The following is a 48297-nucleotide window of genomic DNA, read 5'->3' as shown; positions in this document are numbered from 1 at the left end:
GAGCAGCGGACTTTTAATCCGTTGGTCGCAGGTTCGAATCCCGCACGACCCACCAAATATATAGCAATCAGGCCAGTTCGCGAGAACTGGCCTTTTTGTTTTCTCTCGCTTCCCGTGTTTCCCTCTGCTTTAGCGTTTGCCGGTTTTCCCGGGTCTTTCTCGCGGACATGTCTTTGTCGTGGTAAATTTGATAATGATTGTAAGAATCATTCGCATTATAATGGCGAGTTATTCGCCTCTTCCCGACGTCCGCGCCGCCGCGCGCAGGCGCCGGGATCGCATCAAACAGGAAACACAGAGCATGACTACCGTTGTCGAGAAAACCCGCACCCAGGACTTGAAGGCCCGCACCCACGAAACCCACGACGCGCTGGACCAGCGCATCATGGCGAATCAGCCGTTCGCCACCCGTGAAAACTACGCGCGCTTCCTGCTGGCGCAATACCGCTTCCTGCGCGACGCCGACGCGCTGTACGACAATCCCGAGCTGGCCCGCCTGTTCCCGGACCTGGCCGAGCGCCGCCGTTACGACAGCATCGCCGCCGATCTGCGTGATCTGGACCGCCCGCTGCCGGAATTGCGCGAAGCGCCGATCAGCAGCACGCTGGACGTGGCCAGCGCGATGGGTTGGCTCTACGTGGTGGAGGGCTCCAAGCTGGGCGCGGCCATTCTGTACAAGCTGGCCGGCAAACTGGGCCTGGACGAGCATTGCGGCGCCCGCCATCTGGCCGGCCACCCGGACGGCCGCGCCCGCCACTGGCGCGCGTTCACCGCGGCGCTGGACGGTCTGCAGCTGGACGAGGCGGCCGAGCAACGCGTCACCGCCGGCGCGGTGGCCGCTTTCGCCTGCATGAACAGCCATCTGGACCAGGTGTACGCTTGAGTCAGCGTTTGCGGCACCCCGCGGTGCGCTGGCTATACCTGTGCGCCGGCGTGGCGATGCTGGCCTTGGGCGTCATCGGCGCCTTGCTGCCGGTGATGCCGACCACGATTTTTCTGATTTTGGCCTTGGCTTGCTTCAGCAAGTCCTCTCCGCGGCTGGAGCAGCGGCTGCTCGCGCATCCACGTTACGGGCCGGGCCTGCGCCGCTGGCGCGAGCACCGCGTGGTGCCGGTCAAGGCCAAGTGCTTCGCCGCCATGGGCATGGGCGCGGGTTTCGCCGCCTTATTGCTGGCGCGGCCTCCGCACTGGGTGCCGTGGCTGGTGGGGGCGATCGAATTGAGCGTCTTGCTGTACTTGCTGTCGCGGCCTTCGCAGGCGATCGAACCGGCCGGGACGGCCGCGGCGCCCCAGCCGGATTTAGCCAAAACCCCGCCGCCGCGTTAAGCTTGCGCATCGACACCGAAAACGGGAGCTGTGTGATGAGGGTAAACGGAATCGTCGCGGCCTTGGCCGCCCTGGCCTTGCCTGCCTTGGCTGTGGCGCAGACGGCGGACGAACAGTTGCTGGCGGCGCAGATGTACTACCAGCAAGTGCGAGGCGCGCAGCAGAAGGCGGACGCGCGTTTGACGCAGGCCGAGTCCGACAAGCTCAAGGCGGAGCAGCGACTGAGCGAGGCTCAGGCGGGCTTGAGCGGCGCCACGGCGGAACTGGAGGCGGCCAAGTCGGCTCAGGCCGCGGCGGCGCAGACCAGCGAGGCGGCCACCAAGGCCTTGAACGAAGCGTGGCAGCGCAAGGACGGCGGGCAGTAGTTAGCCGCCGCGCAATTGCCGGTAGCGGTTGAGGTCGTTCTGAGTCTTTTGGCGGAAGGCGGCCAGCTCCTGCTGCTTGGCGGCGATTTGCCTGGCCAGTTCGGCTTGCTCCGCCTGCAGCACGTTCAGATTGCGCTGACTGTTTTGCGGAGGGGCTTGTTTGTTGCGCCGGCTTTGCGCAATGTCTTGCTGAATGCCTTGAATTTGCAGCGTCAGGCCGCGAGAGCGCTGTTGCAGCGCGTCCAGCGCGCTTTGCAGCACGGCCTGCTGTTTGGCGCGCTCGGCCTGCAGTTGCTGCAGGTTGGCGTAGCTTTCCACCAGCGCGTTGTCGCGGCGGGTGTTTTCCAATTGCAGGGCGTCGCGTTGTTTTTGCGCGGCCTCGGCGGCTTCGCGCGCCTGGCGGGCGGCGGGGCTTTCCGCCGGTTTGGTGACGGCGCCCTGCTTGGACAGCTCGGCGACGCCCTGCTGCTGGCTTTGCAGCGGCGGGGAGTCGCTGTAATGCACCTTGCCGGATTCGTCCACCCACTTGTAGAGGCCGCCGGCGTAGACGGCGGTTCCCAGTATCAGCAGCGCGAGTCCGGCAAGCGGTTTCATCAGTCGTTGACTCCGTATTGCGCCCGGTAGGCGCGCACCGCGTCCAGGTGCGCCGCCAGTTCCGGGCTGTGTTCCAGGAAGCCGAGCAAATCTTTCAGCGTGGCGATGGCGATGACCGGCAGGCCATGTTGCTGGGCCACTTCCTGCACCGCCGACAATTCGCCGCTGCCGCGTTCCATGCGGTCCAGCGCGATGGCCACCCCGGCCGGTTCGGCGCCGGCGGCGCGGATCAGCTGCACCGATTCGCGCACCGAGGTGCCGGCGGAGATCACATCGTCGATGATCAGGACCTTGCCTTGCAGCGGGGCGCCCACCAGGGTGCCGCCTTCGCCGTGGTCCTTGGCTTCCTTGCGGTTGTAGGCGAAGGGCGCGTTGCGACCCTGTTCCGCCATCGCCATGCAGGCGCCGGCGGCCAGGATGATGCCTTTATAGGCCGGGCCGAACAACATGTCGAATTGCACGCCGCTTTCCAGTATCGACTTGGCGTAGAAGCGCGACAAGTGCAAAGTGGACAGACCGTCGTTGAACAGGCCGGCGTTGAAGAAGTAGGGAGACTTGCGGCCGGCCTTGGTGATGAACTCGCCAAACTTCAAAACCTGCTTGTCGAGCGCAAAACGAATAAAATCCTGACGGAAATCGCTCATCATTACTCCTTATTAACTGTTAACTGTTTGAACGGCTGAAAAAATTGCCGGCAAGCATATCACGGGAGAGTCCTTTGCTTCGAATCGTTTCCGCCAATCTGAACGGCATCCGCTCCGCCGATAAAAAAGGCTTTTTCGACTGGTTGGCCGGCATAGACGCCGACTTCGTCTGCGTGCAGGAACTGAAGGCCCAGGCCGGCGACCTGTCCGAGCGCATGCGCCAGCCGGACGGGATGACCGGCTATTTCCATTACGCGGAAAAAAAGGGCTACAGCGGCGTAGGCCTGTATACCCGTCATCAACCGGATGCGGTGGTGGAGGGGCTGGGCGTCGACTGGATCGACGCCGAAGGCCGCTTTTTGCAACTGGATTTCGGCAATCTCAGCGTGATTTCGCTGTATCTGCCGTCGGGCTCCAGCAGCGATGAACGCCAGCAAGTGAAATTCGATTTTCTCGACGTGTTCATGCCGCATCTGGAAACGCTGCGCGCGGCCGGCCGCGACATCGTGATCTGCGGCGACTGGAATATCGCCCACAACGAGATCGATCTGAAGAACTGGAAGGGCAACCTGAAGAACTCCGGTTTCCTGCCGGAAGAGCGCGCCTGGATGACGGACTTGCTGGGCCGCGTGGGTTGGTGCGACGCCTGGCGCCGCCTGTACCCGGAGACGCCGGGCTACACCTGGTGGAGCAACCGCGGCCAGGCTTACGCCAAGGACGTGGGCTGGCGCATCGATTATCACATCGTGACCCCGTCGCTGATGGAGCTGGCGCGCAACGCCTCGGTTTACAAGGACGAGAAGTTTTCCGACCATGCGCCGCTGATCGTCGATTACGAACGGAGCCTGTGATGTTGGACGAGGACGACGTCACCTTGATCACGGTGCCGGGCTGGGGCAATTCCGGCGCTGAGCATTGGCAGACCAGTTGGGAGCGCTGCTACCCCTTGGCGCGCCGGGTGGAGCAGGACGATTGGCTGTACCCGGAGTGCGAGGCCTGGGTGGACGGCATCCGGCGCACGCTGGAACAGGTGCCGGGCCGCTGGATGCTGGCGGCGCACAGCCTGGGCTGCCATGCGGCTGCGGCCTGGCTGCGGACCTTGTCCTTGCGCGAACAGAAGCGGCTGCAAGGGCTGCTGCTGGTGGCGCCGCCGGCCTTGCCCATCAGCGAGGCGCGGGCGCGCGCCAGCGGCGAACTGCCGGAGGACGCGCCCTTGCCCGCTTTCGCCGGCTTCAACGCGCCGACGCTGCGCTTGCCGGCGCCGGCCTTGCTGGTGGCCAGCCGCGACGACTTGTTCTGCGACATGGCCGAGGCCGAGGCGATGGCGCAAGCCTGGGGCTGTCCCTTGGTGGACGCCGGCGCGCATGGACACCTGGGCAGCGCCGCGCGCCTTGGGCATTGGCGCTTCGGCCAGGATTTGCTGCAGGAACTGATGCTGGCCTGAGCCTAGCGCGTCACCGGCCGCGCCGGGTCGCTGCACCATTCGCTCCAGGAGCCGGGGTAGAGCCGGCTGCCTTCGAAGCCGGCGTGGCGCAGCGCCAGCAGATTGTGGCAGGCGGTGACGCCGGAGCCGCATTGATGAACGATGGACGCCGGATCGAGGTCGCCGAGCGCCGCCTGCCATTCGGCGCGCAGCTGTTCCGCCGGCTTGAAGCGGTTGTCGGCGTCGACGTTGAGCATGAAGAAGCGGTTGGCCGCGCCGGGAATATGGCCGCCCACCGGATCCAGCGTTTCGCCTTCGCCGCGGAAGCGCTCGGCGGAACGGGCGTCCACCACGGTGAAGGCCGGCTGCTCGATATTGCTCAGCACGGCGGCGGCGTCGACGGTGTCTTCCAGCGCGGGCTTGATCGAGAAACGGCAGGGACGGCGTTCCGCCGTTTGCTGGTCGAGGGCGCGGCCGGTCCGGGTCCAGGCCTGGACGCCGCCGTCCAGCACCGCGACCGCGGAGTGTCCCAGCCAGCGCAACAGCCACCAGGCGCGGGCCGCGTATTGTCCGGCGGCGTCGTCGTAGGCGACCACCTGGGTGTCCGGAGTGATGCCGATCGCGCCAAGGTCCACCGCCAAGCGGCTGCCGTCGGGCAGCGGATGGCGGCCGTTGGCGCCGGTCTTGCTGCCGGAAAGATGGTAATCCAGGTTCAGGTAATGCGCGTTCGGCAGGTGGCCGGCCTCATAGGCGGTCAAGCCATAATCCGCTTGTTCCAGCCGGAAGCGGCAATCCAGAATCACAAGGCGTTCTGTCGGCAGAGCCGCCAGCTGTTCCGCGGAGATCAAGGTTTGGTGCATGGCATTCCTCTTTCTTGATGGATGGCCGAGGGCGGGCGCTTAGCGCAGCCGTCCGGCCTGATAAGGACGCGGGCAGGGCAGCAGCCGGTAGCTGCCGGGCTCCAGGCGCAGGCTGTCCACTTGTTCCGTGCCGTCCGGGCCGCAGCGGCGCAAGGCCAGCCAGTGCCGGCCGTCGGCGTCCACGCTGTCGACCGGCCAGCTCAGGCCGGATTCGGCGAAGAAGCGGTAGCAGGCCAGATCGGCGCCTTCCAGCCCGTCCGGAACCTGGTCCACCTGGATTTGATAGTCCAGCCAGCAATGAGTCTGGGCGGCGGCGAGCTGTCGGCGCAACTGCTCCGCCAGTTGCGGCCAGGCGCGCGGAGCGCTTTGGCGGCGGGCCGCGGCCCAGATCGGGGCGGGAAAATGAGCGTCGTCGGCGAAGCGGGGAATCACGTGCCAGTGTAGGTGGGGCACCATATTGCCGAGGCTGGCCAGGTTGATCTTGTCGGCTTGCATGCAGTGCAGCAGCGCGGCTTCCACGTAGTGGACCCAGTCCAGCAGGTGCAGGCGGTCGCAGGCGGACAGGTCCGTCATTTCCTTGACGTGGGCCTTCCAGATCACGCGGCAGAAACCGGGGTAGCCTTCCTCGTCCACCAGCAGGACTTTGAGATGATCGTCTTCGTGCAATACTTGCCCGACCGGTGCCTGGCACAATTCACAATCCATGATGGCGGCCTTTTGAAATGCGGAAACCTTATTGTAACGGTTGCCGCGGGCTTCGGCTAAAGCCCGGTTCGCTGCTATCATTACAGAAATTATGATTTGAACTATTTATCATGCCTTCTGCCGTATGCCGTCGCCTGTGCGGTGTTCAGGCGCAGCGGCGGGCACAATGGAGAGCTTGATGACGGATATGATGATTATTCTGGCGCTGATTCTGGCCAGCGCCTTTTTCTCGGTGTCGGAAATATCGCTGGCGGCTTCCCGCAAGATCCGCTTGCGTCAGATGATGGACGAGGGCAACGTCAATGCCGGCAAGGTGCTGGCTTTGCAGGAGCATCCGGGACATTTTTTCACCGTGGTGCAGATAGGCGTCAATGCGGTGGCCATCCTGGGCGGCATTGTCGGCGAGGCGGCGTTCACGCCCTTCTTCGCCCGCGTGTTGGGGTTTTTCCTGTCCCCGGATCTGGCTCAGAGCCTGGGTTTTCTCTCGTCCTTCCTGCTGGTGACCAGCCTGTTCATCCTGTTCGCCGACTTAACGCCCAAACGTCTGGGCATGGTGGCCGCGGAGACGGTGGCCGTGCGCATTGTGCGGCCCATGCTGTTCATGGTGTTGCTGTTCAAGCCGCTGGTGTGGCTGTTCAATGAATTGTCCGGCCTGCTGCTGCGGCTGGTGGGCATGCCGACCAGCCCGCGCGACGAGATCACCAGCGACGACATCTCGGCGATGATGGACGCCGGCGCGGAAGCCGGCGTGCTGCACCGGCAGGAACATCAGGTGATTGAGAACGTGTTCGAGCTGGAAAGCCGGCTGGTGCCGTCGTCGATGACGCCGCGGGAGAGCATCATCTATTTCACGCTGGACGAGGCGGAGGACAGCATCAAGTCCAAGGTGGCCGAGCAGCCGCATTCCAAGTTCCTGGTCTGCGACAACGGCATCGACAATGTGGTCGGCTACGTCGATTCCAAGGATTTGCTGCGCCGGGTGCTGGCCGGCCGGGCGATCTCCTTGAAGGAGCCCGGCTTGTTGAAGACGGTGCTGCTGATTCCGGACTCCTTGACCTTGTCGGAGTCGCTGGATCAATTCAAGGGCACGCGCGAGGACTTCGCGGTGATCTTGAACGAATACGCTTTTGTCGTCGGCCTGATCACGCTCAATGACGTGATGTCCACGGTGATGGGCGATCTGGTGGGCCAGGGACAGGAGGAGCAAATCGTCAAACGCGACGAGAATTCCTGGCTGGTGGACGGCATCACCCCGGTGGAAGATGTGCTGCGGGTGTTGGAGATCGACGAATTGCCGGACGATCAGAACTACGAAACCGTGGCCGGCTTCATGATGTATATGCTGCGCAAGATTCCACGCCGCACCGATTGCGTGCAATACGCGGGCTACAAGTTCGAAGTGGTGGACATCGATAATCACAAGATCGATCAGATCCTGGTGACGCGGGTGGCGGCCAAGGAGCCGGCGCCGGTCTGAGAAGGTTTGACTCCGCTCGCGTGAAGAGGCGCGGCGCTGAGGCCTTGTACGATCGGTTACATGATTTAACACAGGCCTCACAGACTGCGGCGAGGCGGCTTGCATATGATGAATTCAAGGACGCACCAGGACGGTGCCCTGACAACCGATAAGTCGCAGACTTGGAGAAACATCATGAAAAAGATCACCGCACTGATCCTGGCTTCCGTAATCGGCCTGACTTCCGCCGCCGCCTTCGCCGCCGACGCCTCCGGCCCGGCCGCCAAGGCCGCCGCTCCGGCGCACGCCAAGAAGCATCACGCCAAGAAACACCATCACAAGAAGCACGCCAAGAAAGCGGCTTCCGCTCCGGCCGCGCAGAAAGCCCAGGCCGCCAAGAAGCACGTTAAGAAGCATCACCACAAAAAAGCACAGGTGAAAAAAGCGGCTTGATTCTGCGGCTACAGGCAGGGTATCGGGAGGAGGCCAAGGCCTCCTCTTTGCGTTTCTGGCCGGTTGCGGCATGCGTTTGGCCTACGATTGAAAACGTAATGGTTTTGTAGTGGCATGGTTTTGTGAAGCCCATGCTTTTGCTGTGAAGTTTTGTCTCAAATTGCCAACAGGCATTTCTCCTGTGCTTAAGTGGCTTTCTCACTGAAGAAATAGACATCGCCAAGTGCGCTGTTTATCTCCTTTTCTGGGCTATTTGCGCGATAAATTCGCCTAAATTCGCGTAAGCCTGAACTTTCCCGCATTTTTGAGCCACAGCTGCGCCCTTGTCGGCGTAAGACAATCCTTTTGACCTGTTTTAACTGTTATTAAGGACAGGTTGGTGAAATTTGGGTTGGCAGCGGTGGAGTGATTGCTCGAATCTGATACCACTGTAATACCACATGTCCGAACTAAAACGCCGGCTTGCGGTGTTGCAGCGGGGACAGCATGACGCTGCCGTGATCACTGACAGAATTGAGGAGGTCCGAATGTCGAAACTTTCGTTGACGTTGTCGGCGCTGTTTGGGGGGGCTGGCTTGTTGTTGAGCAGCGCGGCGGCGTTCGCCGCGCCGGCCTGCAGTGCGTGGAGCAATGCGCAGACCTATAACGGCGGCGATTACGCCTTGTACGCCAACAAGACCTGGCGCGCCAAGTGGTGGACGCAGAACAATCAGCCGGGCGCGGATCAATGGGGGCCGTGGGAAGAGCGGCCTGCCGGCGAATGCACGCCGGGCGGCGGCGATCCCGGCCCCGGACCGGGCACCGGCGTGCCGCCGGAACCGACGCCGACCGTGGGTCGTCATGTCGGCTCTTATTTTGCGCAATGGAGCATTTACGGCCGCAATTACAAGCTGCGCAATCTGGTGGACGCCGGCGGCGACAAGAAGCTGACCTTCCTGAACTACGCCTTCGGCAACGTCTACGCCGACGGCAAGTGCGGCATGGTGACCCGTGCAGAGAACGGCAACGGCGACGGCGGCGACGCTTGGGCCGATTACCAGAAATCCTTCGGCGCCAATGAGTCGGTGGACGGCAAGGCAGATGCCTGGAGCGATCCGCTGCGCGGCAACTTCAATCAGCTGCGCAAGCTGAAGCTGGCCAATCCTTCGCTGAAAGTGCTGATTTCGCTGGGTGGCTGGACCTGGTCGAAGAATTTCGGCAAATTCGCCGCCACCGACGCCGGCCGCAAGACCATGGTCGCGTCCTGCATCGATCTGTACCTGAAAGGCAATCTGCCGGTGGGCGAGAACGCCGGCGGCGCCGGCGCGGCCAAGGGCGTGTTCGACGGCATCGACATCGATTGGGAATACCCGGGCGGCGGCGGTCTGCCGACCAATAGCGTGGATCCCAACGATAAGCAGAACTTCACCTTGCTGATGGCGGAATTCCGCAGCCAGCTGGACGCGCTGACCGCGCAGAACAAGCGCCGCTACTACCTGACGGCGGCGATTGGCTCCGGCGTCGACAAGATCCGCCAGACCGAGCCGGCCAAGTACGCGGCCTATATGGACTGGATCAATGTGATGACTTACGACTTCAACGGCGGCTGGGACGCCAAGGGGCCGACCAACTTCCAGTCCAATCTGTTCCGTGATCCGGCGGCTCCGGTGACCGGCGACCGCGTCTACTACAACGTCGACGACTCGATCCAGACCCTGGTCAAGGGCGGCGTGCCCAAGGCCAAGCTGAACGTGGGCATCCCGTTCTATGGCCGCGGCTGGGCCGGCGTGGCCGCCGGACCCAAGGGCGATGGTCTGTACCAGGTGGCCACCGGCGCGGGCAAAGGCACTTACGAAGCCGGCATCGAGGACTACAAGGTGCTGAAGAGCCGTTCCGCCAAGCAGTTCGTGCATCCGGTCAGCAAGCAGCTGTGGACTTACGACGGCAACGAGTTCTGGAGCTACGACGACCCCGCCACCATCCGCACCAAGTTGGATTACGTGCGTCAACAGCAGCTGGGCGGGGTGTTCAGCTGGTCCTTGGACGGCGACGACGCTCAGGGCACTTTGCTGAAGACCACCAGCGAAGTCCGTCAGGACGCCGCCGCGGCCAAGAAGAAGGCGGCCGCCAAGGCCTCGGCCGCGTCGCCGTTGAAGTAAAACGGAAGCCGCAAAGAAAAACCGCCGGGCGTGCCCGGCGGTTTTTGTTTAGGCCGCGCCGCTTTCCAGTTCGGCGATGTTGCGCACGCGTAGGGGCTTGGGTGTTTCGTCCAGATTGGACCAGACCCAGTTGAAGTGATCGATCACCTGTTCCGCGTTCAGCCGCGGCCGCGGTTTGCAGGTGTGGGCGTCGGCGATCAGGGTGACGGCGTATTCCTGCGACATCGCCGAGCGCAGCGTGCTGTCCACGCAGAACTCGGTGGCGGAACCGGCCAGCCACAGCTCGTCGACATCGCCGCCGCGCAGCAGCTCGGTCAGCGCGGTACGCTGGAAGCTGTCGCTGAAGCGTTTGTGCACCACGGCGTCGCCATCCTGCCGCGCCAGCGCCGGATGTAGCTGCCAGGCCTCGCTGTCGCGCGCCAGATCGCTGCCGGGACCGCTGTCGTGCTGGATGAAAATCACCGGCATGTCTTGGCGGCGCGCCAGCGCGATGGCGCGGTTGAGATTGGCCAGCACGGCGTCGGCGCGGCCGGCGCGGGGCAGGCCTTCGATCTGACCGTATTGCACGTCGATGACGATGAGCGCTTTGTTGCCCATGGATTGTTCTCCAACCTTATAGAAGCACGCGCTCAATGCCGCCATCGCGCGCCTGGTCCACATACTGCTTCAACCAGTTCGGCCCCAGCACATACTTGGCGATTTCCACCACGATGTAGTCGGCCTCGGTGCCGGTGTCCGGGCCGTAGCGCGACAAGCCTTGCAGGCAGGACGGGCAAGAGGTCAGGATCTTCACCGGCTGGGACGGCTTGGCGCCGCCGGTCAGCGCCTGCAGGTTCTTGTTGATTTCCTCTTCCTTGCGCGAGCGCACCTGGGTGGCGATGTCCGGCCGGCTGGCGGCGAAGGTGCCGGATTCGCCGCAGCAGCGGTCCGACAGCGCCACGCCGCCGCCCAAGAGCTCGTTGACCACTTTCATCGGCTGATAGGCCTTCATCGGCGTGTGGCAGGGGTCGTGATACAGGTATTGCTGGCCGCCTACGCCGTCCAGCTTGACGCCTTTCTCCATCAGGTATTCATGGATGTCGATGATGCGGCAGCCGGGGAAGATGTCTTCGAAGCGGTATTGCGACAATTGGTCGTAGCAGGTGCCGCAGCTGACCACCACGGTCTTGATGTCCAGGTAGTTCAGCGTGGTGGCCACGCGGTGGAACAGCACCCGGTTCTCGGTGGTGATGGCGTCGCCCTTGTCCTGATAGCCGGCGCTGGTCTGCGGATAGCCGCAGCACAGATAGCCGGGCGGCAGCACGGTCTGCGCGCCGACATGCCACAGCATGGCCTGGGTGGCGAGGCCGACCTGGCTGAACAGGCGCTCCGAGCCGCAGCCGGGGAAGTAGAACACCGCTTCCGCGTCTTCCGACAGCTTGGGGTTGCGGATGATGGGCACGATGCTGGCGTCTTCCACGTCCAGCAGCGCGCGCGCGGTTTTCTTGGGCAGGCCGCCGGGCATGGGCTTGTTGATGAAGTGGATCACCTGCTCCTTGACCGGGGCCTTGCCGACGGTGGCCGGCGGCTGCCGGGTCTGGGAGCCTATCAGTCCCAGGCGCTTGCCCACCGCGTTGCCCAGCCGCTGCGCCTTGTAGGCGACGCCGACCAGGCCGGTGCGCAGCGCTTTGATGGTGGCCGGATCCTTGGCGGTGAGAAAGGCCATGCCGACGGCGGTGCCGGGATTGAAGCTCTTGTTGCCGGTCTTGCGCAGGAAGTTGCGCATCGCCACCGAAACGTCGCCGAAGTCGATCTTGACCGGGCAGGGTTTGACGCAGCGGTGGCAGACCGTGCAATGGTCGGCGACGTCGGACAATTCCTCGAAATGCTTGAGGCTGACGCCGCGGCGGGTCTGCTCTTCGTAGAGGAAGGCCTCGGTCAGCAGGCCGACGCCGAGGATTTTGTTGCGCGGCGAGTACAGCAGATTGGCGCGCGGCACATGGGTGGAGCACACCGGCTTGCACTTGCCGCAGCGCAGGCAGTCCTTGATCGAATCGCTGATCGCGCCGATGTCGGATTGTTCCAGGATCAGCGACTCCGCGCCCAGCAAGGAGAACGACGGCGTATAGGCCATGGCCAGGTCGGCGCCGGGCAGCAGCTTGCCGCGGTTGAAGTGGCCGTTGGGGTCCACTTGCTGCTTGTAGGCGCGGAAGGGGGCGATTTCTTCTTCGCTGAGGAATTCCAGCTTGGTGATGCCGATGCCGTGCTCGCCGGAGATCACGCCGCCCAGCGCGCGCGCCAGCGCCATGATGCGCTCCACCGCCTTGTGCGCGGTCTGCAGCATCTCGTAATCGTCGGAGTTGACCGGCAAGTTGGTGTGGACGTTGCCGTCGCCGGCGTGCATGTGCAGCGCGACGAAGACACGGCTGCGCAGCACTTTTTGCTGGATGGCGCGGATGGCGGCCAGGATGGGGCCGTCGGTGTTGCCGGAGAACAGCTGCTCCAGCTCGGCCTGCATTTCGCGCTTCCAGCTGACGCGCACGATCAGGTCGCGCAGCGCGTGGAACACGGTGTCCGGAGCGGCGTCGGCGTCTTCCAGCGGCGCGTGCGGCCAGCGTTCGCGGTATTCGTGAAAGGGACGGTCAAGGTGTTCCAACAGCCATTGCCAGCGGTCGCGGGTGATGGCGAGCTGGGACAGCGCCGAGGCGCGGCGGTCGCCGATCAGTTCTTCCGACGGCAGATTGGTGTCCAGCTTGTCCACCGGCAGCCGGCCGTGGAAATATTCGGTCAGGGTGTCGAGCAAGCGCAGCTTGTTCTGGATCGACAGTTCGATATTGATGCGTTCGATGCCGTCGCTGTAATCGCCCAGCCGTGGCAGCGGGATCACCACGTCTTCGTTGATCTTGAAAGCGTTGGTGTGTTTGGCGATGGCGGCGGTGCGGCTGCGGTCCAGCCAGAAGCGTTTGCGCGTTTCCGGGGTGATGGCGATGAAGCCTTCGCCGTGACGCGCGTTGGCCAGCCGCACCACCTGGCTGGCGGCTTCCGCCGCCGCGTCCTCGTGGTCCGACACCAGATCGGCGATCAGCACCATCTTGGGCCGACCCTTGCTCTTGGCCTTGGTCACATAGGACACCGCGCGCACATAGCGCCAGTCCAGGTGCTCTAGGCCGGCCAGCTGCACGCCGGCGGCGAGGCCGGCGCCGCCGGGTTTGAACAGGTCGGTGATTTCGACGATGGCCGGCGTGGCCTCGGCCACGGTGCCGAAGAATTCCAGACAGACGGTGCGGATGTGCTTGGGCATGCGGTGCAGCACGAAGCGGGCGCTGGTGATGATGCCGTCGCAGCCTTCCTTCTGCACGCCGGGCAGGCCGGCCAGGAATTTGTCGGTGACGTCCTTGCCCAGGCCCACTTTGCGGAAGGCGCTGCCGGGGATGTCCAGCTGACGGCTGGACACCACGGTCTGGCCATCGTCCTTGAGTTGGCTGACGCGGAAGCGGGCGACGTCGACGTCGTGGATCTTGCCGTAGTTGTGGCCCAGGCGTTCGATGAACTGCCATTGGCCGTCGGCGTCCACCATTTTCCAGCTGGCGAGGTTGTCCAGCGTGGTGCCCCACAGCACCGCCTTTTTGCCGCCGGCGTTCATCGCGATATTGCCGCCGATACAGGAGGCCTCGGCCGAGGTGGGGTCCACGGCGAACACCAGGCCGGCCGCCGCCGCGGCCTCGGCGACGCGGGCGGTGACCACGCCGGCGCCGCATTGTATGGTGGCGCGGGGGCCGTCCAGGCCGGGCAATTCCACCTGTTCGACGCCGAGGTGGCGGTCCAGCTTCTCAGTGTTGATCACCGCGCTCATGCGGTCCAGTGGCACCGCGCCGCCGGTGTAGCCGGTGCCGCCGCCGCGCGGAATGATGGTCAGGCCCAGCTCGATACAGGCGCGCACCAGCGGCGCGATTTCGGCTTCGCCGTCCGGGCTGAGCACCACGAAGGGGTATTCGACGCGCCAGTCGGTGGCGTCGGTGACGTGGGCGACGCGGGACAGGCCGTCGAACTGGATATTGTCGCGGCGGGTGAGCCGGGACAGCTTCTTCAGGATCTTGGCGCGCAGTTCGCGGGTATCCTCGAACTGTTCGGCGAAGCGCTCGACGGCGGCGCGGGCCGCCGTCAGCATCTTGCCCACCTTGTCGTTGCCTTCGCGGCGTTTTTCCACTTCGGCCAGCCGGTGGCGCATCGCGTCCACCAAGGCGGCCAGCCGCTTGGGATTATCCAGCAGGTCGTCGACCAGATAGGGGTTGCGGTCCACCACCCAGATATCGCCCAAGACCTCGAACAGCATGCGGGCGGAGCGGCCGGTCTTGCGTTCGGCGCGCAGTTCTTCCAGCAGCTTCCACATCGGTGCGCCCAGCAGGCGGATGAAGATTTCGCGGTCGGAATACGAGGTGTAGTTGTACGGGATCTCCCGCACACGGGCTTGGGTGGTGGTGGTCATTGTCCGTGCAGCTGTCATTATTGGAAAAACGTCCACCAGTGTAGCCCAATTGTTGCGTTGCGAAAAACCCGTATTCACTAGGGATTTCCCTCTTTACTTCAAGATATTGGCGCGAATTGTATATTGTTGGGCAAGGCGGGCCGGGGGCGGAGCGCGCCGGTCTTGCCGGTCTGGCCGCGCAGGGGAGGGAATGGTGCGCGCTATTCCATAGGCGGGGCGAAAACTGCTGGTTTTATGCTTTTTATGGGTAAACTGAAGCTCGAACGCGTTGCGCTGATCGGGATGGCGCGGCCACGACGGGAATGGAGAACAGGATGATGTGGAAGAAGTGGGCGATGGCTTTGTTATTGGCGGCGTCGCTGAGCGGCTGCGGTTACAACGCGATGCAGACTCAGGACGAGGCGGCCAACGCGGCCTGGTCCGAGGTGATCAATCAATACCAGCGGCGCGCGGATCTGATTCCCAATCTGGTCAAGACGGTGCAAGGCTACGCCAAGCATGAAAAAGAGGTGCTGACCCAAGTCACCGCCGCGCGGGCGCGGGTGGGCAGCATCCAGATGGATGCCTCGATGGCGACGGACGAGAAAAAGCTCAATGATTTCGCCGCGGCGCAGAATCAGCTGGGCTCGGCCTTGTCCCGCTTGCTGGTGGTGTCGGAAAACTATCCGCAGTTGAAGGCGGATCAATCCTTCCGCGATCTGCAGGCGCAGCTGGAGGGCACCGAGAACCGCATCGCCTTGGCGCGCAAGCGTTATATCGATTCGGTGCAGGCGTACAACAGCACGGTGCGGACCTTTCCCAATAACCTGACCGCGATGATGTTCAGCCTGAAGACCCGGCCGAATTTCACCGTGGAGAACGAGAAGGCCATTTCCACCGCGCCGCAGGTCAGCTTCGGCGAGCCGGAGGCGAGCAAATAAGATGAGGGCACTATGGCGTTGCTTGGGCATCGCGTTGCTGCTGTGCGCGCAGTTGGCGCGGGCGGAACTGGCGGTGCCGCCGCCCAGTTCGCCGGTGGTGGATCTGGCCGGTTTTTTATCGGCGGACGAGCGCGGACAATTGGAACGGCAATTGCTGAGCTTTCATCAGCGCAAAGGCAGTCAGCTGGCGGTGTTGATCGTGCCGTCGGTGGAGCCGGAAACGCCTTTTGACTACGGCACCCGGGTGATGGACGCCTGGAAGCTGGGGCGCAAGGGGGTGGACGACGGCGTGCTGCTGCTGATCGTGGCGGATCAGCACAAGACCCAGTTGTTGGTGGGCCGCGGCCTGGAGGGCGCGATTCCCGACATCTACGCCAAGCGCATTCTGCAGGACACGCTGAGGCCTCTGTTCAAGCAGGGTTTGCGCTTTCAGGGCATTCAAGCGGCGGCGTCGCAGCTGGAAGGCCTGATCGACGGCGAAAAGCTGCCCCCGCCGACGCGGACTCAGCAGCAGGGCTGGGAAGACAGTTGGCCGGCGCTGGCGTTCGCGGTCTTGTTCGGCGCCGGCGTCGTCAGCCGCCTGTTCGGACGCTTGATCGGCAGCCTCATCATGGGCGGCCTGGGCGTCGCCGCGGCCTTGCTGCTGGGCGCAGGCGTCTTGTTCGCCTTGCTGGCCGGGGCGGTGGCGGCGCTCCTGTGCCTGGTGATTGGCGCCCACGGCTTGTCGTTCGGCGGCGGTGGCGGCGGGAGTTGGCGCGGCGGAAGCAGCGGCGGCCGCGGAGGCGGCTGGTCCGGCGGCGGCGGGGGATTTGGCGGCGGCGGCGCTTCGGGAGATTGGTGATGTGGAAATCATGGCATAGAGCGCTGCGTCATCTGGCCAGCACCGGCTATTTGGCGCGACGGCGTTTTCCCGCCGCGGAACTGGCGCGTCTGCAGCAAGGCATCGCGGCTTCGGAACGCGAACACGCTGGTCAGCTGCGCTTTGTGGTGGAGTCGGCGCTGGATTGGCGCGACGCCTGGCGCGGCATGAGCGCTCGAGAACGGGCGCTGGAGTGGTTCGGTCTGCTGAGGGTATGGGACACCGAGGAGAACACCGGCGTGCTGGTGTATGTGTTGCTGGCGGAGCGCCGCATTGAAATCGTCGCCGATCGCGGCATAGACCGGCGGGTGCCGTCGCGGGCCTGGGAGGAGATTTGCGCCGAAGTCGGACGCGCGATGGCGGAAGGCAAGCGAGTGGCCGGCCTGGAGGCCGGCTTGTGGCGGATACACGCTTTGTTGATCGAGCATGCGCCGCTCCGAGGCGGGCCCAGCGTCAACGAGTTGCCGGACGAGGTGATCGTCCGCTGAGTCAGTTCGCGGCGGAGGCGGCCAGTTGCGCCGCCAGCTGCACGGCCTCGAACAGACTGCCCGGGTGGGCCTGACCGCTGCCGGCCAGATCCAGCGCGGTGCCGTGGTCGACCGAGGTGCGGACGATGGGCAGGCCCAGGGTGATGTTGATGCCGGCGCCGAAGCTGGCGTGTTTGAGCACCGGCAAGCCTTGATCGTGATACATCGCCAGCACCGCGTCGCAGCGCCGCAGCTTGTCGGGGTTGAACAGGGTGTCGGCTGGCAAGGGGCCGATCAGGTCCATGCCCTCGCCGTGCAGCCGCGCCAGCAGCGGTTCGATGATTTCGATTTCCTCGCGCCCCAGATGGCCGCCTTCGCCCGCGTGCGGATTCAGGCCCGCCACCAGCACGCGCGGCGCGGCGATGCCGAACTTGGCGCGCAGATCCCCGTGCAGGATGCGGATGACCTGCTCCAGGCTGTCCGCGGTGATGGCGTCGGCGACGTCCCGCAGCGGCAGATGGGTGGTGGCCAGCGCCACGCGCATGCCGCCGCCGGCCAACATCATCACCACCTTGGGCGTGTGCGTGCGTTCGGCCAGGTATTCGGTGTGGCCGGAGAAGGCGACGCCGCCGTCGTTGATGACGCCCTTGTGCACCGGCGCGGTCACCATGGCGGCGAATTCGCCGCTAAGGCAGCCGTCGATGGCGCGGTCCAGCGTCGCCAGCACATAGCCGGCGTTGGCCGGGTCCAGCCGGCCGGGAACGGCCGGAACCGCCAGCGGCACATGGCAGACCTCCAACCCCTGTGCCGGCGCGGGCGTGTCCGGCGCGTAATCGTACAGCGAAAGCGAGAGACCCAGCTGCCGCGCGCGCGCGGCCAGCAAGGTCTTGTCGCCGATCAGCACGCAGCGCGCGCCGACGCCGGCCTCCGTCAGCCGCAGCGCCAGATCCGGCCCCACGCCGGCTGGTTCTCCGGTGGTGACGGCCAATACGGGGAGGTTCATCTTACTTCTCGTCCAGCCGTTCTTCGACGAAGGCGGAGTCGCGCAGCTGGCGCACCCAGTCGGCGTACGCCTGTTCGATCTTGCGGGAGCGGATCTGTTGTTTGACCGCCAGCCGCTCGCGGTCGCCGGACACGTCTTGATTGCGCTTGCCTTCCACCAGGATCAAATGCCAGCCGAAGGGCGTGCGCACCGCCGGCGACAATTGGCCGATAGGCAGTTGCGTCATCGCGCTCTCAAAATCCGGCACCAGATCGCCCAGATTGACCCAGCCCAGATCGCCGCCCTTGGCGTTGCTGCCGTCTTCGGAGTAGAGCTTGGCCATGTCGGCGAACTTGGCGCCGCGCTGGATGCGGTCGCGCACCTGTTCGATGCGGGTTTTGGCGTCGTTGGCCGACACCGCCTCGTTGGTGCGGATCAGAATGTGGCGCACATGGTATTGCTCCACCATCATCGGCGCGCCGCTGTCGCGTTTGTCCTGCAACTGGAAGATGAAGAAGCCTTGCTGGGTGCGGATCACATTGGTGTGCTGGCCGGTTTTCAGCTGTTCCAGCATCTGCACGAACTCAACCGGCAGCGACACCGCGCTGCGCCAGCCCATGTCGCCGCCTTTCAGCGCATTGGGGGCGTCGGAGTAGCTGGCCGATACCTTGGCGAAGGCTTGGCCGGCCTCCAGATCCGTCAGCGCTTTCTCGGCCTTCTTCGACAGCGCGTCGATCTGCTTGGCGTCGGCGCGTTCCGGCACGTTGATCAGGATGCTGGCCAGGTGGTATTCGGCGCGGTTGCCGCTCTGCGCGCTTTTCAGCACCTGATCGACTTCGGTCTCGTTGACGTTGACCTTGGCGGCGACTTCGCTGTCGCGCAGGCGCGCGATGGTCAGTTCCTTGCGCACTTCGGCGCGCAGCTTGTCGAAGGCCAGGCCTTCCTTGGCCAGCTGGGCTTTCAGGCCGGCCACGTCCATCTTGTTCTGCTTGGCCAGATTGGCCACCGCCTGATCCACCGCGGCGTCGTCGATGCGCAGGCCGCCGCTGGCGGCGTACTGCAGCTGAACCTCCTCGGTGATCATCTGTTCCAGCATCTGTTTTTCCAGCACGGCGCGCGCCGGCGGCGTCACTTTCTGCGCTTGCAGCTGTTTGATGGCTTCGTCGACGCGGGATTGCAGATCCAGCCAGGTGATCACGTTCTTGTTGACCACCGCGACGATGCGGTCCACTTCTTTGACCGGGGCGGCGGGAGCGGCGACGGCGCCTTGCAGGGCGCCGGCCAGCAGCAGGGCGAGCAGAGTCTGTTTCATGATCATCGCTTATAAATCGTTAGTCTTGCTATAGCCGGGAATCGCCAGCTTCAGCGTGTTGAGCGGATTGTTGCCGAAGCCGCCAAGGCCCTTGAATTCCAGCTGGAAATAAATGGCGTTCTTGGTGGTGATCAGGTCGCTGACATAGCGCTGACCGACCAGACGAGCCGACCAGCAACCGTCGTTGTACTCGAATCCGGCCAGTTGTTCCAGCGGCTTGCGGTCGGCCAGCGAATAGTTGTAGCGGCCCAGCGCATACCATTTCTTGGCGATAGGCCATTGAGCGCCGATATCGACCTGGCGCAAGGGGCCGTACAAGGTGGAGTTGTCCAACTGCTCGTAGCGGCCGTAGCGGTAGCGGGCGCTGAGCACCTTGCCAGGCGCCGGGTTGTAGCGCAGCTGGGCATTGTAGCGTTCGGTGGTTTTCAGCGCCTCGTTCCATTCATAGGAGCTGTCCAAGCGCCAGCCCTGGGCCAGATCGCCGCTGGCGCCCAGCAGCAGATTGGAGCCGCTGACGGTGCGTTGTTTCGGCACTCCATCCAACTGGATGTCGTCCTGGTTGAAATAATAGCGCTTGCCCACGGTCAGCCGTAGCCGCTCCAGGCCGTTTTCTTGGCTGATCAGGCGGCTGGTCAGCGCCGTGGTCAGCTGATTGGCGCCGTTGACACGGTCGGAGCCGGAGAAACGATTCTCGGTGAACAGCTGCGCAAAGTTGAAATCGTTTAGCGAAGTGTCGAAGTTGGGAAGGTTGTTCTGATTGCGGGTTGGAATATTGACGTAGAACAGGCGCGGCTCCAGCGTCAGCAGATGATCCTGGCCCAGAAACTCGGTATCGCGGTCGAAATAGAGGCCGGCGTCGGTGCTGAAAATAGGCAGGCTGCGCGACACCGAACGGCTCTGCTGGCCGGGCAGCGCGTCCAGATTATATTCGGTCAGGTGCAGGCCAAGCTTGGGACGCAGAAAGCCCCAACTCTTGTCCAGACTCCACGTCAGGCTGGGGTAGGCGACCAGGCGGTCGCCGGTTTGCAGAGTCGGATGGGAGAAGCGGGTCAGTTCGCTTTGCAGATTGGCGCTGAAGCCCTGCGACAATTGCTGGTTGGCCGTGAAAGTCAGCTGCGGCAGCCGCGCATAGGGAATATCCCCTGACGTCGGCTTTTCCAACAGGGTCTGGTAGCGCTGAGCGCGCAAAGTGGCGTTGGCCGAGCCGCCCTGCCAGCCGAAGCCGTAGCTGAGCCAGGCCTCGCGCACCAGGTTGACGTTGGCGGCGATGCTGAGACGGTCGCCGAAATCCTTGAAGTAGTTGGGGTCGGAGACGTAGTTGGCGTTGTAGCCGAAGGTCAGACCCGGCGCCAACGTCTGGTTATGCGTCGCATACCAGGCGTAGCGGTTCTTGTCGGTGACCTTGTCCTTGGGCAATTGCTCGGTGTAGATCGAGCCGGCGTAATTGGGCTGCAGATAGCGGAATTCCGCGCCCAGCATGGTGCCGTGCTTGTCGTTGAAATGCGGGGTGATGGTCGCGTCGTAGTTGGGCGCGATATTCCAGTAATAGGGCAGCGCGACTTCGGTACCGTTGGTGCCGGTCTTGAAGGTGGGCGGCAGGAAACCGCTCTTGCGGTTGCCGTTGAGCGGGAAGTCCATCCACGGGGTGTACAGGATGGGCACGCCGTAGAAATTCAGCCGCGCGTTGCGGGCGACGCCAACGCCGTTGTTGTAGTCGAGGTCCAGCAGCGAGGAGTTCAGATACCAGGAGTCGTCGCCGGGTTCGCAGCTATTGATGCGGCTGTTGTAGACCCGATACTCGTTCTGGCCGCGGAAATCCACTTGCTGGCCGTCGCCGCGCATCGGCACCGTGCTCATCGGCCGGGGGCCGGCCGGCGCGCCCTTGGCTGTGGGCGCCGGCTTGCCCATGGCGAACACCGGGTTCATGCCGGTGCCGCTGTAGTTGGCGACGTTGTAATCCAGCGTGGTGCCGGTGACCACATCGACGCCGCGCGTCATCTTGAAGCGGTCGCCGGCCTTGACCCGGTCCTTGTTCTGGTAATAGTCCAGCCAGTCGGACTCCAGTTTCTGGTCGTCGCGGGTGACCACCACATTGCCGCGGGCTTTCAGCTCCACATTCATCTCGCCGTCCATATCGTCGGCGGTGACGTGGGTCTGGCCTTCGGCCTTGGGCGGGGTGGGCAGGGCGATAGGGGCGTCTTCATCGGCCAGCGCCAGCGCCGGCTGTAGTGAGAACGCGGCCGCCAGCGCCAGGGCCAGCGGATTGGGTTTGATTCTGGGCATGCACAAAGCCATATCTAAGGGGCGGCGGGGCAGTATAAAATCAGCCAATTCTATCAGCACCAAGACGAAGCGACATGCATAGACAGGAACTCATCAAAAAATGGCTGGCGGATTTGTACCCGGGACAGGACATCGGGCTTGAATTCGCCGCCGCGGATGCCGACTTCCGGCGCTACTTCCGTGCGACCTGGCCGGACGGCGCGAGTTGCATCGTGATGGACGCGCCACCGGAAAAAATGAGCACCGACGCCTATGTGCAAGTGCGCGACGTTTTCGCCATGGTCAATGTTCCCAAGCTGCTGGCGCGGGATAGAGGGCAGGGCCTGCTGCTGCTGGAGGACCTGGGCCGGGTCACCTATCTGGCCGCCTTGGAGCATGATGGGCGCGAACAGGTGCGGCGCCATCTATTGCTGGAGGCGCTGGACACCCTGGTGGAGATCCAGTCTGCCAGTCAGCCGGGAGTGTTGCCGGAATACGACGAAGCGCTGCTGACGCGCGAGTTGAACCTGTTTCCGGAGTGGTTCTGCGCCAAGGAATTGGGTCGGCCGCTGGATTTCGCGCAACGCCAGCTGTGGGATGCCGGGGTCAAGGCCTTGCTGCCGGTGTTGTTGGCCCAGTCCAAGGTGTTCGTGCACAGGGATTTCATCGTGCGTAATCTGATGCTGACGCCGGGCAAGCCCGGGGTGTTGGATTTTCAGGACGCGGTGTACGGTCCGGTCAGCTACGACATCGTCAGCCTGCTGCGCGACGCTTTCATCGAGTGGGACGAGCCCTTCGTGCTCGATATCGCGATCCGCTACTGGGAAAAGGCGCGCGCTGCCGGCCTGCCGGTTCCGGCCGAATTCGACGTCTTCTACCGCGATTTCGAATGGATGGGCGTGCAGCGCCACCTGAAAGTGGCCGGCATCTTCGCGCGTCTGTCCCATCGCGACGGCAAGGACAAGTACCGCGCCGAGATTCCGCGTTTCATCAAGTATCTGAAACGGACCACCCGGCGTTACCAGGAGCTGGCGCCGCTCTATCAGTTGTTGCTGCAGTTGGTGGGCAAGGATCAGACCGATGACGAGCTGCAATCGACCTACCCGGCCTTGAGCTACAAGGGATGAGCATGCCGATAGCCATGATTCTGGCGGCCGGCCGCGGCGAGCGGATGCGGCCGTTGACCGACCATGCGCCCAAGCCCTTGCTGGAGGTGGGCGGCAAGCCCCTGATCGTCTGGCAGATCGAGCGCTTGGTGGCGGCCGGTTTCGCCGACATCGTGATCAATCACGCCTGGCTGGGCGCGCAGATAGAACAGGTGCTGGGAGACGGCGGCCGCTTTGGCGCGCGCATCGCCTATTCCGCCGAGGGCGAGCCCTTGGAAACCGCAGGCGGCATCGCCAAGGCCTTGCCCTGCTTGCGGGCGGGACGGGAGCGCGCTTTTCTGTGCGTGGCGGCGGACATTTATACCGATTACGACTACGCAAGCCTGCTGCCGCGGCTGGACGCGCTGGAGGGCCTTGAGGAACCGGGCATGCACTTGGTGATGACGGACAATCCGGCTTTCCACGCGGGCGGGGATTTCGCCTTGGAGCCGGACGGCGGCCTGCGCGCCGACGGCGAGCGCAAGCTGACCTTCTCCAGCATCGGCCTTTACGATACCCGCATGTTCGCCGGCCTTTCCGCAGGCCGCTTCGCGCCGATGCGTCCGTTTTACGACGCCGCGATCGCGGCCGGGCGGGCCAGCGGCGAGTATTTCAACGGCGTCTGGCACAATGTGGGCACGCCGCAGCAATTGCGGCAGTTGGATGCGCAATTGCGCGCCGTCCCGGGCTGAGGCGATGTCGGCTCAGCTTCTTCCCGGCGCGCGCCGCATCCTCGGCATCGACCCCGGCAGCCGCATCACCGGCTTCGGGGTGATCGATCTGGTCGGCCAGCAACGCCATTACGTGGCCTCCGGCTGCATCCGCACGCCGCCGGGCGCGCCTTTGAGCGATCGTATCCGCGTGATCGTCGACGGCCTGTTCGGCGTGATCGATACCTACCAACCACAGGCGGCGGCGATCGAGCAAGTGTTCGTCAACGTCAATCCGGCAGCCACGCTGATGCTGGGTCAGGCGCGCGGCGCCTGCATCAGCGCGCTGGTGTTGCGGGACCTGCCGGTGGCGGAATACACCGCGCTGCAGGTCAAGCAGTCCGTCGCCGGTCACGGCAAGGCCGCCAAGGAGCAGGTGCAGCACATGGTGGTGCGGATGCTTAATTTGTCCGGCACGCCCCAGGCCGACGCCGCCGACGCGCTGGCGGTGGCCTTGGCGCACGCCAATCTCAGCGCCGGCGCCTTGGGCCAGCTGGCGCAGAGCGGCCTGAAAATTCGCGGCGGCCGGCTGGTCTAGCCGACGCGCCTGTAATCGCTTGAAGAAAGAACCGGAACATGATTGGACGCCTGAGCGGCAATCTCATCGAAAAACTGCCCCCGCAAGTGGTGCTGGACGTCAACGGGGTCGGCTATGAAGTCGATGTGCCGATGACCACTTTTTATCAATTACCGGCCTTGGGTCAGAAAACCACGCTGTTCACCCATCTGGTGGTGCGAGAAGACGCCCATCTGCTGTTCGGCTTCGCCAGCAAGGAGGATAGACAGACCTTCCGGCAACTGGTCAAGGTGACCGGCATCGGCGCCAAGATCGCCCTGGCCATCCTGTCCGGCATGACCACCGATGAACTGGCGGTGGCGGTGGCCAGCGAAGACATCAAGCGCTTGTCCGCGGTGCCGGGCATAGGCAAGAAGACCGCCGAGCGTCTGGTGCTGGAGCTGCGCGGCAAATTGGCCACCGGCAGCACGCTGACCGCGCCGGGGGGCCTGGCTTTCGCCGCCACGCCGGATGAGAAGGGGGACATCGTCAACGCGCTGCTGGCCTTGGGTTACAACGAGAAGGAGGCCGCGGCCGCCACCAAGGGCCTGCCGGCCGAGGTGACGGTGAGCGAGGGCGTGCGTCTCGCCCTGAAGAGCCTGATGAAGTTCTGAAAACGCGAGCCGGCTCTTAAAGCCGGCGGCGCTTTGCCTATAGTGGGGAGTGCCGTGCGCTGGGCATGGCGATGAATCCGGCATGGCCGGGAGGCGTACCCACCGTGAAAACAGGACTGGCGCGAGCATGTCTGTTGCTGGCGGCCTGCTGGGCCGGCGGCGCTCATGGCGGCGTGTCGTGTCCGCAGCGGCCGATCCGTTTCGCTTTTTACGAGATCGGCCAGTTCTACAGCGCCGGCCGCGGCTTGGATCGAGACGTGGCGGAGGAATTGCGGCGGCGCAGCGGTTGCGAGTTCGAGTTCGTGGTGATGCCGCGGGCTCGCATCTGGCAGGAACTGGAAATCGGCTCGCTGGATATGACCGGTTCCGCGATCGAGACTCCGGAGCGCAGCAAAATCTATTGGTTTTTCAACTACATCCAGCTGCGTCAGTATGCGATTTTATCGATAGACGTGCCCGACTCCATCCGCTCGATGGAGTCCTTCATCCAGGATGCTCCGTCCAGCCGCTGGGCCATCGTGCGCAGTTACAGCACCAGCCGTTATTTCGATCCCTTGGTTTTGCAATTGGGCGTGCAGCGCCGTTTGGTGGAAGTGGCGGAGGAGGATGTCCTGTTCCGCATGCTGGACCAGCGTCGCGTTGCGGGCATTTTCTCCACGCCCATGGTGTATCGGCAGAAAATCAGACAACACGGTTTGGAAGACAGGGTGAAAGTGGCGGACTGGGAGAAAGACGACGCACCCAGCCCGCGCAGCCTGGTGTTGACCAAGCGGGCTTTCCCCGACAGCGAAGCCAGAGCCTGGCGCCAGTTGGTTGACGGCATGAACCGCGACGGCACCATGCTGCGTCTGATCAACCGCTATATGAACAGGGACGAAGCCGCTGCAGCGGTGTGGGCCGGCGGAAAACGATAGCGCCCGCGAATAAAAAAAGGCCGCCCAGAAGGGCGGCGAATGGAGGCGGGCACACTTGCGTGCGTTCCTTGGGACGACTCCGGGTAAAGCGAGGGTCGGCGCTGCTGTACTCAGGGCAAGCGAGCCAGACGGGCAGCGCGCCGACGAACTAGAGGGGTTTAGCCTGCGGCTTTGAGGGTGACGTTGGTGCGAACCGCGGTCACGCCCGGCACGCGGGAGGCTTCTTCGGCTACGCGGCGCAGCGCTTCTTCGCTGGGCGCGGTGCCGCTCAGGGTGACTTCGCCGGCCTTCACGCTGGTCTGGATATTGGCGCCAACCTGGGCTGCGGCTTTGGTCACAGCTTCCTGCACCGCTTGATTCAGGCCGGCGGCGGCGCTCGGCGCGGCTTCGGCGATCAGGGCTTCAGCCGCGCTGGCGTCGCCTTTGGCGGCGGTGGCGCGTTGAGCTTGTTCAGCCGGTGCGCTGGCGTCGCCCTTGGCGGCGGTGGCGCGTTGAGCTTGTTCGGCCGGAGCGCTGGCGTCGCCCTTGGCGGCGGTGGCGCGTTGAGCTTGTTCGGCCGGGGCGCTGGCGTCGCCTTTGGCGGCGGTGGCGCGTTGAGCTTGTTCGGCCGGGGCGCTGGCGTCAGCCTTGGCGGCGGTGGCGCGTTGAGCTTGTTCAGCCGGAGCGCTGGCGTCTTGAGCCGCCCAGCTGGCGCCGGCGAACAGGGAAGTCATCAGGGCAATGGCAAGAGTGGATTTCTTCATGGGATTAACCTTTTCGAGAGAGTGAGTCACATCGCTTGCGCTTGAGTCTGCCGCGCTTCGATCATTTGCGCTTTCCCTATGGCAAAAGGCGTGCCAGCTTTAGTTTTTTCTTATTTTTCAAAGTCTTGCGTTTTTTGTGGCTTGAGTTTGATTGCAGGAAGCGGCCATTCTGTCGCCGTTAGGCGACAGAATGTCGGTGGAGATGGACAGGGCTTTGATTTGCTTGGGGTTTTGCCTGTCGCCGATTGGCGACAGGCGTAGAGGCGCTCCGTTTCCGTCACGCCAGTCGCGTCGCCGCGCTTATTCCAGCTTGAAGGCGGCCGGCGTCAGTTCGTGTTTTTGCAGCAAGCGGTAAAACTCGGTGCGGTTGCGGTCCGCCAGGCGCGCGGCGTCGCTGACATTGCCGCCGGTCAGCCGCAACAGGCGTTCCAGATAGTCGCGTTCGAATTGCCGCTTGGCTTCCGCCAGCGTTGGAATCGCGCTTTCTTCACTGGCGACGGCTTTCTGTACTTGCGCCAGCGTTACCAGAGAGCCGGTGGTCAGCACGCAACATTGTTCAACCACATTGGCCAATTGTCGGATATTGCCCGGCCAGGGCGCCGCGCTCAGGTATTCCAGCGCGTCGGCGGCGAAACCGCTGACGGCCTTTTGATAGCGGGTGGCGATTTTTTCCAGGAAATGCGCGGCCAGCAGAGGAATGTCTTCGCGGCGTTCCGCCAGCGGCGGCAGGCGCAGCGACACCACGTTCAGGCGGTAGAACAAATCCTCTCGGAAGCTGCCTTCCTGAATCAGCGCTTCCAGCTCGCGATGCGTGGCCGACACCAGACGGATATCCACCGGGGTCGCCCGCGTCGCGCCGACCGGACGCACCTCGCGCTCTTGCAGCACGCGCAGCAGTTTGACCTGCAGCGGCGGCGGCATATCGCCGATCTCGTCCAGGAACAGGGTGCCGCCGTCCGCCTGTTGGATCAGGCCGGTCTGGCGCGCGTTGGCGCCGGTGAACGAGCCTTTTTCATGGCCGAACAGCTCGCTTTCCAGCAGATTGTCCGGAATCGCCCCGCAGTTGACCGCGATGAAGGGCTGGCCGGCGCGCGGGCTGGCTAGGTGGATGGCCTTGGCCAGCACTTCCTTGCCGGTGCCGCTTTCGCCTCGCAGGAGCACGCTGGCGCCGGTGGCGGCGACCATGCGGGCCTCGGCCAGCAGTTCCTCCATCGCCGGGCTGCGGCTGACCAGGCCGGAGCGCCAGCCGGCCGCGGCCTGATCGACCGCGCGTCCGGGGCCCGCCAGCGATAGCCCTTGGGCCACCTTGTCCAGCAGCGCCTTGCCGTCGAAGGGTTTGACCAGATAGCCGAACACGCCGCGGCTGACCGCTTCCACGGCGTCCGGCACCGTGCCGTGGGCGGTCAGCAGAATCACCGGCATCGCGGGGTAGCGTTGGCGGACTTGTTCAAACAGCTCCAGACCATCCATGCCGGGCAGGCGCCAGTCCGTCAGCAGCAAGTCGGCGCGGCGGGCCGCCAGCGCGTTCAAGGCCGCTTCGGCGCTGTCCAGCGCTTCGACCTCGTAGCCGGCGGCGCCGAGGCGAAGGCCGAGCAAGCGCAACAGATCGGGATCGTCGTCCACCAAGACGATGCGGGCGATGGCGCTCATGGCTGGCCTCCTTTGGTTTTGCTGGGTTTCAGCTGGAGTTCGCGCTCGACTTCGCGCAAGGCGTTGAGCTTGCCGTTCAAGTCGTCGTAGCGTTTTTGCAGATCGCGGTTCTGCGCCTGCTGTCGTTCCAGCGCTTCCGCCAGCTTGCGTCTTTCCTGCAGCTGTTGAAGCGGCAGCCGCGCAAGACCCTGGCTGGCCGGGTCCAGATTATCGGTTTTGGCGAGCAGACTTTCCAATTGGGCCTGCAGTTTTTGCACATCGGCGCGGCTCTCCGCCGTCTGCGCCTGTTGCAGCAGAGTCAGCAAGCGGGCGCTGCCGCAGCTTTCCCTTCCGGCCAGGCTCAGCGCCTGGATTTCCCGCGTCTGGCTCAGCAGCAGCAGGATCTGGTTGGCGTCCGGGCAACGGATGATGGGCGCGGCGGGCACGGCGACCGGCTGGCCTTGATGAGCGCAGGCGCTCAGGGCCAGCAGGCCGCACAGCCAAAGCAGCCGGCGCGCGTTGAGAGCCCAAAAGCGAGATGTCTTCATGTCTTGTTCTCCGGTTCCGGCCACTGCAGGCGGAAGCAGGCGCCGGCCTGAGGTTTGGATTCCAGCGTCAGTTCGCCGCGCATCAATTGGGCGAAGCCGCGCGCCATCGCCAGGCCTAGCCCGGTGCCGGGCAGTTCGCCTGGCGGCGGCGAGCCGCTCCAGAACGGTTCGAAAATTTTTTCCCGATAGGCGTCCGGCACTCCGGGGCCTTGATCGCGGATTTCCAGCCAGACGCCGCCGGCGTCGCGGCCGTGGCGCAGGCTCAAGGCGCTGCCGGCGGGGCTGTGGCGGATGGCGTTGATCAATAGATTGTCCAGAATGGTTTCCACTTTGGAGCGGTCGCCGTTGACCCGATCCGCATCGCCCAGGACGTCGGCGGCAAGGCGTTTGGCCTGCAATAGCGGACGGCTGGCCTGCAGCCGCTCCGCAATCAGCGCCGGCAGATCGAAGGTTTCCACGGTCAGCGTCTCGGACAGCCATTGGCCGGCATCATAGCGCAATAAGGCTTCCACGCGCTGACGCAGGGTTTGCGCATTGTTTTGCAGGATGGCGACGATCTCCTGCTGCTGCGCGGACAGCTGTCCTATCACTTCTTCGCGCAGCAGCGCGGCGGCTTCGTGGATGGCGGCCAGCGGCGTTTTCAGCTCATGGGACGCTTGGCGGAAGAAACGGCCTTTCTGTTCTTCCAGCGCCGCCAGCCGGCGGTCTAGCTGGGCCAGCTCGCGCGCCAGACGCTGCAGGTCGGCGGGGCCGGACTGGCGCCAGTCCTGCAGCCGCGCCCCGTCGCTCATCCGCGCGATCTTGGCTTGCAGCTTGCGCAGCGGCCAGCTGATCAACAAGGTCATCGCCAGCGCCAGCGCCAGCGCGGAGGCCAGCGACAGCCAGGCCAGACGGTCGGCGGTACGGCGCATTTCCGTGATCGAGTCCTGCCATTGGCGCTGGCTTTGTTCCAGTTGGCGGTTGATCAATTGGCCTTGCGCGGTCAGGTGCAGGTCCAGCTGGCGGAACAAGCGGTCGCGTTGCGCGCCGGCGCGCGCCGGCAGGGCCTGGAGTTGCGGCTGGATCGCCAGAATGGCCCGGGCGCTGAGCGTCAACTCGTCGTCGTCGCCGCGTTGCAATTTGCGTTGCGCTAGCTCGATCTCCTGCCAGGCGCCGGCGGCGGTTTTGGCCAGCACGCGGTCTTTCAGGATTTGAGCCTGGCGGGTGGCGCGTTCGAATTGAATGGATTGCTCGCGCGACACGCGGTTGGCGTCCAGCCATTCCTTGGCTTGCTCCTGATGCGAGCGCAGCGTGGAGGCGGCGTGTCCCAGCTCGTTGCGCAGCTGGATCAGCACGGCCGAGGGCACGACGGCGACGATCAGAAAGCTGGCCAGCAACAGGCTGCGGAATGAAACGAAACGAAGCATGATGGGGTCGGCGTCGACGCCGCGGGCGCAGGCCCGCGGCTAAGGGCAAAGATCAAGCAGACAGCGGAGCGGCAGCTAAGTTCTGGCGGGAAATCCATTCAGCCAGTTCGGCCACGCTCAGAACGGGCAGCGCGTGCGTTTGAGCGTAGTCCGCGATTTGCGCGCCGCGCATCATGCTGCCGTCGGGGTTCATCAGCTCGCAGAGCACGCCGGCGGGCTGGAAGCCGGCCAGGCGCGCCAGTTCCACCGCGGCCTCGGTATGGCCTCGGCGGCTCAGCACACCGCCGGCGGCGGCCACCAGCGGGAAGACATGGCCGGGGCTGACCACGTCGCCCGCCTGCGCCTGCGGGTGGACGGCGGCCTGGATGGTGCGCACCCGGTCGGCGGCGGACACGCCGGTGGACACGCCCTGGGCGGCTTCTATGCTGACGGTGAAGGCGGTGCCGTAGCGGCTGCCGTTGCGTTGCGTCATCGGCGGCAATTGCAGTCGGGCGGCGTGCTCGGCGGTCAGGCACAGGCAGACGATGCCGCTGCAATCGCGGATTAGACGCGCCATTTCGGCCTCGCTCAGCGCGTCGGCGGCCAGGATCAGGTCGGCCTCGTTCTCGCGGTCGTGATCATCGGGAACGATGACTGGCAGGCCGCTGCGCAAGGCGTTCAGCGCCGCCTCTACGCGTTGGGACAAGATGTCGGGGTGTGTGGCGATACTCATGGAAACGGTCCTCGGGTCGTTTGAGAAACAGGTTCCAGGGCGTGAAAAGGGCCGGCGCAAGCCAACCCGCGCGCACTAGCGCGCAGCGAACACGCCGCGGCCGCGCGTAGCGCGGCAGGCGGCCATGTCGTCTTCTCTCATCCGGACTATTACCGTCGGCTCTGGCCTGTCACCAGATCTGCTGACCTTCCGCTGGGAAGCGGAAGCGCTCGCGGGCTCGATCTTGCGATCATACCGCCGGTGGGGAATTGCACCCCGCCCTGAAGACGTTGCGTTGGCCCGCGATGATGGGCGGGCCAGCGGCGATTATAGCGCGGTGGTAAGATTGGGCATTCGTTTTTTTGGCCGGCGGCTGACACCATGATTGAAACCGACAACCTGTACGGCGGCGCGCCCGAGCCGCGCATCGTCACCCAGCAAAGCCTGTCCAGCCAGGAGGAGGCGCTGGAGCGCGCCTTGCGGCCCAAGCAGCTGGACGAGTACGTCGGCCAGAAGAAGGCGCGCGAACAGCTGGAGATCTTCATCGAAGCGGCCAAGCGCCGCAGCGAAGCGCTGGACCACGTGCTGCTGTTCGGCCCGCCCGGCTTGGGCAAGACCACGCTGGCGCACATCGTCGCCCGCGAAATGGGGGTGAATTTGCGCCAGACCTCGGGGCCGGTGCTGGAGCGGGCGGGCGATCTGGCCGCCTTGCTGACCAATCTGGAGCCGCACGATGTGCTGTTCATCGACGAGATCCACCGGCTGAGCCCGGTGGTGGAGGAAATCCTCTATCCGGCGCTGGAGGATTATCAGATCGACATCATGATAGGCGAGGGGCCGGCGGCGCGTTCGGTCAAGATCGATCTGCCGCCGTTCACCCTGGTGGGAGCCACCACCCGCGCCGGCATGCTGACCAATCCGCTGCGCGACCGTTTCGGCATCGTCGCGCGGCTGGAGTTCTACAACGCGGAGGAACTGACCCGCATCGTCAGCCGTTCCGCCGGCTTGTTGAACGTCAAGCTGGCCGACGACGGCGCGTTCGAAGTGGCGCGCCGCAGCCGCGGCACGCCGCGCATCGCCAACCGGCTGCTGCGCCGGGTGCGGGATTACGCCGAGGTCCGGGCCGACGGGGTGGTCAGCGCCCAGGTGGCGGACGCCGCGCTGGCGATGCTGGACGTGGACCCGGCCGGCCTGGACGTCATGGACCGCAAACTGCTGCAGGCCATTCTGGAGAAGTTCTCCGGCGGGCCGGTGGGGCTGGACAACGTCGCGGCCGCCATCGGCGAATCCACCGACACCATAGAAGACGTGATCGAGCCCTTCCTGATTCAGCAAGGCTATCTGCAGCGCACTCCGCGCGGCCGGATGGCGACGGCGTTGGCCTATCAGCACTTTGGGCTGCCGTTGCGGGATTGACGCGCCGGCCGGCGCTGTCGCTTGCGCGCAGCAGCATGGCCATCCCTTGATCGCCGCCGCCGCCGCGCGGGCGTACAATGCCTGCTTTCACGCATTCCGCTGCGGCGGGGGATGATTATGTTCTACGCTTTGTTCGGCCTGACCTTGGCGGTGGCGATCGCCACTTCGATTTTCACCGCGCGCTTTTTCGATCCGGCGGTCAACAAGATTCTGGCGCGAGTCCTGGGACGGGATTTGACCGATGCCTGGCGCAAGTACATTTTCTTCGCCATCGTGGTCACCGGCGTGTCCGGCGGCGTGCGGCAGTGGGCGCTGGAGAAGTACCTGCCGCCGGCGGCGGGCAAGGGCAGCACGGTGATGGAGCTGACCGGCGAACGCTGGTTGCTGGAGCTGTTCAATACCTTCATCGACACCCTGCGCTCGATTGCCTGGGTGATGTTGTTGTTCTTCCTGTGCGCGATGCTGGCCTATGTGATCATGAAGGCGGTGGAGATGCGCAAAGGCGAGCAGGCCTCCGACGAATGAAAAAATCCCGGTCATGGACCGGGATTTTTCTTTGAAGCGCGGCGCGGCTCAGCGGCCGATCTTGATTTGCGACCACAAGCGGTTCAGATCGCGCCGGGATTTCACGTCCAGATCTTTCAGCGCCACGTATTTGCCCTTGGCCGGCTCCAGCATGATCACCGGATTGGCCTTGATCTGCGGTTTGAAGAAGGCCTCGGCCGCCTTGACCGGATTGGTTGCGCCGATCTGGTTGGAAATCTCGGCGGCGTTCTTGCCGTCCAGCATGAAATTGATGAAGCGGTGCGCCAGGTCCGGACGCGGGGCGTCCTTCAACACCACCATATTATCCACCGCCAGGATATTGCCTTCTTTCTGCGGCTGGTAAGCCAGCTTGAACGGGCGTTTGGCGTGCTGCGCGTCCTGCTGCGCCTGGAACAGATCGTTGGAATAGCCGTGTGCCACCCAGATATTGCCGACGGTCAGCTCTTTGATATAGCTCTGGTTGTTGAAGGCGGCCCAATAGGGCTTGGCTTTGCGGATCACGCCGGCCGCGGCCTTCCAGTCTGCTGGCTGGACGGAGTTGGCGTCCTTGCCCAGATAGAGCAGGGCGGCGGACATCAGTTCGCGCTGAGAATCCAGCACGGTGACTCTGCCCTTGATCTTGGCCAGCACCGCGGGATCGAAGATCAGCGCCCAGCTGTTGGCCTGCGGCAGCACGCCGGCTTTTTGCAACTGGGTTTCGTTGTAGCCTAGCAAGGTCAGCGACACCACGGTGGGCGCGGCCACCTTGTTGCCGGCGTCGAACGGCGCGTTCAAGTTCAGATAGCCGGCATTGAGGTTTTTCCAGTTGGGCAGCAGCGCCTTGTTCAGCGGCTGGGTCTTGCCCTGCTTGATCAGCGTGCTGACGGCGAAGGCGGTGGGAAACACCATGTCGTAGCCTTTGGCGCCGGCGGCCAGCTTGGCCAGCATTTCCTCGTTGTCCCCGTAATAGTCCTGCACCAGCCTGCATTTGCACGATTGTTCGAAACGCTTGGCGGTGTCTGCGGACAAGGCGTTGTTCCAGTTGTAGATATGGAGTACGTCCTCGGCCATTGCCGAGCCCCAAGTCAGAGCCAGAAGCGCCGAAAGGGCCAGCTTTTTCATACGCGTGAATCCTTAAGTTCAAAGAATGGGAGGGTAAAAAGGGAAGCGGAGCGAAGGCGTCGCGGCGCCTCCGCCTCCTTCACAGCGCGACCATATTGTCGCGATGGATCAGTTCAGGTTCGATCATATAGCCGAGCGCGGCCTCGATCTCGCGGGTGGGTTTTTGCATGATGGTGCGGGCTTCGCTGGAGCTGTAGTTGACCAGGCCGCGCGCCACTTCCTTGCCTTCCTGATCGACGCAGGCCACCGCCTCGCCGCGCAGGAAATCGCCTTCCACTGCGCAAACGCCGATAGGCAGCAGGCTGGTGCCGCGTTCCCGCACCGCCAGCGCCGCGCCGGCGTCCAGCACCAGACGGCCGGACAGCTTCAGATGATCCGCCAGCCATTGCTTGCGCGCCGCCATGCGGCTAGTGGGCGGCAGCAACTGGGTGCCGATGCCTTCGCCGTCCGCCAGGCGCGACAGCACTTGATGCTCGCGGCCGCAGGCGATCACGGTGGCCGCGCCGCTGCGCGCCGCGCGCTTGGCGGCGAGAATCTTGGTGATCATGCCGCCGGTGCCCACGCTGGAACCGGCGCCGCCGGCCATCTCTTCCAGCCGGGCCTCGCCGGCGACGGCTTCGTGGATGAATTCCGCGTCCGGGTGTTTGCGCGGGTCCGCGCTGTACAGGCCTTGCTGATCGGTGAGAATGATCAGCGCGTCGGCCTCGATCAGATTGGTCACCAGCGCGCCCAGGGTGTCGTTGTCGCCGAAGCGGATTTCGTCGGTGACGACGGTGTCGTTCTCGTTGATGATGGGCACCGCGTTCAGGTTCAACAGGCTGGTCAGCGTGGAGCGGGCGTTCAGGTAACGGGTGCGGTCGGCCAGGTCCTCGTGGGTCAGCAGGATTTGCGCGGTTTGCAGGCCAAAGCCGCGGAAGGCGGTTTCGTAGGCCTGGCACAGGCCCATCTGGCCGACCGCCGCCGCGGCCTGCAATTCGTGCACGCCCTTGGGGCGCACGGTCCAGCCCAAGCGTTGGCAGCCCTCGGCGATTGCGCCGCTGGAAACCAGCACCACCTGTTTGCCGCGCCGCTTCAGCTCGGCGATCTCCGCGGCCCAGCGATCAAGCGCCGCCCTGTCCAGGCCCTTGCCGTCATTGGTGACGAGACTGGAACCCACCTTGACCACAATCCGGTCTGCGGCGTGAATAACCGAGCGCATCCAAAACTCCATAAGTCGAAAACGATAGATGCGGGGGAGTGTACCCGAAAAAACGGGGGGCGGACCGTCTCCAGCGGCGAGGGCGTCCGCCGGCGGCCAAGCGATGGCGCCAGCCCGTTGATTACAAGGGCTTTGATCCGGGCAGCGGCATCCGGCCGGCCAGGCGGCACGATAAAAGCTTGATCTGGATCAGAAATGCTCGCTGTCGCGGTATTCCATGATCTGGAACAGCGGAGTCTGCGCGTGCAGACGCGACACCCGGATCAGGCTTTCCCCTTCGCCGTCGTGCAGGCGGAATTCGCGCAACTGGCTATACGGGCGTCCCGCCATCAACAGCAGTTTGGGCGCGCCGGCAGGCGTGGCCAGCAGCAAGACGAACTGAAAGCTGTCGCCGGGATGGGTAATGCTGGGCACGGCCAGCGCGGGCTGGGGCGGCCCGCCGATGAACTCCACGCCGCATTCGATCTCCCGCCCGTCCGCGCGCAACGCGACCCAGCGAGCGATGCCCAGCTTGGCGTTTTCCGGTTGATTGGGCGGCGTGACCAGTAGCAACTCGCCGGCGCGCAAAGATTGATCGCGCGGTTGGCCGTGCAGCAGCAGGCCGTTGTCGCTCTGGTTGGAAATAGCCAGCAAGCAGGGCGGCGGCGGAGGGCGTTGGCGCGGCGTGTCCTCTTCCGCGGCGATGCCGGGTAACTGCCAGCTCAGATCGTTGCGATGGAACCAGATGCCCGGCAGCGCGGCGACGATTTCAATAATGGTTTGGGTTTTGAGCCGCGGGTGGCGGCGGCGTTTGGGCTGATGCCATTCCTCCACCAAAAGGGACAAGAGCTGCAACTCGTCTATCATCAGGCCTTGTTGGCGATTGTTCTGCGCCTTTTGCAGCGCTTCGCGGCTTTTCTCCAGAATGTCGCGCAGCGGCTCCAGATCCAGCAGAAAGCAGCCGGGGCCCAATTTGCTTGCGGAAATCGGCAGAAAGCGCGGCGGGGAATCGATCTGTTGGTCCACCAGATAGCCGTGCACCGGCTGAGTCAAGGCTTCCACCGGGATCAGCCGGGCCTTGGCGGCCAGGTCGAAGATCAACTGCCGCGACAAGGCCTGTTCGGTCGGGGCGAGGCGATTGCTGGGCGTCAGTCCCATCAGCAGAATTTGCAGATAAATGGTCTGGATGGAGTCGTCGTTGGCCAGACCCTTGTCCTGCCAGCCGCGGCTGCTGGCGAAGATATGCAGCTGGTGGCAGTCGTACCAGAAGTCCGGCGTGATCGGGCTATAACATTGCTGGCTGATGCTCAGCAACTGGCGCGCCGCCATCATGGTGTAGGCCATCAGCTCGATTTTCGGATGTTCGCGATCCAGCAGGCTGCGCTTGGCAAGGCGATCGTGCAGCGTCTGTTTGAAAGTGATGAAAATCATTGCAAACAGCTCGACGCTGAGCAAGGCCAGCTGTCGCACTTTTGGTGTGCCCAGGCTGTCGTGCTGACGAATCTCGTTTTCCAGCAGCGGGTAATAGCGGTCCACCGCTTTTAGATACAGCTTCAGCAGCTTGTGGCGCAAATGGCTGTTCAGCGGAACCCGGGACAGGTTTTGCAGGGACTGGCTCAATAAGCGTCCGCATTCGGGCAGGTCGGTGAAGGGCAGCCGCTCCAGCCATGCCGCCACACTATCCGGTTGAGTATCTATCAGCAGAGGATCCATAGTTTGTTCTGGCAGGATGAGCGGCGGCATGCAAGGCGATTCACAATGTAAATCTTGCCAAATCGCATGCTATGGGCACTCACCCCGCCATGGCAAGGAGGATCACGGCAAAGCGATGCTTTGGCCGTCGGCGGTGTTGGATGCGCGCGCCAGTTCTTCCAGCGTGGCTTCGGCGGCGGCGATCAGGAAGGCCATTTCCTCGTCGGTGATCGAGTAGGGCGGCATGAAGTAAACGGTGTTGCCGATCGGACGCAGCAGGCATCCGCGGCGCAGCATCGCGGCAAAGCAGGCCTGGGCGAAATCGGCTCGAGCGGTGTCGACCTCGAAGGCCCAGATCATGCCGCGGTGACGGAAATCCCTGACATCCGGCCGTGCCCGCAAGCCAGCCATCAGCGTGTTGAAGCGCTGGGCCTTGGCGGCGTTGACGGCCAGAACATCTTCCTCCGCAAAGATATCCAGCACCGCCAGGGCCGCGGCGCAGGCCAGCGCATTGCCGGTATAGCTGTGCGAATGCAAGAAACCCCGGGTGACGTCGTCGTGATAGAAGGCCTGGTAAATCGGATCGCTGGTCAACACGCAGGAGAGCGGCAGGAAGCCGCCGGTAATGCCTTTGGACAGGCAGAGAAAGTCCGGCGTGATGTCGGCTTGCTGGTAGGCGAACAGACTGCCGGTCCGGCCAAAGCCGACGGCGATTTCATCGGCGATCAAGTGCACCTGATATTGGTCGCACAGCTGGCGCAGCTCGCCCAGATACAGCGGATCGTACATCGCCATCCCGGCCGCGCCTTGGACCAAGGGTTCCACGATGACGGCGGCCACTTCCCCCGCGTGTTTGGCCAGCAGGCTTTCCAGCGCCTGGATCGCTCTGAGCGCGGCATCGGCCGCGCTTTCACCGGGCTGCGCGCGGCGGGCGTCCGGAGACGGCGCGCGCAGGCCCGGCTTCAGCAAGCCGGCGTAAGTGTTGGAAAACAAGGGAACGTCGGTCACGGCCAGGGCGCCGACGGTTTCGCCGTGGTAACTGTTTTCCAGACTGATGAAACGTGTTTTGTCCGCTTGCCTCTGGTTGCGCCAATAGTGGAAGCTCATCTTGAGCGCAATTTCCGTGGCGCTGGCGCCGTCGGATCCATAGAACACGTGGGCCAGGCCGCTGAGCTTGGTCAGACGTTCCGACAGCTCCACCACGGGCTGATGCGTAAAGCCTGCCAACATCACGTGCTCGAGCTTGTCCAGCTGATCCTTGATCGCCTGCTTGATCCGAGGCTGGCCATGGCCAAACAGATTGACCCACCAGGAGCTGACCCCGTCCAGATAGCGCTTGCCGTCGAAGTCGCTCAGCCAGACGCCATCCGCGCTGGCGATGGGCACGATGGGCAAAGCCTCATGACGTTTCATCTGGGTGCAGGGGTGCCAGACGGTGTTGAAGCTGCGTTGCAGCCAGTCTTGGTTATCACTCATATCTGTTCTATGTATTCAGACTAAGCATTCGATGCTATCACAGGGAGGGCGAAGGCAGCGGACTGACCAAAAACGTCACATTTCTACCTGTTGCGCTGTTGATGCCTGTCAGATTGATTGGAATGGGAGTGGAAGAGGGGGTGGCATGATTTCTGCATAAGCCACACCCTATAAAACAAGCCTTGGAGCCGAGCAATGAGGAAGGCGGCTGGTTTTACCTTGATTGAACTAATGATTGTTGTCGCTATTATCGGTATTTTGGCGGCAATAGCGATTCCGGCTTATCAGAATTATACGATTCGAGCCAAGGTGGCGGAAGGTCTGACTTATGCAGATCAGGCAAAGACCTCGGTGTCTGAATTCTATCTGGCGGGCAATACTTGGCCAAGCACCAATGCCAGTGCGGGTTTGCCTGATACTTTGGCGGGAAATTATGTCAGTAATGTGCAGGTTGGAGTCAGTAGCGGAGTCAGTACGGTGACTGTGCTGTTTAATAATAGTGTGGTCTCTGGTTTGTCTGTAGTTTTTACCCCAGTAGTGAGTAGTGGTACTATAGCGTGGTCGTGCTCTACTGATGCGGCTTATGCCCAATATGTGCCTTCGTCTTGCCATTAATGAATGGAGCTTTCAATGCAAAAATCCCAACAAGGTTTTACTCTTATCGAGCTGATGATAGTTGTTGCTATCATTGGTATTCTCGCCGCGATTGCCATTCCCGCTTATCAGGACTACACGAAGCGGGCCAGAGTTTCTGAGGGTCTGAGTCTGGCTTCTGCTGCAAAAACTGCTGTGGCAGAGTACTATGCTTCAAATGGCTCATTTCCGACAAGCAATGCCTCTGCTGGATTGCAAACTACTATTACGGGTAATTCGGTGACTGACCTTTCTGTCGGTGCTAGTGGGGTGCTTACTGTGACGTACAGTACGACACTTGTGGATTCTACTAACAATAAATTGACTTTGACTCCCTCTGCATCAGGAGGGTCGATTATATGGATTTGTGCGAAGGCGAGTTCCAATGGTGTTAAAGATCAATGGTTGCCAGCAAACTGCCGAGCTGGTAACTGATGTTTAATTTTTGTTGAAATGGGGGTGCCGAAAGGCACCCTTTTATTATGAATAAAAATATAAAGATATTAGTTTATTTTTTTATTGCCCTATCAGTTTCTGCCCCATTTTTAAGTTGGCTGCGCTATGCACCACTTCCGGATTGGTTTTCTGATGCTTCTGCACTTGCGCTTCTTGGTGTGGCCATGTGTGGCTTGTGTCTATTGAGTATTGATAGAGTCCTTGTTTCGTGGCTTGAACTGGTCCTACTTGCGCTTGCTTTTTCTGTGTTGCATTCCAGTTTTTATGGCTACTTGGCACTATTGTTTATTGGGTTGGCCCTGTTTTCTATTTTGCTTAGAAGTTGTCTCAGTATATCGGATGCCGATAATCTGATCTTTGTGCTTGCCTGTGTAGTCACTTTTTTTTCATTGTTGCAATCGTTGGTGGGTATATTGCAAGCAGTAAAGTTAGCCTATCTTTTTAATGGGTTTGTTGTGTATGATCCAAAATCTAATGCTGTGATAGGAAATATTGCTCAGCGTAACCAGTACGCTAATTTTCTGTTTTGGGGTGTGTTGTCTATCTGTTATTTGTATGCGATTAATAAACTTAGAGTGGTGTTTGCTGTATTGTGTTTGCTCCCAGTTGTGCTTTCGATGTCATGGTCTGGTGCTCGCTTGCCTTTGATTTATGCTTTGTTGGCTAGTGTATTGGTTTGGTATTGGTTTAGAAAAGAAAGAGCGCAAAAAGAGCTCGGCCGATTAGCGATGGCTGTGTCAATCGCAGTATTATTAATTGCGATATTTCAAATTTGGAGTCGTGATATTGTTGCATTTCTAAATTATATGGGATTGTCTGTTGATGTGGTTAGCGGAGCGGAACGTATCTCAGATGGGGGATTTGCTGCAAAAAGACGCATTGAATGGACTAAGGCGTGGTTGATGTTTTCTCAGCACCCATGGTTTGGGCTTGGCTGGGGGGGCTTTGCCGCGGAAGCCGCAAAGATGGAGTTGATGGCGGGGTTGCCAAAGTTTTCAGAAAGTTGGTTGTTTACCCATAGCCATAATTTATTTTTCCAACTTTTGGCAGAGTCTGGGCTGGCAGGAGTCCTACCTATTGCGTTAGGTTTTGTTTTTTATATCTGGTGGTTTGTGATCGGGGCAAAAAAGAAGATAGAATCTTTCTGGATGTTGTGTGTGCTGATGGTGCTGTTGACGCATAGCATGTTTGAGTATCCATTGTGGTACATGCCGTTTTTGATCATGCTTATATTGATCTGTGCGTTGGCAGGAAATAGAGGGCATGCTTTTTTGCTTCGACCAGCGCTTCTGAAAATATTTTCCTGTGTTTTTGGATTTGGATTCATTTTGTATTTTGTTTTAGGGGTGTTCCCATTTTTTGTGATTGTTAGGAATAATTTTCCGGTTGTTGAGGAAAAAGAAAATATATTGCGCTTGGAGCAGTTGTCCTCAATGAGTAAGAATCCTTTCTTCGCAAGAGAGGTTGATCTAGTTATTGGTAATTATATGCTGCCGAGTCGCGAGCAACTGGATATAAAGTTGGCTCATTTTAACTCGCTGGCAAGTTATCGACCCTACCCTAATGTTTTGATAAAATTAGCCATTTTTCAAGCGTTAAACGACCAGCAGAGGGAGGCCTTGCAGTCGTTAAAAGTTGCAATTGCCAATTATCCAGATTACGTCAAAGAGTTTTCAGAAATGTTGGCAAGGGTTCCTGAACCTAATGTTACGCCTTTGAAGGACGTGGCGCTGATTGCCGCCCAAGCCTATGCAAAGTACCCTGCCTATAGCCAAGCTGCGCAGCGTGCCGCAGTGATGACCGTTGCCGCGCCCGTGACGCGCAAGCCCTTGTTTTGACCGCTAGGCTGCGGTTTGTTTGAGCGCCTGCTTGAGGTATCCTGCGTCCTCCATCTAGCAAACGACTGCCGTAATATGAGTGTTCAAAGATTTTCCACATTCCTGGCGATGCTGGCTCTATGCCTCATCGCCATCCTGCCTTTCGCCTCGCGCATCCACTATGTGCCGCTGCCGCAGTGGTTTGGCGAAATCAATGTGGTCTGGCTGCTGCTGGCGGCGGCGGTCTTCTTGTTGCCTAGCGGATCGTTATTCCGCTACATGCCGCGTAGCGCCTGGTGGTGTCTGGCCATGGGCCTGCTGTGGGCCGGGCAGCCGTTCTGGGTGGAGGCCTTGTTCCCCGGGATGAATTACGCCACCGCCTTGGCCTGGCTGGCTGCGGGCTTGCTCGCGGCTGTCACCGTGTCCTTGCGCGAGGAAATGGGGGAGCGGCCGTTCGCGGTCTGGTTGGCCTGGGCCTTGATTGTGGGCGGCTTGGTGCAGGCGGCGATAGGCGTGGCTCAGTTGACCGGTTACGCCGCGGAGCTGGGCTTGTTTTACGATGGCTCGCATCCCACCAGCAATATTTTTGGCCATATCGGCCAGCGCAATCAATACGCGCATTATTTGATGTGGTCGGTAGTGGCCGGCGTGTATTTGTACGCGGCCGGCCGGCTGCCGCGTTGGGGCTTGGCGATACTGGTGCTCGGCCTGGCCTTGATGTTGGGCTGGGCGGGCTCTCGCACCATTCTATTGTACCTGCTGACCTTGTCCGGTCTGGCCGCGCTGTGGCATTGGCGCATCGGCAGCGCGGAGTCGCGCCGGATGCTGTGGGCGATGTGGTTGTCTTGCCTGGTAGTATTGGCGATGCAGTTCGCCCTGCCTTGGTTCAATCAGCTGATTTCCTGGCTGACGCATGAAAACTTGCAGAACACTTCCGGCCTGGCCCGTCTGGCGGCCAATGGCGACGATATGGGTTCGCGGCGTTTCGCCGAAATGCACAAAGCATGGTTGAGCTTCCAGTCGCATCCGCTGACGGGGGTGGGTTGGTCGCAGTTTGCCGCGGAGAGCGTGCGTTTGCAGCCGCTGCCGCAATTCGCCGCATCCGGCTTCAACAGCGGCTTGTTCACCAATTCCCATAACCTGGTGCTGCAATTGCTGGCCGAGATGGGCGGCGTGGCCACCTTATTGATCGTCGGTGGTTTTGCCTGGGCGCTGTGGCCGTTCTTTGGCCGTCGCGCCACCCTGGAAGGGGTGTTGGCTTTGGGTTGCCTGGCGGTGACGCTGACGCACAGCATGTTGGAGTATCCGCTGTGGTATTACTACTTCCTGGCAATGCTGGTGATCTTCGCCGCAATGGCACCGCGAGGGGATCGTCAGCTAGCTTGGCCGCTGCGCCTGCCGTTATTCGCGGCGCTGGTCTGGATGGGTTGGCTGTCGATCAGCAGTCTGTCGATGTTCTGGGAGCTGGTGGGCCTGTATACGCCGACCAATGACGCCAAGCGCGATGCAACGCGGATGGAGCGTCTGATCGAGATCGCGGACACCAAGCCGCTGTTCGCCTATCATGCGCTTTACACCGTGGACGACTACTTGAAAGTAGGGCCGGAGCAACTTGAGCGCAAGCTGGCGCTGGAGAACCGGCTGACCGCGTTCCGTCCTTATCCGGAAGTGATGCTGAAGCGCGCGCAGTTGGAAATTTTGGCGGGAAAGCAGGTTCAGGCGGAGCAGACCTTGCGGACGACGCTGGCATCGTTCCCCACTTACGCCGGCGTGTTTCTGGGTACGCTGGACGATGACAGGGCGGAATGGGAGCCTCTGCGCGCGGTGGCCCGCGAGGCCTATGCCAAGCTGCCGGCGAAGTACCAGACCATGTTGGAGTAAGCGCTTTCTAGTGCTCGGGACACAAAAAAACCACAGGCTGAGGCCTGTGGTTTTTTATTGAGCGGAAGACGCTTAGCCTTCTATCACCACGCCTTGGCTGAGGGCGGTCTTCATTTTGCCCAAAGCCTTGGCTTCAATCTGGCGGATGCGCTCGGCGGACACGCCGAATTCGGCGGCCAGCTCGTGCAGCGTGGAGCCGCTGTCGTCGGCCAACCAGCGCGCTTCAACGATGCGGCGGCTGCGCGGGTCCAGCGTGGCCAAAGCCTGTTGCAGGCCTTCGGTCTGCAGATGATCGAACGCGCGGCGCTCCATCTCGCGGGTGGGCTCATTGTGATGATCGGCCAGCCAGTCGATCGGCGCGTAGCCGTCGTCGTCGTTGTCGTCCGCCAGCAAGGCGATGTCCTGACCGCTCATGCGGGTTTCCATCTCGCGGACTTCTTCCGGCTTGACGCCCAGATCGGCAGCGATTTGGCGGGCCTCGTTTTCCGACAGCGCGGAGAAACTGCTCTTCATGCTACGCAGGTTGAAGAACAGCTTGCGCTGAGGCTTGGTGGTGGCGATGCGCACCAGGCGCCAGTTGCGCAGGATGAATTCGTGAATCTCGGCCTTGATCCAGTGCACGGCAAAGGAAAACAGGCGCACGCCGCGATCGGGCTCGAAGCGTTTGACGGCTTTCATCAGGCCGATATTGCCTTCCTGAATCAAGTCGGCTTGCGGCAGGCCGTAACCGGAGTAGCCGCGGGAAATCGATACCACCACGCGCAGGTGCGAGAGCACCAGCTGGCGCGCGGCCTCCAGGTCGTTTTGCTCCTGGAAGCGCGTTGCAAGCTCGTTTTCCTGCTCAGGCGTCAGCATGGGTACGCTGTTCACAGCTTGGATGTATTGCTCCAGGCTGCCGCTGGTGGACGGGACGGGCAAAGCAAATGTTGTGGTCATCTGTATAACTACCTCCTTGGGTAGTGATATGTTAGCACTCGTATATGGAGAGTGCTAGCAATGAAAGGTTCCAGCGTCAATGATTTTTTCTATCGTCTCGATAGTAGCGCAGCCGGTGCGCCGACGCCGTTTGCTCTGATTAACAGTTGTTGCGCCGCTTACATGCGCGTGTAAGCGGCCGCGTTTCATTTGGGTTCTATCTTGCGCAGATGATGGTCGGAGGCGAGGCGGGCGCCCAGCATCGCCAGCAGGGCGGAGACGGCGACGGCGACTGCCAGTTCGATCGGGTTCAGATTGCGCAGTTCCACCCGTTCGCCGTACAACTGGGCGAATTCGCGAATCGCCGGATTGGCCACCGAGGTCAGCCAACCGGTCAGCGCCCAGGCGGCCAAGCCGGCCAGGATGCCTTGCCACATCGCGTGGTACATGAAGGGGCGGCGGATGAAACTGTCCGGCGCGCCTATCAATTTGGACACCTCGATTTCGTCCTGGCGCGCCAGGATTTGCATCCGGATCGCGTTATTGGTCACCAGCACCAGCGCCAGGCCCAGGGCGATGGCCATGAACCAGGTTAGATGCTTGCCCATTTCCACCATGCCGTACAAACGCTTGGCCCAGTCCGCGTCGAATTGCGCCTGTTCCACCATGGGCAGGCCGGAGAGCTCTTTTTGCAGCATCTCCAGCTCACGCGGCTCCAGCGCCTTCGGCGTGACCACGAAGGCGTCCGGCAGCGGATTACTGTCCAGACCGTCGGCCAGGCCCGGCAGGCCGTTGCGCTTTTCCATATCGGCCAGCGCCTTGCTCTTGCTGACGAAGCTGTAGCTCTTGATTTTGGGGTGATGCGTCAGCGTGGAGGTCACCGCGGCCAGGTCCGCCTCTTCCGATGACTGTTCCATGAACAGGGTGACTTGCGGCGTGGCGCTCAGCCGGCCCACCCAGTCTTGCACGCTGCTGACGGCCAGATAAAGCGAGAGTGGCAAGGCCAGCGCCAGCGATAGCATCAGCAAGGTCAGCAGGCTGCCGAAAGGTTGCCGCAGAATCTTGATCAGCGCGAGTTTGGCGCTTTGCCAGTTCAGATAGAGATAATGTTTCATGCGGCAAATTGTCCTTCCCGCAGGCGAATGATTCGGCGGCCGTAGTCTTCCATCAGGGTCTCGTCGTGAGCGGAGATCAATACGGTGACGCCCACTTGGTGGAAGGATTTGAACAATTCCATGATGTCCAGCGCATAGGCGCGGTCCAGGTTGGCGGAAGGTTCGTCGGCCAGCAGGATGCTGGGGCGGTGCACCACGGCGCGGGCGATGCACAGGCGCTGCTGCTCGCCGCCTGACAGGCGGATAGGCATGCTCTTTTCCTTGCCGAGCAGGCCTACTTTGTCCAGCGCGGCGCGCACGCGCTTGGCGGCGTCGCGGCGATCGAAGCCGATGATGTCCAGCGGCAGCATCACATTGTCGAACACGCTGCGGTCGAACAGGATCTTGTGGTCCTGAAACACCAGGCCGATGTGCTGGCGCACATAGGGGATCTGGCTGGAGCGCAGCTTGGACAGGTTCTGGCCGTTGACGACGACGCCGCCCGCGGTGGCGCGCTCTATGCCGGCGATCAGCTTGAGCAAGGTGGACTTGCCGGCGCCGGAATGGCCGGCGAGGAAGACCATCTCGCCGGTGTCAATGTTGAAAGACAGGTTTTTCAGGGCTTCATTGCCACCTGGGTAGCGCTTGGTGACCTGGTCGAACTGGATCATTATTCTGTTCCCGCGTTAGCTGGTGACGGCAAGAGTGAGAGCTTGCAATGGCTGATGCGTTCAGTCGAACAGCGCGTCGATGTAGTCCTTGGCCTTGAACGGCCGCAGGTCGTCTATGCTTTCGCCCACGCCGACAAAACGCAGCGGAACCGGACGTTGCTTGGCGATGGCCGCGATCACGCCGCCCTTGGCCGTGCCGTCCAGCTTGCTCAGAATCAGCCCGGTCAGGCCGAGGGCGTCGTCGAAGGTCTTGACCTGGGTGATGGCGTTCTGGCCGATATTGGCGTCCAGCACCAGGATGATTTCATGCGGCGCGTCGGGCAAGGCTTTCTGGATCACCCGCTTCACCTTCTTGATTTCCTCCATCAGGTGCAACTGGGTGGGCAGGCGGCCGGCGGTGTCGGCCAGCACGATGTCGATGCCGCGGGCGACCGCGGCCTGGATCGCGTCATAGCAGACGGCGGCGGAGTCGCCGCCTTGCTGGGCGATCACGGTGACGTTGTTGCGTTCGCCCCAGGCCATCAGCTGTTCGCGCGCGGCGGCGCGGAAGGTGTCGCCGGCGGCGAGCAGCACGCTCTTGCCCTGGCTCTGATAGTACTTGGCCAGCTTGCCTATCGACGTGGTCTTGCCGGCGCCGTTGACGCCGGCCATCATGATGACGAAAGGTTTCTTGCCGCTGACGTCCAGCGGCTTTTCCAGCGGCGAGATCAGGTCGCCGAGCGAATCCTTCAACGCGTCTTTCAGTTCCGAGGCGTCTTTCAGTCCTTTCAGCGAAACGCGCTCGCGCACGTCGCCAAGCAGGTGAAGGGTGGCGTCCACCCCCATGTCGGCGGTGAGCAGCACGGCTTCCAGCTCTTCGTACAGCTCCTCGTCTATCTTGCCACCGCCAAACAGGCCGGCCAGGGATTTGCCTAGCTTGTCGCGGGTTTTGGACAAGCCGGCCTTCAGGCGTTCGGCCCAGCTCATTTTCTTCAGCGAGAGCGGCTCGGCTTCAAGCGGCTCGGCCGCCGGCGGCGAAGCCGGTGCGATGGGGGCGGGCGTCGGGGGCGTCGGCTCGGGCTGCGCTTGCTGCGGCTCGGGCGTTCGCGTTTCAGACTGAGTGGCTGGCGCGTCCGCATCGGGCAGCGCGGCGGGCTGGATATCGGCCATCGGCTCCGCTGGGGCGGTTGCCGGAGGCGTGGGCTCGGATTGGGTTTTTCTTTTGAAGAAGCTAAACATGCGTAAAGGCCGGCGGAATTCGGTAAATGGCTAAATTGTATCCTCAAATGGAGGTGCTTACCCAATTGTTGCTGCGCGGCGGGAGACGGAGGCGCCGCATCGTTGAAATCTATATATAAGGAATAGACGGCTTTTTGTGGCGTGAGCGGCGACAGATGGCGGCCGGTTTGCGCGACAATGAGGCGCGACGGCTCGGATCGGGTTACACTCAGCCCCTTGTTTTTTGAGCTTGGAATTATGAGTCAGTCGCGTAACACGGTCAGAATCATCGGTGGCGAGTATCGGCGCCGGCTATTGCCGTTTCCCGACGCTCAGGGTTTGCGGCCAACGCCGGACCGTGTGCGGGAGACTTTGTTCAACTGGTTGGGCCAGCAGCTGTACGGCAAATCCTGTCTGGATCTTTTCGCCGGAAGCGGGGCTCTGGGCTTTGAGGCGGCTTCGCGCGAGGCGAGGCGCGTGGTGATGGTGGAGAAATCCCGCATGGTGGCCGAGTCCTTGAAAGCCAACCGGCAGTTATTGTCCGCCGCGAGCATCGATGTGGCGCAGTTCGATGCCCTGGCCTATCTGAAGGGCTGCCGCGATCGTTTCGACGTCGTCTTCGTCGATCCGCCGTTCGACACCGATTTGCTGACGCAGGTTTTGCCTTTGCTGGCTCAGGTGATGAGCGAGGACGGCCTGGCGTATATCGAAAGCCGCCGTTGGCCCGAAGAGCTGCCGGGCTGGGAGGTGCTGAAGCGGGCCAAGGCCGGCCAGGTGCACTACGGTTTGCTGCGCCGGGCGGCGGAGCCGGCCTGAGCGGTTTGCCTGCAGTCAGTCTCATAAATATATAACGGGGCGAACTTGCGAGCCCGACTGTCGGGTGACAAAATTCATGTTGTGGAATACTTGAGGAATTTACTATGTCTTTGATGATTACCGACGAATGCATCAACTGCGACGTCTGTGAGCCGGAGTGCCCCAATAACGCGATTTCCCAAGGCGAGGAAATCTATCAAATCGACCCCAATCTGTGCACCCAGTGCGTCGGCCACTACGACGAGCCGCAATGCCAGCAGGTCTGTCCGGTCGATTGCATCCCTCTGGATCCGTCTCACGAGGAGACTCAAGAGGTCTTGCATCAGAAGTATCTGCGGATATCCGGCCAGGCGTGACGCGCTAAGTTTTTGAATTTATTGGAAGCGCCCCGGGCTTGCCGGGGCGCTTTGCTTTTGCGGGCAAAATAATTAGAAAAAAATGCAAAAACCGGTTGACGGCCATCGGGGCTATCTATAATATTCGGGTCTCTTTCAGGAGGGATTCCCGAGCGGTCAAAGGGATCAGACTGTAAATCTGACGGCTCTGCCTTCGAAGGTTCGAATCCTTCTCCCTCCACCAGAATTTAGCGTCTTGGCGTGTGCGATGAAAGTCGCTCGAGGTTGTTGTTGCAGGCGGGTGTAGCTCAATGGTAGAGCAGAAGCCTTCCAAGCTTACGACGAGGGTTCGATTCCCTTCACCCGCTCCAAGCGTGTAGCCTGTTTTAAAGGGCCCATGTAGCTCAGGGGTAGAGCACTCCCTTGGTAAGGGAGAGGTCGGCAGTTCAATTCTGCCCATGGGCACCACCATTTACTTTGTGTTGTTTCGTATCCAGGAAATTTTGCCATGGCTAAGGAAAAGTTCGAGCGGACTAAACCGCACGTAAACGTCGGCACCATCGGTCACGTGGACCATGGTAAAACCACTCTGACCGCTGCTATCACCACCATTCTGTCCAAGAAGTTCGGCGGCGAAGCCAAAGACTACTCCCAGATCGACAGCGCGCCGGAAGAGAAGGCTCGTGGTATTACCATTAATACCGCTCACGTAGAATACGAAACCGAGTCCCGCCACTACGCTCACGTAGACTGCCCGGGTCACGCCGACTACGTTAAGAACATGATTACCGGTGCTGCCCAGATGGACGGCGCTATCCTGGTGTGCTCGGCTGCTGACGGTCCGATGCCGCAAACCCGCGAACACATCCTGCTGTCCCGTCAGGTTG

General features: G+C 62.3%; 47 protein-coding genes, 3 tRNA genes and 1 riboswitch. Of the genes, 28 read left to right on the top strand and 22 right to left on the bottom strand.

The genetic code is table 11. From position 1 onward, the window contains the following. Positions 1-301: 301 nt before the first annotated feature. From ACODRW_RS22715 to ACODRW_RS22705, 3 genes are read left to right on the top strand one after another with little or no spacing between them, the layout of a single operon-like run. Positions 302-883, top strand: coding sequence for a biliverdin-producing heme oxygenase (locus ACODRW_RS22715; RefSeq protein WP_227106529.1), 582 nt, complete (start codon positions 302-304; stop codon positions 881-883). Then, positions 880-1326, top strand: coding sequence for a YbaN family protein (locus ACODRW_RS22710; RefSeq protein WP_199225783.1), 447 nt, complete (start codon positions 880-882; stop codon positions 1324-1326). The genes ACODRW_RS22715 and ACODRW_RS22710 overlap by 4 nt, the downstream gene beginning before the upstream one ends. 35 nt (positions 1327-1361) lie before the next feature. Further along, positions 1362-1691 (top strand): hypothetical protein, encoded by a 330-nt coding sequence (locus ACODRW_RS22705; RefSeq protein WP_227106531.1) that lies wholly within the window; start codon positions 1362-1364, stop codon positions 1689-1691. Here the strand turns inward: ACODRW_RS22705 and ACODRW_RS22700 are convergent, their stop codons facing one another. Both ACODRW_RS22700 and pyrE read right to left on the bottom strand, forming a co-directional pair. Further along, positions 1692-2285: a DUF4124 domain-containing protein gene (locus ACODRW_RS22700; RefSeq protein WP_486636412.1), complete on the bottom strand. Its 594-nt coding sequence runs from the start codon at positions 2283-2285 to the stop codon at positions 1692-1694. Then, positions 2285-2929, bottom strand: a complete 645-nt coding sequence (pyrE, locus tag ACODRW_RS22695; protein WP_166451192.1) for an orotate phosphoribosyltransferase — start codon at positions 2927-2929, stop codon at positions 2285-2287. The genes ACODRW_RS22700 and pyrE overlap by 1 nt, the downstream gene beginning before the upstream one ends. A gap of 74 nt (positions 2930-3003) precedes the next feature. Here pyrE and ACODRW_RS22690 point away from each other — a divergent pair, with 74 nt between their 5' ends. Both ACODRW_RS22690 and ACODRW_RS22685 read left to right on the top strand, forming a co-directional pair. After that, positions 3004-3780, top strand: a complete 777-nt coding sequence (locus ACODRW_RS22690; protein ID WP_488906736.1) for an exodeoxyribonuclease III — start codon at positions 3004-3006, stop codon at positions 3778-3780. Beyond that, positions 3780-4373 carry an RBBP9/YdeN family alpha/beta hydrolase gene (locus ACODRW_RS22685; RefSeq protein ID WP_235084872.1) on the top strand — a complete coding sequence of 198 codons (594 nt, stop codon included), beginning with the start codon at positions 3780-3782 and terminating at the stop codon, positions 4371-4373. Before ACODRW_RS22690 ends, ACODRW_RS22685 begins: the two co-directional genes overlap by 1 nt. Before the next feature lie 2 nt (positions 4374-4375). Here ACODRW_RS22685 and ACODRW_RS22680 read toward each other — a convergent pair whose 3' ends face one another. Next, positions 4376-5212 (bottom strand): sulfurtransferase, encoded by an 837-nt coding sequence (locus ACODRW_RS22680; RefSeq protein WP_488906735.1) that lies wholly within the window; start codon positions 5210-5212, stop codon positions 4376-4378. A gap of 39 nt (positions 5213-5251) precedes the next feature. Beyond that, entirely contained in the window at positions 5252-5917 is a 666-nt protein-coding gene (locus ACODRW_RS22675; RefSeq protein ID WP_488878458.1) for an HIT family protein, read from the bottom strand. A gap of 178 nt (positions 5918-6095) precedes the next feature. Between ACODRW_RS22675 and paeA the strand changes: the two genes are divergently transcribed. The 3 genes from paeA to ACODRW_RS22660 all read left to right on the top strand — a co-directional run bounded on the left by paeA (position 6096) and on the right by ACODRW_RS22660 (position 9964). Further along, the gene (paeA, locus tag ACODRW_RS22670) at positions 6096-7394 is read left to right on the top strand and encodes a polyamine export protein PaeA (protein WP_227106541.1); all 1299 of its coding nucleotides are present in this window, start codon (positions 6096-6098) and stop codon (positions 7392-7394) included. A gap of 174 nt (positions 7395-7568) precedes the next feature. Next, positions 7569-7826, top strand: a complete 258-nt coding sequence (locus ACODRW_RS22665) for an acid-shock protein (RefSeq protein WP_107797890.1) — start codon at positions 7569-7571, stop codon at positions 7824-7826. A gap of 527 nt (positions 7827-8353) precedes the next feature. Further along, positions 8354-9964 (top strand): glycosyl hydrolase family 18 protein, encoded by a 1611-nt coding sequence (locus tag ACODRW_RS22660; protein WP_486636415.1) that lies wholly within the window; start codon positions 8354-8356, stop codon positions 9962-9964. A gap of 48 nt (positions 9965-10012) precedes the next feature. Here ACODRW_RS22660 and ACODRW_RS22655 read toward each other — a convergent pair whose 3' ends face one another. Together ACODRW_RS22655 and ACODRW_RS22650 are read right to left on the bottom strand one after the other, a co-directional pair. After that, positions 10013-10561, bottom strand: coding sequence for a cysteine hydrolase family protein (locus ACODRW_RS22655; RefSeq protein WP_488906734.1), 549 nt, complete (start codon positions 10559-10561; stop codon positions 10013-10015). Between the two features lie 16 nt (positions 10562-10577). Next, entirely contained in the window at positions 10578-14429 is a 3852-nt protein-coding gene (locus ACODRW_RS22650) for a DUF3683 domain-containing protein (protein ID WP_488906733.1), read from the bottom strand. 317 nt (positions 14430-14746) lie between these two features. Here ACODRW_RS22650 and ACODRW_RS22645 point away from each other — a divergent pair, with 317 nt between their 5' ends. From ACODRW_RS22645 to ACODRW_RS22635, 3 genes are read left to right on the top strand one after another with little or no spacing between them, the layout of a single operon-like run. Beyond that, entirely contained in the window at positions 14747-15349 is a 603-nt protein-coding gene (locus ACODRW_RS22645; protein WP_235089840.1) for a LemA family protein, read from the top strand. A 1-nt stretch (position 15350) separates the two neighbouring features. After that, a complete protein-coding gene (locus ACODRW_RS22640) occupies positions 15351-16190 on the top strand; it encodes a TPM domain-containing protein (RefSeq protein WP_488906732.1) in 840 nt (279 codons plus the stop codon). Next, the gene (locus ACODRW_RS22635; protein ID WP_227106546.1) at positions 16190-16696 is read left to right on the top strand and encodes a TPM domain-containing protein; all 507 of its coding nucleotides are present in this window, start codon (positions 16190-16192) and stop codon (positions 16694-16696) included. Before ACODRW_RS22640 ends, ACODRW_RS22635 begins: the two co-directional genes overlap by 1 nt. Position 16697: 1 nt before the next feature. On the opposite strand, the gene pdxA is transcribed toward ACODRW_RS22635, so the two are convergent. Genes pdxA through ACODRW_RS22620 form a run of 3 tightly spaced genes read right to left on the bottom strand, consistent with a single transcriptional unit; the run spans position 16698 to position 21252 of the window. Further along, a complete protein-coding gene (gene pdxA, locus ACODRW_RS22630; protein ID WP_235084862.1) occupies positions 16698-17678 on the bottom strand; it encodes a 4-hydroxythreonine-4-phosphate dehydrogenase PdxA in 981 nt (326 codons plus the stop codon). A 1-nt stretch (position 17679) separates the two neighbouring features. Beyond that, positions 17680-18969 (bottom strand): peptidylprolyl isomerase, encoded by a 1290-nt coding sequence (locus ACODRW_RS22625; RefSeq protein ID WP_488906731.1) that lies wholly within the window; start codon positions 18967-18969, stop codon positions 17680-17682. A 9-nt stretch (positions 18970-18978) separates the two neighbouring features. Continuing rightward, the gene (locus tag ACODRW_RS22620) at positions 18979-21252 is read right to left on the bottom strand and encodes an LPS-assembly protein LptD (RefSeq protein ID WP_488906730.1); all 2274 of its coding nucleotides are present in this window, start codon (positions 21250-21252) and stop codon (positions 18979-18981) included. Positions 21253-21326: 74 nt separating this feature from the next. Between ACODRW_RS22620 and amgK the strand changes: the two genes are divergently transcribed. From amgK to ACODRW_RS22595, 5 genes are all read left to right on the top strand, one after another. After that, positions 21327-22358 carry an N-acetylmuramate/N-acetylglucosamine kinase AmgK gene (amgK, locus tag ACODRW_RS22615; RefSeq protein ID WP_488906729.1) on the top strand — a complete coding sequence of 344 codons (1032 nt, stop codon included), beginning with the start codon at positions 21327-21329 and terminating at the stop codon, positions 22356-22358. Between the two features lie 2 nt (positions 22359-22360). Then, a complete protein-coding gene (gene murU, locus ACODRW_RS22610; RefSeq protein ID WP_488906728.1) occupies positions 22361-23068 on the top strand; it encodes an N-acetylmuramate alpha-1-phosphate uridylyltransferase MurU in 708 nt (235 codons plus the stop codon). A 4-nt stretch (positions 23069-23072) separates the two neighbouring features. Beyond that, on the top strand, positions 23073-23624 hold the full coding sequence (gene ruvC, locus ACODRW_RS22605; RefSeq protein WP_227106553.1) for a crossover junction endodeoxyribonuclease RuvC: 552 nt from the start codon (positions 23073-23075) through the stop codon (positions 23622-23624). A gap of 38 nt (positions 23625-23662) precedes the next feature. Beyond that, positions 23663-24256, top strand: coding sequence for a Holliday junction branch migration protein RuvA (gene ruvA, locus ACODRW_RS22600; RefSeq protein ID WP_107797902.1), 594 nt, complete (start codon positions 23663-23665; stop codon positions 24254-24256). A gap of 104 nt (positions 24257-24360) precedes the next feature. Next, complete coding sequence (locus ACODRW_RS22595) at positions 24361-25170, top strand: substrate-binding periplasmic protein (RefSeq protein ID WP_488906727.1); 810 nt, start codon at positions 24361-24363, stop codon at positions 25168-25170. A gap of 158 nt (positions 25171-25328) precedes the next feature. Here the strand turns inward: ACODRW_RS22595 and ACODRW_RS22590 are convergent, their stop codons facing one another. From ACODRW_RS22590 to ribB, 5 genes are all read right to left on the bottom strand, one after another. Then, the gene (locus tag ACODRW_RS22590) at positions 25329-25913 is read right to left on the bottom strand and encodes a BON domain-containing protein (protein WP_488906726.1); all 585 of its coding nucleotides are present in this window, start codon (positions 25911-25913) and stop codon (positions 25329-25331) included. A gap of 300 nt (positions 25914-26213) precedes the next feature. Beyond that, positions 26214-27563 carry a sigma 54-interacting transcriptional regulator gene (locus ACODRW_RS22585; protein WP_107797910.1) on the bottom strand — a complete coding sequence of 450 codons (1350 nt, stop codon included), beginning with the start codon at positions 27561-27563 and terminating at the stop codon, positions 26214-26216. After that, complete coding sequence (locus ACODRW_RS22580) at positions 27560-28090, bottom strand: hypothetical protein (RefSeq protein WP_107797911.1); 531 nt, start codon at positions 28088-28090, stop codon at positions 27560-27562. Before ACODRW_RS22580 ends, ACODRW_RS22585 begins: the two co-directional genes overlap by 4 nt. Then, complete coding sequence (locus ACODRW_RS22575) at positions 28087-29496, bottom strand: sensor histidine kinase (RefSeq protein WP_488906725.1); 1410 nt, start codon at positions 29494-29496, stop codon at positions 28087-28089. The genes ACODRW_RS22580 and ACODRW_RS22575 overlap by 4 nt, the downstream gene beginning before the upstream one ends. Before the next feature lie 52 nt (positions 29497-29548). Next, entirely contained in the window at positions 29549-30208 is a 660-nt protein-coding gene (ribB, locus tag ACODRW_RS22570) for a 3,4-dihydroxy-2-butanone-4-phosphate synthase (RefSeq protein WP_488906724.1), read from the bottom strand. A 125-nt stretch (positions 30209-30333) separates the two neighbouring features. Next, a riboswitch (FMN riboswitch) is annotated at positions 30334-30480 on the bottom strand. Positions 30481-30568: 88 nt separating this feature from the next. Here ribB and ruvB point away from each other — a divergent pair. Together ruvB and ACODRW_RS22560 are read left to right on the top strand one after the other, a co-directional pair. Next, complete coding sequence (ruvB, locus tag ACODRW_RS22565; RefSeq protein WP_107797913.1) at positions 30569-31603, top strand: Holliday junction branch migration DNA helicase RuvB; 1035 nt, start codon at positions 30569-30571, stop codon at positions 31601-31603. A 117-nt stretch (positions 31604-31720) separates the two neighbouring features. After that, on the top strand, positions 31721-32128 hold the full coding sequence (locus ACODRW_RS22560) for a hypothetical protein (protein ID WP_107797914.1): 408 nt from the start codon (positions 31721-31723) through the stop codon (positions 32126-32128). Positions 32129-32176: 48 nt separating this feature from the next. Here the strand turns inward: ACODRW_RS22560 and ACODRW_RS22555 are convergent, their stop codons facing one another. From ACODRW_RS22555 to ACODRW_RS22540, 4 genes are all read right to left on the bottom strand, one after another. After that, positions 32177-33250, bottom strand: a complete 1074-nt coding sequence (locus ACODRW_RS22555; protein ID WP_253315590.1) for an ABC transporter substrate-binding protein — start codon at positions 33248-33250, stop codon at positions 32177-32179. 79 nt (positions 33251-33329) lie between these two features. Further along, positions 33330-34448 carry a glutamate 5-kinase gene (proB, locus tag ACODRW_RS22550; RefSeq protein ID WP_107797916.1) on the bottom strand — a complete coding sequence of 373 codons (1119 nt, stop codon included), beginning with the start codon at positions 34446-34448 and terminating at the stop codon, positions 33330-33332. 189 nt (positions 34449-34637) lie between these two features. After that, positions 34638-36140, bottom strand: a complete 1503-nt coding sequence (locus ACODRW_RS22545; protein ID WP_488906723.1) for a hypothetical protein — start codon at positions 36138-36140, stop codon at positions 34638-34640. 102 nt (positions 36141-36242) lie between these two features. After that, positions 36243-37595, bottom strand: a complete 1353-nt coding sequence (locus ACODRW_RS22540) for an adenosylmethionine--8-amino-7-oxononanoate transaminase (RefSeq protein WP_107797918.1) — start codon at positions 37593-37595, stop codon at positions 36243-36245. 195 nt (positions 37596-37790) lie between these two features. On the opposite strand from ACODRW_RS22540, the gene ACODRW_RS22535 reads away from it, so the two are divergent. From ACODRW_RS22535 to ACODRW_RS22520, 4 genes are all read left to right on the top strand, one after another. Further along, positions 37791-38210: a pilin gene (locus ACODRW_RS22535; protein ID WP_304502819.1), complete on the top strand. Its 420-nt coding sequence runs from the start codon at positions 37791-37793 to the stop codon at positions 38208-38210. A 15-nt stretch (positions 38211-38225) separates the two neighbouring features. Next, the gene (locus ACODRW_RS22530) at positions 38226-38663 is read left to right on the top strand and encodes a pilin (RefSeq protein WP_235084839.1); all 438 of its coding nucleotides are present in this window, start codon (positions 38226-38228) and stop codon (positions 38661-38663) included. A 47-nt stretch (positions 38664-38710) separates the two neighbouring features. Further along, entirely contained in the window at positions 38711-40522 is a 1812-nt protein-coding gene (locus tag ACODRW_RS22525) for a PglL family O-oligosaccharyltransferase (protein WP_488906722.1), read from the top strand. 75 nt (positions 40523-40597) lie between these two features. Next, positions 40598-42382: a PglL family O-oligosaccharyltransferase gene (locus ACODRW_RS22520; protein ID WP_488906721.1), complete on the top strand. Its 1785-nt coding sequence runs from the start codon at positions 40598-40600 to the stop codon at positions 42380-42382. A 72-nt stretch (positions 42383-42454) separates the two neighbouring features. On the opposite strand, the gene rpoH is transcribed toward ACODRW_RS22520, so the two are convergent. The 4 genes from rpoH to ftsY form a co-directional block, all read right to left on the bottom strand. Then, on the bottom strand, positions 42455-43318 hold the full coding sequence (rpoH, locus tag ACODRW_RS22515) for an RNA polymerase sigma factor RpoH (RefSeq protein WP_107797923.1): 864 nt from the start codon (positions 43316-43318) through the stop codon (positions 42455-42457). Between the two features lie 185 nt (positions 43319-43503). Continuing rightward, a complete protein-coding gene (ftsX, locus tag ACODRW_RS22510) occupies positions 43504-44412 on the bottom strand; it encodes a permease-like cell division protein FtsX (RefSeq protein ID WP_107797924.1) in 909 nt (302 codons plus the stop codon). Further along, on the bottom strand, positions 44409-45062 hold the full coding sequence (gene ftsE / locus ACODRW_RS22505) for a cell division ATP-binding protein FtsE (RefSeq protein ID WP_043592279.1): 654 nt from the start codon (positions 45060-45062) through the stop codon (positions 44409-44411). Before ftsE ends, ftsX begins: the two co-directional genes overlap by 4 nt. A 60-nt stretch (positions 45063-45122) precedes the next feature. Continuing rightward, on the bottom strand, positions 45123-46280 hold the full coding sequence (ftsY, locus tag ACODRW_RS22500; RefSeq protein ID WP_488906720.1) for a signal recognition particle-docking protein FtsY: 1158 nt from the start codon (positions 46278-46280) through the stop codon (positions 45123-45125). Positions 46281-46517: 237 nt separating this feature from the next. On the opposite strand from ftsY, the gene rsmD reads away from it, so the two are divergent. The 6 genes from rsmD to ACODRW_RS22470 form a co-directional block, all read left to right on the top strand. After that, entirely contained in the window at positions 46518-47075 is a 558-nt protein-coding gene (rsmD, locus tag ACODRW_RS22495) for a 16S rRNA (guanine(966)-N(2))-methyltransferase RsmD (RefSeq protein ID WP_488906719.1), read from the top strand. 104 nt (positions 47076-47179) lie between these two features. Then, positions 47180-47431 carry a YfhL family 4Fe-4S dicluster ferredoxin gene (locus ACODRW_RS22490; protein WP_107797927.1) on the top strand — a complete coding sequence of 84 codons (252 nt, stop codon included), beginning with the start codon at positions 47180-47182 and terminating at the stop codon, positions 47429-47431. A 138-nt stretch (positions 47432-47569) separates the two neighbouring features. Then, positions 47570-47654, top strand: a tRNA-Tyr gene (locus ACODRW_RS22485). A gap of 53 nt (positions 47655-47707) precedes the next feature. Next, positions 47708-47781 (top strand) — tRNA-Gly (locus ACODRW_RS22480). Positions 47782-47803: 22 nt separating this feature from the next. Continuing rightward, positions 47804-47878: transfer RNA gene (locus tag ACODRW_RS22475), tRNA-Thr, on the top strand. Between the two features lie 40 nt (positions 47879-47918). After that, positions 47919-48297, top strand: a 379-nt coding sequence (locus ACODRW_RS22470) for a GTP-binding protein (RefSeq protein WP_488906718.1), incomplete at its 3' end; no start/stop codon positions are given.

The sequence above is a fragment of the Chromobacterium sp. FG89 genome (genome assembly GCF_057808735.1).
This window is presented reverse-complemented; position numbering and strand designations above follow the sequence as displayed.

Coding starts and splice junctions, on each gene's coding strand:
- ACODRW_RS22590 (WP_488906726.1), bottom strand. CDS start 25,913: ATGAAGAAATCCACTCTTGCCATTGCCCTGATGACTTCCCTGTTCGCC.
- ACODRW_RS22645 (WP_235089840.1), top strand. CDS start 14,747: ATGTGGAAGAAGTGGGCGATGGCTTTGTTATTGGCGGCGTCGCTGAGC.
- ACODRW_RS22525 (WP_488906722.1), top strand. CDS start 38,711: ATGAATAAAAATATAAAGATATTAGTTTATTTTTTTATTGCCCTATCA.
- amgK (WP_488906729.1), top strand. CDS start 21,327: ATGCATAGACAGGAACTCATCAAAAAATGGCTGGCGGATTTGTACCCG.
- ACODRW_RS22635 (WP_227106546.1), top strand. CDS start 16,190: ATGTGGAAATCATGGCATAGAGCGCTGCGTCATCTGGCCAGCACCGGC.
- ACODRW_RS22665 (WP_107797890.1), top strand. CDS start 7,569: ATGAAAAAGATCACCGCACTGATCCTGGCTTCCGTAATCGGCCTGACT.
- paeA (WP_227106541.1), top strand. CDS start 6,096: ATGACGGATATGATGATTATTCTGGCGCTGATTCTGGCCAGCGCCTTT.
- ACODRW_RS22535 (WP_304502819.1), top strand. CDS start 37,791: ATGAGGAAGGCGGCTGGTTTTACCTTGATTGAACTAATGATTGTTGTC.
- ACODRW_RS22680 (WP_488906735.1), bottom strand. CDS start 5,212: ATGCACCAAACCTTGATCTCCGCGGAACAGCTGGCGGCTCTGCCGACA.
- ACODRW_RS22700 (WP_486636412.1), bottom strand. CDS start 2,285: ATGAAACCGCTTGCCGGACTCGCGCTGCTGATACTGGGAACCGCCGTC.
- ACODRW_RS22715 (WP_227106529.1), top strand. CDS start 302: ATGACTACCGTTGTCGAGAAAACCCGCACCCAGGACTTGAAGGCCCGC.
- ACODRW_RS22625 (WP_488906731.1), bottom strand. CDS start 18,969: ATGAAACAGACTCTGCTCGCCCTGCTGCTGGCCGGCGCCCTGCAAGGC.
- ACODRW_RS22660 (WP_486636415.1), top strand. CDS start 8,354: ATGTCGAAACTTTCGTTGACGTTGTCGGCGCTGTTTGGGGGGGCTGGC.
- ACODRW_RS22585 (WP_107797910.1), bottom strand. CDS start 27,563: ATGAGCGCCATCGCCCGCATCGTCTTGGTGGACGACGATCCCGATCTG.
- murU (WP_488906728.1), top strand. CDS start 22,361: ATGCCGATAGCCATGATTCTGGCGGCCGGCCGCGGCGAGCGGATGCGG.
- ACODRW_RS22560 (WP_107797914.1), top strand. CDS start 31,721: ATGTTCTACGCTTTGTTCGGCCTGACCTTGGCGGTGGCGATCGCCACT.
- ribB (WP_488906724.1), bottom strand. CDS start 30,208: ATGAGTATCGCCACACACCCCGACATCTTGTCCCAACGCGTAGAGGCG.
- ftsE (WP_043592279.1), bottom strand. CDS start 45,062: ATGATCCAGTTCGACCAGGTCACCAAGCGCTACCCAGGTGGCAATGAA.
- rpoH (WP_107797923.1), bottom strand. CDS start 43,318: ATGACCACAACATTTGCTTTGCCCGTCCCGTCCACCAGCGGCAGCCTG.
- ACODRW_RS22490 (WP_107797927.1), top strand. CDS start 47,180: ATGTCTTTGATGATTACCGACGAATGCATCAACTGCGACGTCTGTGAG.
- ruvB (WP_107797913.1), top strand. CDS start 30,569: ATGATTGAAACCGACAACCTGTACGGCGGCGCGCCCGAGCCGCGCATC.
- ACODRW_RS22640 (WP_488906732.1), top strand. CDS start 15,351: ATGAGGGCACTATGGCGTTGCTTGGGCATCGCGTTGCTGCTGTGCGCG.
- ACODRW_RS22520 (WP_488906721.1), top strand. CDS start 40,598: ATGAGTGTTCAAAGATTTTCCACATTCCTGGCGATGCTGGCTCTATGC.
- ACODRW_RS22655 (WP_488906734.1), bottom strand. CDS start 10,561: ATGGGCAACAAAGCGCTCATCGTCATCGACGTGCAATACGGTCAGATC.
- ACODRW_RS22705 (WP_227106531.1), top strand. CDS start 1,362: ATGAGGGTAAACGGAATCGTCGCGGCCTTGGCCGCCCTGGCCTTGCCT.
- ACODRW_RS22650 (WP_488906733.1), bottom strand. CDS start 14,429: ATGACCACCACCACCCAAGCCCGTGTGCGGGAGATCCCGTACAACTAC.
- ruvC (WP_227106553.1), top strand. CDS start 23,073: ATGTCGGCTCAGCTTCTTCCCGGCGCGCGCCGCATCCTCGGCATCGAC.
- ftsY (WP_488906720.1), bottom strand. CDS start 46,280: ATGTTTAGCTTCTTCAAAAGAAAAACCCAATCCGAGCCCACGCCTCCG.
- ACODRW_RS22620 (WP_488906730.1), bottom strand. CDS start 21,252: ATGCCCAGAATCAAACCCAATCCGCTGGCCCTGGCGCTGGCGGCCGCG.
- ACODRW_RS22540 (WP_107797918.1), bottom strand. CDS start 37,595: ATGAGTGATAACCAAGACTGGCTGCAACGCAGCTTCAACACCGTCTGG.
- ACODRW_RS22575 (WP_488906725.1), bottom strand. CDS start 29,496: ATGCTTCGTTTCGTTTCATTCCGCAGCCTGTTGCTGGCCAGCTTTCTG.
- ACODRW_RS22580 (WP_107797911.1), bottom strand. CDS start 28,090: ATGAAGACATCTCGCTTTTGGGCTCTCAACGCGCGCCGGCTGCTTTGG.
- ACODRW_RS22545 (WP_488906723.1), bottom strand. CDS start 36,140: ATGGATCCTCTGCTGATAGATACTCAACCGGATAGTGTGGCGGCATGG.
- ruvA (WP_107797902.1), top strand. CDS start 23,663: ATGATTGGACGCCTGAGCGGCAATCTCATCGAAAAACTGCCCCCGCAA.
- proB (WP_107797916.1), bottom strand. CDS start 34,448: ATGCGCTCGGTTATTCACGCCGCAGACCGGATTGTGGTCAAGGTGGGT.
- pyrE (WP_166451192.1), bottom strand. CDS start 2,929: ATGAGCGATTTCCGTCAGGATTTTATTCGTTTTGCGCTCGACAAGCAG.
- pdxA (WP_235084862.1), bottom strand. CDS start 17,678: ATGAACCTCCCCGTATTGGCCGTCACCACCGGAGAACCAGCCGGCGTG.
- ACODRW_RS22685 (WP_235084872.1), top strand. CDS start 3,780: ATGTTGGACGAGGACGACGTCACCTTGATCACGGTGCCGGGCTGGGGC.
- ftsX (WP_107797924.1), bottom strand. CDS start 44,412: ATGAAACATTATCTCTATCTGAACTGGCAAAGCGCCAAACTCGCGCTG.
- rsmD (WP_488906719.1), top strand. CDS start 46,518: ATGAGTCAGTCGCGTAACACGGTCAGAATCATCGGTGGCGAGTATCGG.
- ACODRW_RS22555 (WP_253315590.1), bottom strand. CDS start 33,250: ATGAAAAAGCTGGCCCTTTCGGCGCTTCTGGCTCTGACTTGGGGCTCG.
- ACODRW_RS22675 (WP_488878458.1), bottom strand. CDS start 5,917: ATGGATTGTGAATTGTGCCAGGCACCGGTCGGGCAAGTATTGCACGAA.
- ACODRW_RS22530 (WP_235084839.1), top strand. CDS start 38,226: ATGCAAAAATCCCAACAAGGTTTTACTCTTATCGAGCTGATGATAGTT.